This is a genomic window from Bacillus sp. JJ1521, from assembly GCF_036965165.1.
Classification (GTDB): domain Bacteria; phylum Bacillota; class Bacilli; order Bacillales; family Bacillaceae_L; genus Ferdinandcohnia.
In genome coordinates, this window is sequence record NZ_JBALOX010000095.1 from 1 (window position 1) to 57,671 (window position 57,671).

The 57,671-nt window shown below is 37.0% G+C and carries 49 protein-coding genes and 2 pseudogenes; 40 read left to right on the plus strand and 11 right to left on the minus strand.

Annotated features, from left to right (window positions below; all coding sequences use genetic code 11):
• Positions 1–120 precede the first annotated feature (120 nt).
• From V7147_RS13830 to V7147_RS13865, 9 genes and pseudogenes are all read left to right on the plus strand, one after another.
• Entirely contained in the window at positions 121–4,020 is a 3,900-nt protein-coding gene (locus V7147_RS13830) for a leucine-rich repeat protein (protein WP_335368434.1), read from the plus strand.
• Between the two features lie 90 nt (positions 4,021–4,110).
• Positions 4,111–8,577, plus strand: a complete 4,467-nt coding sequence (locus V7147_RS13835; protein WP_335368435.1) for an Ig-like domain-containing protein — start codon at positions 4,111–4,113, stop codon at positions 8,575–8,577.
• A gap of 240 nt (positions 8,578–8,817) precedes the next feature.
• A pseudogene (locus tag V7147_RS25225) lies at positions 8,818–9,009 on the plus strand (LacI family DNA-binding transcriptional regulator); the annotation flags it as partial.
• 9 nt (positions 9,010–9,018) lie between these two features.
• Positions 9,019–9,903, plus strand: coding sequence for a LacI family DNA-binding transcriptional regulator (locus tag V7147_RS13840; RefSeq protein ID WP_335368436.1), 885 nt, complete (start codon positions 9,019–9,021; stop codon positions 9,901–9,903).
• A complete protein-coding gene (locus V7147_RS13845) occupies positions 9,900–10,952 on the plus strand; it encodes a Bug family tripartite tricarboxylate transporter substrate binding protein (RefSeq protein WP_335368437.1) in 1,053 nt (350 codons plus the stop codon). Before V7147_RS13840 ends, V7147_RS13845 begins: the two co-directional genes overlap by 4 nt.
• Positions 10,953–10,955: 3 nt before the next feature.
• The gene (locus tag V7147_RS13850; RefSeq protein ID WP_335368438.1) at positions 10,956–11,438 is read left to right on the plus strand and encodes a tripartite tricarboxylate transporter TctB family protein; all 483 of its coding nucleotides are present in this window, start codon (positions 10,956–10,958) and stop codon (positions 11,436–11,438) included.
• Between the two features lie 18 nt (positions 11,439–11,456).
• Positions 11,457–12,968 carry a tripartite tricarboxylate transporter permease gene (locus V7147_RS13855; RefSeq protein WP_335368439.1) on the plus strand — a complete coding sequence of 504 codons (1,512 nt, stop codon included), beginning with the start codon at positions 11,457–11,459 and terminating at the stop codon, positions 12,966–12,968.
• A 6-nt stretch (positions 12,969–12,974) separates the two neighbouring features.
• On the plus strand, positions 12,975–14,138 hold the full coding sequence (locus tag V7147_RS13860; RefSeq protein WP_335368440.1) for a Gfo/Idh/MocA family protein: 1,164 nt from the start codon (positions 12,975–12,977) through the stop codon (positions 14,136–14,138).
• Between the two features lie 55 nt (positions 14,139–14,193).
• Complete coding sequence (locus V7147_RS13865) at positions 14,194–15,267, plus strand: Gfo/Idh/MocA family protein (protein WP_335368441.1); 1,074 nt, start codon at positions 14,194–14,196, stop codon at positions 15,265–15,267.
• A gap of 484 nt (positions 15,268–15,751) precedes the next feature.
• On the opposite strand, the gene V7147_RS13870 is transcribed toward V7147_RS13865, so the two are convergent.
• Positions 15,752–16,099: a hypothetical protein gene (locus tag V7147_RS13870; protein WP_335368442.1), complete on the minus strand. Its 348-nt coding sequence runs from the start codon at positions 16,097–16,099 to the stop codon at positions 15,752–15,754.
• 413 nt (positions 16,100–16,512) lie between these two features.
• Here V7147_RS13870 and V7147_RS25230 point away from each other — a divergent pair, with 413 nt between their 5' ends.
• From V7147_RS25230 to V7147_RS13880, 3 genes are all read left to right on the plus strand, one after another.
• Positions 16,513–16,746, plus strand: a complete 234-nt coding sequence (locus V7147_RS25230) for a LysR substrate-binding domain-containing protein (protein ID WP_438824596.1) — start codon at positions 16,513–16,515, stop codon at positions 16,744–16,746.
• Positions 16,747–16,970: 224 nt separating this feature from the next.
• The gene (locus V7147_RS13875) at positions 16,971–17,837 is read left to right on the plus strand and encodes a hypothetical protein (RefSeq protein ID WP_335368443.1); all 867 of its coding nucleotides are present in this window, start codon (positions 16,971–16,973) and stop codon (positions 17,835–17,837) included.
• Between the two features lie 259 nt (positions 17,838–18,096).
• Positions 18,097–19,299 carry a Bcr/CflA family efflux MFS transporter gene (locus tag V7147_RS13880; RefSeq protein ID WP_335368444.1) on the plus strand — a complete coding sequence of 401 codons (1,203 nt, stop codon included), beginning with the start codon at positions 18,097–18,099 and terminating at the stop codon, positions 19,297–19,299.
• Between the two features lie 828 nt (positions 19,300–20,127).
• Here V7147_RS13880 and V7147_RS13885 read toward each other — a convergent pair.
• Positions 20,128–20,721, minus strand: coding sequence for a TetR/AcrR family transcriptional regulator (locus tag V7147_RS13885; protein ID WP_335368445.1), 594 nt, complete (start codon positions 20,719–20,721; stop codon positions 20,128–20,130).
• 167 nt (positions 20,722–20,888) lie between these two features.
• On the opposite strand from V7147_RS13885, the gene V7147_RS13890 reads away from it, so the two are divergent.
• The 4 genes from V7147_RS13890 to V7147_RS13905 all read left to right on the plus strand — a co-directional run bounded on the left by V7147_RS13890 (position 20,889) and on the right by V7147_RS13905 (position 26,075).
• On the plus strand, positions 20,889–21,842 hold the full coding sequence (locus tag V7147_RS13890) for a zinc-binding dehydrogenase (protein ID WP_335368446.1): 954 nt from the start codon (positions 20,889–20,891) through the stop codon (positions 21,840–21,842).
• 327 nt (positions 21,843–22,169) lie between these two features.
• Positions 22,170–23,789, plus strand: coding sequence for a spore germination protein (locus tag V7147_RS13895; RefSeq protein WP_335368447.1), 1,620 nt, complete (start codon positions 22,170–22,172; stop codon positions 23,787–23,789).
• Entirely contained in the window at positions 23,782–24,885 is a 1,104-nt protein-coding gene (locus V7147_RS13900) for a GerAB/ArcD/ProY family transporter (RefSeq protein WP_335368448.1), read from the plus strand. The genes V7147_RS13895 and V7147_RS13900 overlap by 8 nt, the downstream gene beginning before the upstream one ends.
• Positions 24,882–26,075: a Ger(x)C family spore germination protein gene (locus V7147_RS13905; RefSeq protein WP_335368449.1), complete on the plus strand. Its 1,194-nt coding sequence runs from the start codon at positions 24,882–24,884 to the stop codon at positions 26,073–26,075. Before V7147_RS13900 ends, V7147_RS13905 begins: the two co-directional genes overlap by 4 nt.
• 428 nt (positions 26,076–26,503) lie before the next feature.
• Here V7147_RS13905 and V7147_RS13910 read toward each other — a convergent pair whose 3' ends face one another.
• Positions 26,504–26,917, minus strand: a complete 414-nt coding sequence (locus tag V7147_RS13910) for a MarR family winged helix-turn-helix transcriptional regulator (RefSeq protein ID WP_335368450.1) — start codon at positions 26,915–26,917, stop codon at positions 26,504–26,506.
• Between the two features lie 45 nt (positions 26,918–26,962).
• Positions 26,963–28,009: an NADH:flavin oxidoreductase/NADH oxidase gene (locus tag V7147_RS13915; protein ID WP_335368451.1), complete on the minus strand. Its 1,047-nt coding sequence runs from the start codon at positions 28,007–28,009 to the stop codon at positions 26,963–26,965.
• A gap of 363 nt (positions 28,010–28,372) precedes the next feature.
• Between V7147_RS13915 and V7147_RS13920 the strand changes: the two genes are divergently transcribed.
• A complete protein-coding gene (locus V7147_RS13920; protein ID WP_335368452.1) occupies positions 28,373–29,005 on the plus strand; it encodes an acetate uptake transporter in 633 nt (210 codons plus the stop codon).
• A 499-nt stretch (positions 29,006–29,504) separates the two neighbouring features.
• Positions 29,505–30,266: a Nif3-like dinuclear metal center hexameric protein gene (locus tag V7147_RS13925; protein WP_335368453.1), complete on the plus strand. Its 762-nt coding sequence runs from the start codon at positions 29,505–29,507 to the stop codon at positions 30,264–30,266.
• A gap of 168 nt (positions 30,267–30,434) precedes the next feature.
• Here the strand turns inward: V7147_RS13925 and V7147_RS13930 are convergent, their stop codons facing one another.
• Entirely contained in the window at positions 30,435–33,956 is a 3,522-nt protein-coding gene (locus V7147_RS13930) for a bifunctional 2',3'-cyclic-nucleotide 2'-phosphodiesterase/3'-nucleotidase (RefSeq protein ID WP_335368454.1), read from the minus strand.
• Between the two features lie 478 nt (positions 33,957–34,434).
• Between V7147_RS13930 and V7147_RS13935 the strand changes: the two genes are divergently transcribed.
• From V7147_RS13935 to truA, 3 genes are all read left to right on the plus strand, one after another.
• Positions 34,435–34,578: a hypothetical protein gene (locus V7147_RS13935; RefSeq protein ID WP_335368455.1), complete on the plus strand. Its 144-nt coding sequence runs from the start codon at positions 34,435–34,437 to the stop codon at positions 34,576–34,578.
• Between the two features lie 173 nt (positions 34,579–34,751).
• Positions 34,752–35,267 (plus strand): spermidine N1-acetyltransferase, encoded by a 516-nt coding sequence (gene speG / locus V7147_RS13940; RefSeq protein WP_335368456.1) that lies wholly within the window; start codon positions 34,752–34,754, stop codon positions 35,265–35,267.
• A 70-nt stretch (positions 35,268–35,337) separates the two neighbouring features.
• Entirely contained in the window at positions 35,338–36,075 is a 738-nt protein-coding gene (gene truA, locus V7147_RS13945; RefSeq protein ID WP_335368457.1) for a tRNA pseudouridine(38-40) synthase TruA, read from the plus strand.
• A 354-nt stretch (positions 36,076–36,429) separates the two neighbouring features.
• Here truA and V7147_RS13950 read toward each other — a convergent pair whose 3' ends face one another.
• Positions 36,430–36,852, minus strand: coding sequence for a VOC family protein (locus V7147_RS13950; protein WP_335368458.1), 423 nt, complete (start codon positions 36,850–36,852; stop codon positions 36,430–36,432).
• A 398-nt stretch (positions 36,853–37,250) separates the two neighbouring features.
• Here V7147_RS13950 and V7147_RS13955 point away from each other — a divergent pair, with 398 nt between their 5' ends.
• The 15 genes from V7147_RS13955 (at position 37,251) to V7147_RS14025 (ending at position 51,238) form a co-directional block, all read left to right on the plus strand.
• Positions 37,251–37,589 (plus strand): ArsR/SmtB family transcription factor, encoded by a 339-nt coding sequence (locus V7147_RS13955; protein WP_335368459.1) that lies wholly within the window; start codon positions 37,251–37,253, stop codon positions 37,587–37,589.
• Between the two features lie 19 nt (positions 37,590–37,608).
• A complete protein-coding gene (locus V7147_RS13960; protein WP_335368460.1) occupies positions 37,609–38,097 on the plus strand; it encodes an SRPBCC domain-containing protein in 489 nt (162 codons plus the stop codon).
• A 280-nt stretch (positions 38,098–38,377) separates the two neighbouring features.
• A complete protein-coding gene (locus tag V7147_RS13965; RefSeq protein ID WP_335368461.1) occupies positions 38,378–39,331 on the plus strand; it encodes a DMT family transporter in 954 nt (317 codons plus the stop codon).
• 41 nt (positions 39,332–39,372) lie between these two features.
• On the plus strand, positions 39,373–39,873 hold the full coding sequence (locus tag V7147_RS13970; RefSeq protein ID WP_335368462.1) for a DUF1456 family protein: 501 nt from the start codon (positions 39,373–39,375) through the stop codon (positions 39,871–39,873).
• A gap of 52 nt (positions 39,874–39,925) precedes the next feature.
• Complete coding sequence (locus V7147_RS13975) at positions 39,926–41,731, plus strand: SEC-C metal-binding domain-containing protein (protein WP_335368463.1); 1,806 nt, start codon at positions 39,926–39,928, stop codon at positions 41,729–41,731.
• Between the two features lie 191 nt (positions 41,732–41,922).
• Entirely contained in the window at positions 41,923–42,669 is a 747-nt protein-coding gene (locus V7147_RS13980; RefSeq protein WP_335368495.1) for a helix-turn-helix transcriptional regulator, read from the plus strand.
• A 430-nt stretch (positions 42,670–43,099) separates the two neighbouring features.
• Complete coding sequence (locus tag V7147_RS13985; protein ID WP_335368464.1) at positions 43,100–44,467, plus strand: MFS transporter; 1,368 nt, start codon at positions 43,100–43,102, stop codon at positions 44,465–44,467.
• Between the two features lie 70 nt (positions 44,468–44,537).
• Positions 44,538–45,383 (plus strand): creatininase family protein, encoded by an 846-nt coding sequence (locus V7147_RS13990; protein WP_335368465.1) that lies wholly within the window; start codon positions 44,538–44,540, stop codon positions 45,381–45,383.
• A 243-nt stretch (positions 45,384–45,626) separates the two neighbouring features.
• The gene (locus tag V7147_RS13995; protein ID WP_335368466.1) at positions 45,627–46,334 is read left to right on the plus strand and encodes a nucleotidyltransferase domain-containing protein; all 708 of its coding nucleotides are present in this window, start codon (positions 45,627–45,629) and stop codon (positions 46,332–46,334) included.
• Positions 46,335–46,489: 155 nt separating this feature from the next.
• Complete coding sequence (locus tag V7147_RS14000; protein ID WP_335368467.1) at positions 46,490–46,615, plus strand: hypothetical protein; 126 nt, start codon at positions 46,490–46,492, stop codon at positions 46,613–46,615.
• A 315-nt stretch (positions 46,616–46,930) separates the two neighbouring features.
• Entirely contained in the window at positions 46,931–48,505 is a 1,575-nt protein-coding gene (locus V7147_RS14005; protein WP_335368468.1) for a spore germination protein, read from the plus strand.
• A gap of 5 nt (positions 48,506–48,510) precedes the next feature.
• Positions 48,511–49,701, plus strand: coding sequence for a Ger(x)C family spore germination protein (locus tag V7147_RS14010; protein WP_335368496.1), 1,191 nt, complete (start codon positions 48,511–48,513; stop codon positions 49,699–49,701).
• Positions 49,698–49,919 carry a hypothetical protein gene (locus V7147_RS14015; RefSeq protein WP_335368469.1) on the plus strand — a complete coding sequence of 74 codons (222 nt, stop codon included), beginning with the start codon at positions 49,698–49,700 and terminating at the stop codon, positions 49,917–49,919. The genes V7147_RS14010 and V7147_RS14015 overlap by 4 nt, the downstream gene beginning before the upstream one ends.
• Positions 49,920–49,951: 32 nt before the next feature.
• Positions 49,952–51,052, plus strand: a complete 1,101-nt coding sequence (locus tag V7147_RS14020) for a GerAB/ArcD/ProY family transporter (protein WP_335368470.1) — start codon at positions 49,952–49,954, stop codon at positions 51,050–51,052.
• Positions 51,053–51,115: 63 nt separating this feature from the next.
• The gene (locus V7147_RS14025; RefSeq protein WP_335368471.1) at positions 51,116–51,238 is read left to right on the plus strand and encodes a hypothetical protein; all 123 of its coding nucleotides are present in this window, start codon (positions 51,116–51,118) and stop codon (positions 51,236–51,238) included.
• 707 nt (positions 51,239–51,945) lie between these two features.
• Here the strand turns inward: V7147_RS14025 and V7147_RS14030 are convergent.
• The 4 genes and pseudogenes from V7147_RS14030 to V7147_RS14045 form a co-directional block, all read right to left on the minus strand.
• Positions 51,946–52,053: a YjcZ family sporulation protein gene (locus V7147_RS14030; protein ID WP_438824595.1), complete on the minus strand. Its 108-nt coding sequence runs from the start codon at positions 52,051–52,053 to the stop codon at positions 51,946–51,948.
• Positions 52,054–52,250: 197 nt separating this feature from the next.
• A complete protein-coding gene (locus V7147_RS14035) occupies positions 52,251–52,760 on the minus strand; it encodes a hypothetical protein (protein ID WP_335368472.1) in 510 nt (169 codons plus the stop codon).
• Positions 52,761–52,785: 25 nt separating this feature from the next.
• The gene (locus V7147_RS14040) at positions 52,786–53,289 is read right to left on the minus strand and encodes a hypothetical protein (RefSeq protein WP_335368473.1); all 504 of its coding nucleotides are present in this window, start codon (positions 53,287–53,289) and stop codon (positions 52,786–52,788) included.
• A gap of 754 nt (positions 53,290–54,043) precedes the next feature.
• Positions 54,044–54,430, minus strand: a pseudogene (locus V7147_RS14045) (YmaF family protein).
• Positions 54,431–54,676: 246 nt separating this feature from the next.
• Between V7147_RS14045 and V7147_RS14050 the strand changes: the two are divergent.
• Positions 54,677–55,015, plus strand: coding sequence for a YmaF family protein (locus V7147_RS14050; RefSeq protein WP_335368474.1), 339 nt, complete (start codon positions 54,677–54,679; stop codon positions 55,013–55,015).
• Positions 55,016–55,280: 265 nt separating this feature from the next.
• Here V7147_RS14050 and V7147_RS14055 read toward each other — a convergent pair whose 3' ends face one another.
• Positions 55,281–55,394 carry a YjcZ family sporulation protein gene (locus tag V7147_RS14055; protein WP_335368475.1) on the minus strand — a complete coding sequence of 38 codons (114 nt, stop codon included), beginning with the start codon at positions 55,392–55,394 and terminating at the stop codon, positions 55,281–55,283.
• A 264-nt stretch (positions 55,395–55,658) separates the two neighbouring features.
• Here V7147_RS14055 and V7147_RS14060 point away from each other — a divergent pair, with 264 nt between their 5' ends.
• The 3 genes from V7147_RS14060 to V7147_RS14065 all read left to right on the plus strand — a co-directional run bounded on the left by V7147_RS14060 (position 55,659) and on the right by V7147_RS14065 (position 57,621).
• Complete coding sequence (locus tag V7147_RS14060) at positions 55,659–55,856, plus strand: hypothetical protein (RefSeq protein ID WP_335368476.1); 198 nt, start codon at positions 55,659–55,661, stop codon at positions 55,854–55,856.
• A gap of 100 nt (positions 55,857–55,956) precedes the next feature.
• The gene (locus V7147_RS25235; protein ID WP_438824597.1) at positions 55,957–56,019 is read left to right on the plus strand and encodes a YjcZ family sporulation protein; all 63 of its coding nucleotides are present in this window, start codon (positions 55,957–55,959) and stop codon (positions 56,017–56,019) included.
• A gap of 735 nt (positions 56,020–56,754) precedes the next feature.
• Positions 56,755–57,621, plus strand: coding sequence for a MurR/RpiR family transcriptional regulator (locus V7147_RS14065; RefSeq protein WP_335368477.1), 867 nt, complete (start codon positions 56,755–56,757; stop codon positions 57,619–57,621).
• Positions 57,622–57,671 lie beyond the last annotated feature (50 nt).

Consider the following 57,671-nt stretch of genomic DNA (forward strand, 5'->3'; position numbering starts at 1 on the left):
GCAATTTTAGGTAAACGTTTACTTAATTCTATTTGGAGGTGTTAAATGGGATATCTCTGTAAATCCTTCTTTGAAGAAAAATATTAAGGGAAACACAAATAATAACGGAGGTGCAAGTTCATGTATAAGAGAGTACATAAAGCCCGAAAAGTACTAATTCTTTCTTTAGTATTTCTTTTGATTTTTACTTCGTTTCAATTTACAAGGGGTTCAAACACACAGGCAGCTGATACTAATGGCACATTTGATGCAGAAACGGGAACGTTGACGTTAAATAGTGAATTTGTAGCTGGAAAGTTAAAGGACCAAATTGACTCTGTACTACCCGGTGGAAACAATTATGCCGATATCAAGGTTTTAATTCTAACAGCGGGTGTGATTGGAGTTGGGAAAGCAGCCGATGGCAATGATGTAACTGGAATAATTAACGAGTTAACTAATCTTGAAGATTTACAATTAATAGGTAACGCTACAACTCAAAGGACTTCAAACAGTAACTCTCAGGGAATTACACCTGCAAACTTATTTAGTTCGGCAAATTCTAAATTGAAATCGGTTACATTGAAAAATGTAACAAAGATTGGAGCAAATACATTCAGGGGAGTCACAGCTTTAACAATTTTAGTCATACCGAGTGTGACAAGTGTTGAAGATGTAAACGCTTTTGAAGGCATCTCAAATCTTGAATCTATTGAATTGGGGGGAACACCACCACTAACAGGACCTAGTTTGTTCCCAACGGATGCTACATTCTATGTACCGGCTACTAAGGTTGAAACTTATAAGAGTGACGCTTTATGGGGGAGTGTGGAGAATAGAATCCAGGCTGTAGTTAATTCTCCAGAAGAGGATGAGGTTACTCCTCCTAAAAAAGATGATGAAGAAAGTGTCCTGCCTGAAACTGAAGCAGGTGTAGAAGGGGTAGCTGTCATTACATTCGATAAAACAGATAGGCTTGTTGATCTATTAAGGGAAGCTGGCTTTGATAGCACAATTCCGGAACAAGCTGCAAAGTTAAAAAAGATTGTAATAAAAGCAGGAAAAGCAAAGAAAACTCTTGCAAATGCAGATTTTAATCATCAAGGCAAACTTCTAAGTAACTATATTAATCTAACATCATTCATAATCGAGAAGCCGGATGATCCTGTCCATTTAACCTGGAACGGGAATAAAATACCTAATAATGCCTTTAAAGGGCTTGAAAAACTGAGAGAAGTTAAAATAGGAATCGCTACTTCCAATATTGGATCATCTGCGTTTGAAGGATGTATTTCGCTTGAAACAGCCGAGTTCCTTGATACACGTATGATTAGTCCGAAGTCTTTCAAGGGGAATACAAGCCTTACATCACTTACATTTAATAAAACATATTTACCAGTAGGGTTTGAAGAGTTTCCGGGTGAGCCCACTGAATGGTTTGAAGATGTAGATACTAGTAAACTAACTGTTTTCGTTCCAACAGTTGCAATAGAAATCTTTAAAGAAGATGAGGATTGGAGCACTATTTGTAGCGGGTGTGAAATCAAGTCTAACGGTGATGATGCAGAGAAGGGGGCAGATGAAGGGCCTCCAGCAACTCTGGAAGTTGAAATTACTAATTTTACTACAAAAAAACTAGAAGATGCAATTAAAAATTCTCCTTATTTTAGCGGTAATTTTGAGGATATCCGAGTACTTACAATAAAAGCCGGTATTTTATCCTCTGCCGATATCAGCTTTATTGCTAGCAGTCTTAAAAAGCTCGAGGAGCTTTATATTATCGAAGAGGCAAATTTTGAAAAAGGAGCCATTCCTAAAAATGCCTTTGAGGGTAATAGATATTTAAGAAAAATTAAAGCAGAGAACGTAGAGGAAATTGATGTAAAGGCTTTTAATTTATTTGAAAGTCTTGAGGAAGTAGATTTTCCGGATGTAAAAATTATTAGATCACAAGCGTTTGCGCAAGTAAAGGGTTCTAGTGATAGCAAGCTTAAAATTGCGAGGTTTCCAAAAGTAGAGGTTATAGAACAGAGAGCTTTCTATTATTGTGTGAATTTAGAACATTTGTACTTAGGTTCACAACCACCGACACTTACGGTCCCTGAGGGTAAACAAGGCTTATGGTTTAACTTTGTAACCGGCATGACAATTCATGTACCTGACCGAGCTGCATTCGATGAATATGTCAAAGTTGAAAATAGCGAAATGATTGATTGGAGTGCATTTGACTTCATCGCTGAAAATGGCGATGAGTTACCAGCAGTAGAGCGAGCAGATGCATATAATGACGCGAACTATGACCATCTTCGTAAGGATCATACACTGCCTTTTTATAACGGTGATTATAAAACAAGTCTGAATTTGTATACATTTAATATGAATCTAAACTCATGGATTCAAGGACGTACCTCACCGGAACCAATGACTACTTTTGAGGCAATCAAGTGGGCACACGAAAACGGGTTTGATGCAGTAGATATCACAGCTTATTACATTCCTGGTTATAGTAATACAGCCATGCCAACAGAAGAACAGCAGAAGGAAATTCTTGCATTTGCTAAGAGCATTAAAGAATATAGCGATAACTTAGGCATTGCAATAAGCGGTACTGGAATTCAAAATAACTTTGCAGACCCTAATCAAAAAAGACGTGAGCTAGATATTGAGAGAACAAAATTTTATATTCAAGTTGCAGCTGAAATGGGGGCACCTGTAATTAGGGTGTTTGCCGGACCACCTCCTGCTGATATTTTACGCTCAGGCTGGGAAGCAATAACAAAAGATCGAATTACGCCTGCCATTCAAGAAATAGCAGACTTTGCACAAGAGAATTATCCGAGTGTTGAAATTGGTGTTCAAAATCATGGTGATATGCTAGCAACGGCCAACCAAGTCCTTCAGCTACTCGAATGGGTTGATCGAGACAACGTTGGTATTGTGAACGATACAGGTTATTACCGAGATTTTATGAGTCTTGATGCGCGAGGCTATGATTGGTATTCGGATATTGCCCTAATCCTTCCTTATTCAAACAACTTTCAAGTGAAGAAAAAACCAGGAGGGGCAGAAACAACAGAGTTAATGGATTTAGAAAGAATTTTTAAAGATATGAGAAGCAGCTCTTATGGGCGAAATGGTGAATATGTACCTGTTGAATTATTATGGAATCCGGGAGATGAAGGTTATCCAGGGGATCTAGCTGAACCGCCTTATGAAGAAACATTAGCATTTCTTACTAAGATGAAAATTGCAATGGATAGAACAAAGCGAACAGATATTTATTCGGATTTAAGCGGAATTCATTTATCATCAGGTGGGTTAAATGAAGAGTTTTATTCAGGAAAAACGAACTATACACAAACGGTTGATAATAATGTTACAAATGTAACGGTTACAGCGAAAAAGGCAGAATCACAGGCAGTAATACAGGTTAATGGGGAAATTGTAGAAAGCGGAAAACCTAGTGGACCAATTGCTCTTAACGTTGGAATCAATACAATATCAATCGTTGTTTCAGGGGCGGATGCAGTGGAAAAAACGTATACAATTGAAATTACTCGAGAGGCACAAGCTAAAACGCCTTCACTTGACTTAACCCCACTAGAGAAACTCATTGCAGTGGCCAAAGCAATTACAAATAATGATTCAGTCTATACAGATAGTTCCTTTGCCGCGTTACAAACTGCGATTGAAGAAGCTGTATCGGCATTAACTAGTATAAAAACAGAACAGGATTTAATGGAGGCACTAAAAGAATTGAACGCCGCGATTGATGGATTAGTAAAGGTTTCACCTGGTTTAGGTGATAATGACGGTGGAAAAGGTCCTGGTAAAGATGGAGATGAAAATCAAGGCAGTAAAGGATCAAGTAATGATAAGCGAAACCAAGGCAAAAACAGCAATAAACAAAAAGATAAAAAGGGTTCAAAACTTCCGGTTACGGCAACATCAATGTTTACAATGTTATTGATGGGCATAGCGTTGCTTCTTGCTGGTGTTGGATCAATGTTTGTTGTAAAAAGAAGAAGAATTAGGGGCTAAATAAATTTAAAAATCAGGGTTATCCACGAGGAGCAAAAAGAAGGCTCGGAGGATAACCCACTTTTTATAAATTAATCAAGGAGTGAAAGTATGTATATTCGAGTACGTAAAGGACTTAGCCTTATAATAGTTATTCTCTTAATATTGACATCATTGGAACTCACCTTAGGTAAAAAAATTAATGCAGCTGAAGAAGATATAACAATTTCACTAAAGGCGGACCATCCGAATATTGTAAATGTTGAGGAAGATTCGCACTCTATCGTTGTAATTAAAAATACAAATTTTGAAAAGCTGAATCAGCAAATTTCCAATGGTATTGATAGCATCTTAAGGGTAGTAGACATAAATGGTACTCCTAAAAAAGAAACAGATGAGCTTTTAACGGGTGACAAGTTAGTGCTAATAAAGGGGAGTTCAAAGAAAGAGTATACGATTCAAGTAAATTATTTTTCGCTTAAGAACTTAGCATTGAATCCTGATGAACAAAACATCAAAGTAAGCTCAATAAGAGGAAATACTAAACCTTTAAACGCCTTTAACGGTGAATCCACCGGCAACGCTGGCAGTGGATACCAAGTGGATCAGTCTCAAAGCAAGCCAGCTAGTATTAGCGCTGGCAAAGATACATTTTGGCTTGCCGTTGACTTAGGTGAAATTCAAACAATTGACCAGTTTAGCGTTGCATGGGGGACAACAGTTAGTAATTTAACAACGAGACTAAAAGATTCGAAATACCGTGTTGAATACACAAATGATCCTGAAAAATGGGCAGCTGTCTCAAACGCCACCGTTTCCGGAGCAGATGGTATTTTAAACTACAGTAAACCGGCTGGTTGGGACCTTGCATATGAGCAAGATGTAAGAGAATTACCGAATGCAAATGGTAATAAGGTATTTATGAGCAATCTAGAGACACCAATTTCAGCTCGATATGTGATGTTAACAGGAGAGCTTGCAAGCAGTTGGATTGAAATTTATAACTTCTTTGTGTTTCAAAAAGAGTCTAGTGAGGGAGACCCAAATCAACCTGTCTACCCAACAGAAGAGTTAGCCGGAATTGTTCCAGATTATGAAGGAATGAGTTTAACAGTAGGGAGACCAGCCATTGTAAGAAAAGATACTGCGGTTCCTAAAATTCATATAACTGCAAAAGAAGATATTAACGTATCAGGAGAATTAAAGGACCCAAATGGGCGTACTATCTATACAATTGCAAAACAAACCGTTGAAAGTAGTTCGACAATTGTTGTTGCGCCTGATGTAGAAGCATCTATCCTTGGAACATATGTTTTTGAATGGGAAATTGAAGGAAGAAAAAAGGTTTATGATAAAGTCTATTTCACTGCCGTAGACGAAGACATTTCTAAATACAATTATACCAACCCCTACCCAGCACTATATTTACATGAAAATAGACTGGTCTACATTCCTGATTATCTAGGCAACACTGTTATGGATTATTCCAATGTAGGATACCAAGGTGGTGGTATTGAAATTCCGAATGTTCCTGTGAAAGTTATCCTTGAGCCTTCCGAAGACTATACATCGGACGATACCGAGCGTATTCAAAACGCAGTTAACATGATAGGACGTATTGCGCCCGATTCCAATGGTTTTAGAGGTGCATTACTATTAAAAGCGGGTACTTACAGGGTAAGTAGTTCAATTAGAATTTCTGAAAGTGGAATTGTAATAAAGGGAGAAGGAGATGACCACGAAAATATAGAAGAGCATCCGATACCATTAAGTCCAACTAACTGGAAGAATTATAAACAATCCGAGGAAGCTAAACCAAACGTTACCAAGGTTGTTGCAACTTGGGTGGCTAGCTCCTATGATAAAAATACAGCTATCTTCAATTTTTCTGGCTCAGCAGATTCAAAAAGCGGTAGCCCTATCGAAATTGTTGATCAATATGTTCCAGCTGGAGGATATACACTAAAACTTGCATCAGTGTCTGGTCTTAGCGTAGGGGATACGGTCAATATTCGTAGAGCTATTAATGCAGCCTGGGCCCAAGACCTTAGAATGGATGTTATTACTGATGCGCCAGGGGTACCCTCAGCTAATCAGTGGGCGGAAAATGGAGTTGTCGATAATGCATATGTTAATAAAGATGAAGAGCGTACAATAAAGTCTATCAATCATGATACCAATGAAATAATTCTTCTAGAGCCTTTAGCAGATGCACTTGATATGAGATATGGTGTTTCGACAGTGACAAAGTATGAACCGACAGGCAGAATAAATAATGTAGGTATTGAGAACATTCAGGTGTTATCGAGGTTTAATGAATCAACTACAGCAATTAATTCTGCATTTGGTGTAGATTATAAATCATTTGATGATGAACTTCATGCACAGCTTGCGGTTCGTTTTGGTAATGCACAAAATGCGTGGGCAAGGAGGATAACCACCTATCACATCGATGTTGCTGTGTCCATTTCAACTGGTGTTAGCAAGCTTACTATTCAGGATGTGAACTGTCTTGAACCTGTAGGTGGTACGGGGGGAGAGCGTCGATATAGTTTTTCAAATGCTGGAGGGACATTAGTGTTAAGTCAACGGAACTATACCAGATATACTCGCCACGGGTTTATTGTAATGGGTCATGTTATTGGTCCTAACGTATTTTACAATAATAAAGCGGAATACGAATTTGATGCAAATGAGCCCCATTTGAGATGGTCTACTGGTGGGTTATATGATAATTTTGACGGTCGAGTTTATGTACAGAATAGGTGGAACAATGGAACGGCTCATGGTTGGTCAGGTGCAAATTATACACTTTATAATAATACTGGTCCTTATATCATCAGTCAGAATCCGCTTGCAGCTAATTATATATTCGGGCAAAAAGGTGAAAGACTCCCTTTCGTAATGGATGCAGTGGACCCAGGAAATGTTCCTAATTACCATCCTTATGAGTACAGCAATGGGAGTAAAATGGCACCAGAAAGTTTATACATTCAGCAGCTGAAGGATAGGTTGGGACAAGAAGCTGTAAATAATATTAATAAAAGTGATATTCCTGCTTATATTGACGAATCCAGTGATTTTACGACAATATTTGCATCACTAGAAGGAATTTTAGTTGACGGTATACCATTAGAGAATTTTAACAAGGATGTTCTTTCCTATAATGTACCTGTCGCTTTAGACTATACAGTCCTTCCAGAAATATCGTATAAGGCAGATGCTAATACAAATGTTGTTGTTTCAAATGATGGAAATAAAGCAATTAAACTTACTGTAAGTATGCCAGGAAAGCTGGATACTGTTTACGTAGTAAATTTTGGGATTATAGACAAGGATGTTCCAATTACCTCAAGTGCAGGGCAATCATCAATTTTTCATTTAATTGATGGTGATCCAAAGACATCATGGTCCGCATCAGGTACGCCATGGGTTCAATTTTACCTAGGTGATAAGCCTGCTTCAATTAATAGTGTATCACTTGGTTATTCTAGGGACACGCAAATCAGACGGTCGTATTATTTTGATTTTGAAATATCAAACGATGGATATAATTGGACCAAAGTGATGGATGATAGCTGGAGAAGAGATAATTTAGGTAATGGGCATATAATGGGTATGGAAGTTTTACCCGGTGCAGGTGGAGATTCTATAACTGATTATGAGACATTTATATTTCCTGAAGGAATATCAGCACGGCTATTTCGTGTATCGATGTTTGGTGCACGATCAGGAACTGGAACAGGCACATCCAACGTTAATAAATATTGGGCAATAGATGTTGATGCTACCGTTAATGAAGAGCACCTCAAAGTGTCAGGAGTTAAAATATCCGAAAAGGAGTTAAGTCTCAAAAAAGGTGAAACTAGACAACTTACGGCATCAGTGTTACCTGCGAATGCTTATAATAAAGCTGTTACATGGAGCTCCTCCAATGCAGGAGTTGCTACTGTCGATGATACTGGTCTTGTTACAGCAATTGCAGAGGGAAGCGCAACTATTACAATAAAAACTGTTGAGGGTGGATTTTTAGACACCAGTAATGTGACAGTCAAAGAAAATACTCTCCCATCAATTGATTTAAGTCAATTAAAGAATCTCATTGCTGAGGCAAAAACAATTTCAAATGATCATTCAGTGTATACTGAAAATACTTTTGCTGCATTACAAGCTGCAATCAAGAAAGCTGAATCAGAACTAGAAAAGATTAATACAGAGTTAGAATTAACCCAAGCACTGGAAACATTGAAAGCAGCGTTAGATGGATTAGTTAAGGCAGCACCTAGCCAGGATAGAGACATCCCTGAGCAAAATGGAGATACGAATCAGGATGATAAAAAGAACCCTAGTCAAGACGGAGATCATAACCGGGATGTTGACAAGAACCATATCCAGGACGACAAGAAGAATCAAGGTGGCGAATCTCAAAATCAAGGTCACGATGTCCAAACAAATAACAAAGGTAAAAAGCTCCCTAATACAGCATCATCTATGTATACACTGTTAGTAACAGGATTATCTTTACTTTTAGCTGTTACTATATTTATATTTGTTTGGAAAAGAAGATTAAGAGGTTAAAAAATTCACTGGTAGGGTGAGAGCAAGATCATCTATTCCACTTGTTTAAAGAACGTTCGAACTAATAATCAAGTATTTTATTAAGGTTCAGTGATTAATTTAAACCTTAAGTTAACAAAATAAAATTTATTTTCAGAAATATACTTGACACCAATTGAGGCTACTATTAAAATATGAATCAAGTAAACGTTTACTTATAATAGATTGTATTAAGTAAACGTTTACTAATTTTTAATAACAATGAGTAAACGTTTACTTATTAGGAGGTGTTCAATCCTGAAGAAACAAGCGAAAAAGAAATATACAACACTCCGAGACGTTGCCAAGTTAGCTGAGACATCTATAGCAACTGTATCTTATATTCTCAATGATTCAGAAGGGCGTTACGTCAGTGCAGAATTAAGAGAAAGGGTTCTTCAGGCTGCTAAGGAGTTAAATTATGTGAAAAGTGCTGTTGCAAGTAGTTTAAAGGGGAAAGAGCGAGGCATTCTTTCAGTGTTGGTTCCTCAGTTTGATAATCCATTTTTCACAAGGATTATCGTTGCTATTGAAGAAGTAGCGCATCGCCATGGCTATTTTATTTCGATTAGCACCACAGTGGATGATATGGAGAGAGAAAGAGAAATTATCAAAAAAATGATTGAACAGCGCGTAGACGGCATAATAATCAGTCCGACCATTCAGGGAACAGAAAATACCGACCATCTTCGGAACTTGGGCATTCCTTACGTTATTCTTGACAGACCATTGATTGGTCTTAACGAATATGATTTCGTCGGGCCAGACAATCTCAGCAGTGGTTATTTAGCAACAAAACACTTAATTGATAATGGGCATAACAGAATTGGGTTTATGGGCTGGGATACCTCTATTAACGTTCAAGACAGGAAAGATGGATATACAAAAGCGATGGAAGATTCAGGCTTACCTGTTGAGCGGCAATGGATTCAACTAGGTTCTCTTGAAAGAGATACGGGTTATCGCTTAATGCAGAACTACTATGAATCAGGTATCACTGGAGTGGTATTTGGTCACCACATCCTAGCGGAAGGTGCAATTCGATATTTAAGAGAAAGAAATGTAAGTATTCCGGAACAGATGTCTGTTGTTCTAATCGGTACACCTACATGGGCGCAGTTAAGCGTACCGAAAATTACTTGTATAAATCAAGGAGAACAACAAATTGGTGAAATTGCCGCAGAGGTTTTACTAAGAAACATATCGGGAGAAGCTGAAAGTCAGAATTGGCATCAAGAAAAAATTACATGTGAATTAATGCCTGGCGATTCGGTAAAAAAACTAAATGATCAGGGGGAAAATTTATGAAAAAGAAAAATGGAATTATGTGGGGAATTGTTATAGCTGTAGTAGTTGTACTCGCATTAGTATGGCCTAAAATTTCTTCTAATTTTCAAGCAGAAGAATCAAATTGGCCAGAGAAAGATATTACCATGGTTGTACCTTTTAATCCCGGTGGTGGTACTGATTTGACAACAAGAACATTAGCAGATGAAATGTCGAAGGAACTTGGGGTAAATATTTCCGTAGTGAATACTCCAGGCGCTAGCGGTTCGGTAGGTACGCTAAGTGTTCAGAATGAAAAACATGATGGATATACGATGCTAGGTAATGGGTTTATGGCTTTTGTAAGTTACCCTGTTATGGGATACACAGAAAAAACACACCGTGATTGGAATATTTGGATTGCAACTTTTTCTCCTAACGTTATTGCTGTAAATGAGAATTCTAAATACAAAGATATTAACCAACTTGTGAAAGGCTTAAAAGATAATCCAGGCTCAGTATCAATTGGTACAGCTGGCATTGGTACAGGAGGACATATCGGGAGTGAAGTATTAAAGTCAGCCCTTGATTTTGACTACAAGCATGTACCGTACGAAGGTGGAAACCCTGCAATTTTGGCAGCGCTTTCGGGCGAAGTGGATCTTGTTCCTCAATTATCAATGGAAATGGTAGATATGCTTAGAGGTAACAAATTGAATGGTCTTGCAGCTCTTACGGATAAGCCATTTGAAATTGAAGGAGCAGACCCAATTCCATCTATTCTTGATGTAAATCCTGATTTGAAGTCAATCGTTCCTTTAGGGGAATCATTTGGAATTGCAGTGCCAAAGGATACACCGAAAGATGTTGTTGATAAAATTGATGCAGCGTTCAAAAAGGCGATAGATAGCGAAACAATGAAGAAGTTTGCAAATGAAAAAGGTGTAGAAGTTATTGGCTACAGTGGGGATAAGGCACAAGAATATGTAGAAAAGCTTGCCTCTACAGTTAACTGGGCTTTATACGATGGTGGAATAGCAAAAATTTCACCTGAAAAGTTTGATATTCCAAGACCAGAAAAAGGTGAATAACAAATGGAAACACAGTTAAAACATCTCGATTTCATATCTTCCATCGGTATGTTTCTGATTTCAAGCTATATCATTGCGGAAAGCTTAAGAATTCATGGAGAAGTAGGAGGTCCACTGTATGCATCACCTGGACTTCTTACATTATTTCTTGGAAGTATGTTGATGTTATGCTCAGTATTATTATTTGTTAAGAGTTTAAAAAAAGTAGGATTTAAAGCAAATGTTCTTGCAGTTAGGCAGTGGTTAGGCGAATTTATTAAGTCAAAAGAAATCCATAATATGCTGTTAGGGATTTTAATACTTGGTTTATTCGTCTTTATCTTACTTCCTAGATTTCCATTTTTACTATCTTCGTTCATATTTCTGTTTATTTTGATGAAAGTGATGGATGCTGGCTCTATTCTTAAAATAACAATCATTTCAATTTGTGTGAGCGGGTCAATTTTTACACTTTTTCAAATTATATTTAAAGTACCATTACCTTAAGGAAAGAAGTTGAGTAACATGGCCTTACAATATATTCTTGACACGCTATATCAACTTTTTACGCCTGTTAATCTTCTGACACTAGTGCTTGCGGTGTTTTTCGGTTTACTAGTAGGAGTACTGCCAGGGTTAACTTCTACAATGGCAATTGCTCTTTTGACTGGATTGACGTATGGGATTGCACCAGAGACAGCGATTCTTTCATTAATCGGCGTGTATGTCGGTGCAATATCAGGCGGAGTACAAACTGCAATTCTATTAAACATACCAGGAACACCAGCTTCAGCAGCAACAGCAGTTGATGGCTATAAGATTGGACAAAGGGGAGAGGCGGGATTAGGCATTTTTCTAGGAAATGCTTCTGCCTTCCTTGGCACCTTGTTTGGGGCAGTTTGTGTCTTGGTGCTTACCCCGCTTCTCGGGATGCTATCTTTAAAATTTGGTTCCTGGGAGTTCTTTTTACTTGCGGTATTCGGTGTTATGATCTGTGGTAGTTTGACATCTGGAGGTGACTCTTTAAAAGGGTGGATTTCCGGAATAATTGGGTTGTTTGTTGCGCAAATAGGATTAGACTCATTGAACTCGTATCCTCGATTCACTTTTGACAGTATGGCCTTAATAGGGGGAATTCCATTAATTCCTATTATGATTGGTTTATTTGGATTCCCGGAAATTGTAAACTCATTCAAAAAACAAGAAATGAAAGCTGTTAAAGAAGTGATTGAGCTCAGAGTAAAAAAAGGAATTTCGATTTTAAAAGGAAAAATATCTACAGTAACTAGGTCTGGCTTCCTTGGGGTCTTTGTAGGGATTTTTCCTGGAGTCGGTGAAGATGTGGCAGGTTGGCTATCGTATTGGGCAGCAAAAATGCGAAGTAAAAAGAAAGAAGAATTTGGTAAGGGTTCTTACGAAGGAGTTATTGCCGCTGAGACTGGAATTAATGCGACAATAGGTGGAAACTTAATTCCTGTACTGACCCTAGCTGTTCCTGGTAGTACATCCTCTGCAGTTTTACTAGCGGCTTTATGGTTACATGGTTATCGACCAGGACCTTTGTTGTTGGGCGAATCACCAGGGTTTATCTATACAATGAGTTTGTATTTGGTAGCTAGCGCTTTTGTTATGCTCCTTTTAGGACTATTTATTTCAAGATATACGGTAAAAGTTCTCCGTTTTGATAAAAAGATTTTAATGCCGATTGTCTTTGTATTTTGTGCTGTTGGTTCTTTCGTCATTGATAATTCAATCACGAGTGTTTATATGATGTTTGTTTTCGGAATAATCGGATTAGTTTTGTCGAAAATGGATTATCCAGCTGCACCATTTTTACTTGGGGTCGTTCTTGGACCAATGGCAGATTCAAATTTACGACGTGCATTAGTATTATCCGATGGTAGTCTTATACCATTCTTTACAAGACCTATTTGTATTGTATTTGTAATTGCCATTATTTTAATGATTTTAGCACAGTTTAAAGTCTTTGATAAGATAAAGCCTATAATTTCAAAGAAAAAAAGCATCTCGGGGTGACAATGAATGAAAAAAGTAAATGTCGGTATCGTAGGTAGCGGATTCATCGCGGCGATCCACATCGATAGTTATAAAAAAGTTTTCGGAATAGACGTATGTTTAAAAGCTGTGGCATCAACAAATAAAAAGGTACAGTCATTTGCCGAAAAATACAGCATCGAAAAGGTATATTCCCGATTCGAACAGTTACTGGAAGATCCAGAAATTGATGTTGTAGATATTTGCACACCAGCTCATCTGCACGAGGAAATGATAATACGTGCTATGGAGGCGGGAAAGCATGTCATATGTGAAAAACCGATGACAGGCTTTTATGGAACAGGAGATGTCAATATTGGGTCGAGTGTTCCAAAAGAAAAAATGTATAGCGATGTTATCGGGCGTATGAATAAATTAAAAGAAGTGGTCGAGCAAAGTGGCAAGTTATTCATGTATGCTGAGAATTGGGTGTATGCGCCGTCGATTAGTAAATGTGCCGAGATTATCAAAGCAAGAAGAAGCAAGATTCTTTTACTGAAAGGTGAAGAGAGTCACAGTGGATCTCATGCTGCTCATGCTGCCCAATGGGCATTTACAGGTGGAGGTGCACTAATCCGTCAGGGATGCCACCCTTTATCAGCCGTACTATATTTGAAGCAGGTTGAAGCCGAAGCACGGAACGAAGAAATCCATATTGAGAGCATAGTCGCGGAAGTTGGCAATATCACAAATCATTTAAATGAGCAAGATCGCGGAGTTATTGCAGCTCGACCAGTAGATGTTGAAGACTGGGCAAATGTTAGTATATCTTTTTCAGACGGTACAAAAGCTGCTGTGATGGCTGGAGATATGATTGTTGGTGGCATAAGAAACATAGTTGAAGTTTTCACTCCTGAAAGTGCACATATTTGTAATATGACACCAAACAACCATGCTTTATCATACTTTGCTAACGAAACGAATTTGGAAGATATATACATTAGCGAAAAAGTAGAAACGAAACAAGGCTGGCAGTTTGTAAGTCCTATGGAAGAGTACGTAAGAGGCTATGTGGACGAATTCCAGGATTTTATGGAGTGTGTCGCATTTGAAAGAAAACCAAAATCGGATTTTTCACTTGCCTATGATTCTACGAAAGCAATTTATGCAGCTTATTGGTCAGCTGCTGAAGGTAAAAGGATATACTTTTAGAAAATAATATACTACTAAATTGGAATTTCGTAATGTCATAGAGGAGAATAACACAATGCAAAAAAATGATGGAATGAATTATGCTCCACAGGGAAAACCACGACCAGTAGTTGGCAGAGGTGAGTTTGTCTTTGCCGCGATGGCACTTGATCATGGACATATTTATGGTCAGTGTAATGGTTTGTTAGAAGCGGGAGCAACATTAAAGTGGGTTTATGATCCAGACCCTGAAAAAGTAAAGCAATTTCTAGAGATTTATCCTGGTGTGAAAGTAGCTAGCTCTGAACAAGAAATTTTACAGGATTCAGAAGTTCATCTTGTAGCGGCAGCTGCTATTCCTTCAGAGCGGGGTCCGTTGGGAGTTAAAGTGATGGAGCATGGTAAAGATTACTTTACTGATAAAACTCCTTTTACTTCTATTGAACAATTGGAACAAGCAAAGTCGAAAGTACGTACTACTGGTCAAAAATACATGGTTTATTATAGCGAACGCTTACACGTTGAAAGTTCTGTTTTTGCAGGACAACTTATTCAAGATGGGGCAATTGGCCGAGTCGTTCAAGTGCTTGGATTAGGACCGCATCGATTAAATGCGCATATGCGTCCAGAATGGTTTTTCCAAATGGAGAAATATGGGGGTATCTTATGCGACATCGGCAGCCATCAAATTGAGCAATTTTTATTTTTTGCAGGATGCAAAGATGCTAGGGTGCTTCATAGCAAGGTAGCAAACTATCACTGTAAAGAATATCCTGAATTTCAGGATTTCGGAGATGCAACTTTGCTCGGAGACAACGGAGCAACCAATTATTTCCGTGTTGATTGGCTAACACCTGCTGGGTTAGGTGCTTGGGGTGATGGGAGATTAACAATCTTAGGAACAAAGGGGTATATTGAGCTTAGAAAATATATTGATATTGCCCGTAATCCAGATGGTGATCACCTATTTTTGGTGAATGATGAAGGAGAACAGCACTTAGAGCTAAATGGTAAGGTTGGTTACCCCTTTTTTGGTGAATTAATTTTGGATTGTTTAAATAGGACAGAACGAGCAATGACACAAGAACATGCATTTAAAGCAGCTGAACTTTGCTTGTTAGCACAAAAAGAAGCCGTAATTGTAGAATGACAGAAAAAAATGAATTCCGTAAAGAGATTTAATTCTTCACCTATAATGGCTTTTACGCTAAATCCTTTAATCAAAGCACGTGGAGTACTGTTCACTACTTGTAATAAAAGATTAAAACAGATGTAACAGTGAGTATAGAGCCTCTCCATAAGGAAAGGCTCTTTACTGTTTTTGACTGCAATTATATGTGATTTTTTACTTAAATTCGTGTTAGTTTTCCATAAAGATTCGTGCATAGTATTCTGTTTCTTCGTACAATATTTGTTCTATTCTCTCATTTCTCAATCGTGTCTTTGTCTTTTCAGTCATCATTAACGATTTGAAAGCTACTTGATATATTCGGCGTTTTTCCTTAATTTTTTTCCATGCCTTCACACCCCGTATACTATATATTTTATTTCAGTATCCAATTCCCCCTTTATTTTATGGCTATTACGGAAGCCGGCTTAAGATCATTCACGCCGGCCACTCTAAATTTATATTTTTAATTGTTGGAGGGAACTGGTACTGTTACATTCATTTCCTGCACTGCTCCAGGATAAAGTTTACCGGTATGATCTACAAGCTCAAGTTTGATGGTATGACCCCCAGTTTCAAGTTCTTTACTCCATGAGCCGATTTGATCCGTAAGTAGATCATCTCGTTTTACGCCATCCACTGTTATAACACCATTGTCCTCCCCTTCATTAGTACCTGCTATAACACCCCCGATAAAGTATGCAATATGAACCATTTCACCATGAATCATTGGTTCTCCCATAATTGCTGGCGGTCCAGCCAAGTTGTGATCAACTTGAGAAACAAAATGCATATGGATTTCAAAATGGGGCATTTCAATGCCTGCATGTTTGTGTCGTTCAAATTGTATATATGTATGATCAACAGGAGGGGCATCCGACCTTGCATTCCTTGTATTAACCCATGATTTTCCATCTGTTCTATCATTGCTTCTATAAAAACAAGCTTTCCATTGATCGTTCCAAGGATAGGACCATCAGAAGGTATAGCCCCATCTGGTGTATACCAATCCAAATCTTGAATGTAAATATCTAGGAAAGGACCCGGTTTATCTGGTTGCACCACCCAACTTCTATCAGTCACAGACTGATTGGCGCTTTGGGTTTGAGAATTCTTTTACTAAAGCCTGAAGAACTGCAAGGCAAACCAATGATTTTGCTTAAGAAGGGAAAGGGAATGCGGAAGATAGCGGATCTATTTTTTACATAGAAAGCAGTTTCCTCACAGATTATTCTGGAGACGAATAGTATCCACCTTGCCTATAATCTTGTTCAGGAAGATAAAGGATTTACTTTTTTACCGGGAGTTGCCGTCAAATCCCTTCATCAATTAAAACCAGGTGTCTTTTACCAGATGCAGGATTACATCATGGAGCGAAATTTTTATGCATGCTTTCGAACAGGCAGCTATCTCTCTCCTAGTATCAAGTATCTAATCCAGTCTATAGCACAGTTATTGTGACAAGGGGAAGGTTCATGTGCGGATTTATAGAACCTGATATCTGCAATCTACTCTAGAAAATTAGTAAGTGTGACAAATAAAGGAACCGACCTCAGTGTGTGAATCGTACACTCTGGGGGGAGTTCCTTTTACTTTTCACAAATTTGCCATAAAAAACTTCCAAACGGATGCCCCTTTTTTACCACCACCTTTCTATAACAACAATGAAAGGGTGGTGCATTCGTATGAATTTAAAATCGGGCACAATTGATAAGTTTGAGGATTATTCAAATTTTAGTAGTTTACAGGAATTCAATAGGCATATGGAGATGTGGATGCTTCAATACAAGGATGATTTTTCAAAAGGCGAATTAGTTGGGTTAAAACGCCTAGTTCGTTATTCAGCGAAAGTTCCAGGGGTTTGCAACGCAAAGATTGGCACGATGCTGAAGTCTATCCATGAGGAATACAACGGAAATGGCGTGTCTCGTTCTACTTTTAAACGAATGATTCAAAAAGCTGTGGCTTTAGGTATTTTTACAGTTTATGAAACCGAGCGCAAGAATGGCTCACAAACTAGCAATCTTTATGTGTTTAATCGTTACCCAGAAATCAATTCAACTCATCATGAACCACCTAAAAAGGAAATTTTGAACCACCATAATGAAACTAGTAATTCTTTTAAAACTAAACAAGATATAAAAGAACGTAAGGACGCTCCTCTAGATTTCACATTTACAAGTGATCGAGTTCCCGTTTCCTTTGTTGAAGCAGTAAAACCATTTTTTCCTGAAGCAAAAATAATCGAGGAGTATTGGAAAATGACAACTATTGCAGCAAATAAAAACAACCGCGACAAGGAATGTGTAGATATGATTGAGCTATCGATTAATGCCTTCAAACAAATGATTATCAAGCTAAAGAAAAATACAGTTCACAATCCATTTGCCTATTTTTATGGGGTGTTAACCCGAGAATTGGAAGAGCTATACTATCAGGAATTGGAAGAATCAGTGGAATATTTCGCGGAAAGTATTAGCAAGCAACGAAAAGAAGCATCCAAAAAATCTGAGCTATTTTCGTTACTTCAAGAAGTATTGCCGCTTACTTAGGCAGCAACTCGATTAAGAATTGGTAGATTCCCTCACACTAGAGGTTAACCCTATAATGGTCTGGAGCGGGTGATTCCTTCGTAGGAGCAACACTGTATCATCCAGGCATTGGTAAAGCTATGATCCAAAATATCTGTTAAAATAGCAAAATAAGCGATAACGAATGTAAAAAAAGCTCGTTGTGCATTTTTATAATTTTACAGATTAGGAGAGATGACTTATTTACCTCGAACAACAACAAGAAATACAAGAGCATCGATTGCAAAATCCAAAGGGGAAAACGCGTTTGGGGTTAGCGCTTTTGCTTGGGTTGCTTGCTTTTTTAGGGCCGTTTAATATAGACATGTATTTGCCTAGCTTTCCCGAGATTTCTCAGGATTTTGGGGCTGGTGCTACGCAGGTACAGCTTAGTTTAACCGCATGTTTAATAGGGCTAGCGATTGGGCAATTGGTTGTCGGGTCGATCAGTGATGCACAAGGTAGGAAAAAACCTTTGTTAATTGCTACTACATTGTTTGTTTTAGCTTCTATTCTCTGTGCATTTGCGCCCAATATGACAACACTGATCACTGCACGTTTTTTACAGGGATTTACCGCATCAGCTGGGGTTGTCCTTTCTCGCGCTGTAGTACGTGATGTATTTAATGGCAAAGAGCTTACGAAATTTTTCTCACTGTTAATGGTCATTAATGCTGTTGCACCAATAATCGCGCCTCTATTTGGCGGAGCAATCCTGGCTTTTCCATCAGCAAGCTGGCAAACCATTTTTTACTTTTTAGCTTTTATTGGACTTTTGATTGTGATTATCGTTGCCATGAAATTAAAGGAAACATTGCCACCGGAAAATCGTATTCCAAGTTCTATTGGTTCATCGGTTATGACAATGGGCAGTTTATTGAAAGACCGTTCTTTTATTGGCTATGCAATAGTTGTCGGATTTGTCCATGGTGGAAGTTTCGCCTATGTATCAGGGACTCCTTTTGTATATCAGGATATTTACGGGGTATCTCCCCAAGTATTCAGTGTTCTATTTGGGATTAATGGAATAGCAATTATTACGGGGAGTTTTATTATTGGACGATTCAGTGAGATCATCCCAGAGAAGAAACTGCTTCAGGCAGCTGTTACGATTGCACTGACGGCGACTCTCCTCCTGCTGATTATGACAATTATTAAAGGGCCGTTAGCGTCACTTGTCATATTGATTTTTATATACATGATCACCATAGGAATGATTATGACTAGCACCTTTACCTTGGGGATGGCCAATCAGGGGAACCGTGCCGGAAGTGCAAGTGCTGTATTAGGCATGCTCCCGTTGCTGCTTGGAGCGATTTTTTCTCCGCTTGCTGGTATTAATGAAACCTCGGCTGTTCCAATGGGAGCCATCATATTTACTACTTCACTCATCGGGTTTATCGCTTTCTTTACACTGGTAAGAACGAAAAAGGTAGAAGGATGAAATTGCTGTCAACTTACTGGATGAGAGTGAACAATTTTCAAAAAAAGTAAAAAACGAAAGAAGAGAAGTTTTTCCTCGCTATTTTGTGGTATCGATTTTACAATTAATCCCATGATTTCCCCTTGTCTCCCTGTGACAACACATGGGGTGCAGGTGATTATAGATCTGTTGAAAAAAATAAGGGGAAGGTTTAAAAACCAACCTTCTCCAAATACAATCCTTCGGCAATAATTGTAACAATATAGTATTTAGTAGGCTGCGGAACCATTCTAAATCACTGGAAAAGTGTCTTAATTGACTACTGAAGGGTGGCACTTAGAATTAAATGATAATAAATTGTGTAGAAGAAGGAGGATAGACATTTCACTATCCTCTTTAATAAATCGCAATAATTGTTAATTTTGCTGTTAAGATGCTGGTTTTTACAATGTAATTTGGTTCAGGTCTGTTGAGGAATTATTTTAATTAAAAGAACGAATCCCGATTTTGGTGGAATTCGTTCTTTTTTGCTTGTTAAGGTGATTGTATCCCCCAACTAATTTTAAATGATGACATAAGAGATGATTTATGAATTGGCAAAAGTCATTTTCTTTATTTAACAAGGTTATTGGTACTTTTATATAGGTTTTTGAATAACAATTGCTATTAAAAAAAACAAATTCTTTAACGAAGTGTAAAGAGCAAATTGTTTGACCATGTTTGTTAAAGTACATGACACGTAACCTTATCGATATTTGGTATGAAAAGGCAGATTGTATAGAGGAAAAATTTCGTAATTAATAATTATCTAATCACGCAACGTATGAAAATACATATTTCTAAAGTTTGTTAGTTGTCGATTTCTTTTATAACAAACCCTCTTGCAAAGGTATTAAAAATACGTATGAGACGATCTGTCATTTCACCGGGTGTCACGTCAAAATCCTGCGCAATCCAGTCCTTAATTAACCCCGCCGTACCATATGCCATATAACGCTTTTGGCAGTAATCATCAACAGAAGACACGCCGTATTGAATATCAAAATTATTTTTCAATAAATTAAATATCGCTTCAGGCAGTTGCTGGTGAATGTGTGGCAAGGTATCTTCTAAAAGTAATAATGTAAAGTAATCACGGTGATCGTAAATATAATACAACAAATCGAAGGAGTTTGTTGTTAACTCTTTTACTTTTACCTGACTATCGCTTTGGTATTTAGACATGCTGTAATACTGAATGGCTTCAAACATTTCATCCATTAACTCTTCAACAAGCTCATGTATGTTTTGATAATACACATAATAGGTTGTTCGATTATATTGCGCATAATCAACGATGTCCTTCACCGTAACAGCACTATATCCCTTTTTATGTACCATTTCAATGAAAGCCTTTTTTAAGAAATTCTTTGTCCGCATCGCTTGGTTGGAAGTGGATTTCATCATATTCCTCTCCTATTAGACAGATTTGATGAAGGTGTTGGTTTCCTCAACATTATAGCAAATATTAAGGATGGTTTACAGAAAGGGAAACCTAGTAAACTATAGATGTAGCTAGAATTATTAGCGGAGTACAAAAAATAAGATTTGAACAATTTGGAGGAGATAGTATGAGAGGTTGGCTATTTTCAGGTACAAATAAACCACTAGAATTGATTGAAAAAGAAGATCCGAAAGCGATTCCAGGTCACGTTGTGATAGACGTGAAAGCTGCTGGTCTATGCCATTCAGACGTTGCAGCTTTACAAGATCCAGGTTGGATGCCACTTTTCCCAAATGGTCCTGTTATTATGGGGCATGAGTTTGCTGGGGTTGTTATTGAAGTGGGTGAAGGTGTAGAAAATATTAAAGTTGGAGACCGTGTTGGGGCTAACCCAATGAATAGAGAAACAAAAGTAACTGCTGGGTATAACTATGACGGCGGGTATGCAGAAAAAGTGCGTGTTCCTGCAGATCAATTAGTAATCATTCCTGAAGGCGTTTCCTTTGTAGAAGGGGCAGCTTCAACAGATGCTGGGATCACAGCGTATCGTGCTCTTTTCAGTATTGGACAAGCTAAAGAAGGTACAAAATTAGGAATCATCGGAATCGGTGGTCTTGGTCAATTTGCTCTACAAATGGCACTAATTAAAGGTTGCGAAGTGTACGCTACCGATGTATCTCCAGAAGCTCGAAAACTTGCTGAAGAACTAGGGGCTCATAAAGTATTCGATACTGTTCTAGATATGAAAGAAGCGGAATGCGACGTCATTGTTGACTTTGCTGGTTTTGGACAAACAACATCTGATGCATTAGAAGCTGTAAAAGTTCAAGGAACAGTTGTCATTGTTGGTATGGGTAAATTAGAATCAAATATCAACACGTATTTAATGATTACAAAGGAAATTAAGCTTTTAGGAAGCAATGGTGGGTCAGTAGAAGACTTAAAAGGTGTATATGATTGCTTCGCTACTGGAAGAATGAATCCAGCTCTTATCACAATCCCGTTTGAAGAAGTCGACAAAGGTATAGAAAAACTGAAAAATCATGAAGTAAAAGGACGCTTAGTAGCTGTATTTGAATAAATGTAAGTTTTCTTTATTAAGGCAGAGGTTGGGATAAACAATCCTCTGAAATGAAAAAGCCTGTGAAATTTTTATCGTAAAATTTCACAGGCTTTTATATTTTTACCACACAAATCTAAAAAATGATACTTTATTATTAATCTGTGTATCGATTTCTGTACTCCCCTTCCATCATTACAGGTTTTACTTCTTTAATTGTTTGCAGCATTCATTATTTTCCCTTATATAACTCTATAATCCAAAAGTCCTATAAAAGTACTATTTCTCCCAAATTCTGCATGGAAAAAAATGCTTGTAACAAAATACGTAATTGAAGGAGGGAGAAGGATGCCGTCATTTTTTAAAAAGAAAGTAAAACAAGAACAGGAAATCTCCTTACCTGAGAGTCAAGTCTTAGAGTCAAAACAAGAAAATATAAGCAGTAACGTAGAACGAACGGTAGAAGAGGTTACACAAATTTTCGAAAACGATATCGATTTCTCAATTAGAAGGTTTCATTTATTTGGTGAAGCCTTATCTGTCGTTCTGTATATGAGTAGCTTAGTTGATCAAGAAAAAATTGATAGAGATATTATTAAGCCTCTTCAAGAGAAAAGACCTGGTGAGTCGTACATCCAAACCAATATCCATACAGGTTCTCTCACGTCCACCCTACTAAAAGATGTGCTCTATCATTGTTCCGGAACATCCGAGTCCAGACTTTCCAATATATTGACTGGTCTATTGAGAGGACAATGTATCGTTTTAATAGAGGGTTCAGATCAAGCTCTCCTTCTTGATGCATTCAAGCCAGAAAAGCGGGGACTTACACAACCTGACACTGAAAGAGTGGTTCGGGGTCCTCGTGATGGGTTTATTGAACAAATCATGACGAATGTATCCCTACTACGTTATCGTTTGCCTGTTCCAGAGTTCAGAATCGAGCAAATGGAAGTTGGTAGGCGTACAAAAACGAGAGTGGGAATTTGTTATATAGAGGGTATTGTAAACAAGGAATTATTGAATGAGGTAAAAAAGCGTTTAGATCGGATTGATATCGACCGTATACTGGACGCTGGATATATTGAGCAGTTTATTGAGGATAATCCAAGGTCCCCGTTTCCACAGGTTCAAAATACGGAACGGCCAGATAAAGCGGTAGGAAATTTACTTGAAGGTAGAATCGTACTGTTAGTAGATGGTTCCCCATTTGTATTGATTGTACCGGCTATTTTTAATCAATTTTATCAAACGAGTGAGGATTATAATGAGAGATTCTTGATTACGAGTGCTGTTCGCGCTATTCGATTTATGTCTCTCATTTTTTCATTAACGTTTTCGTCCTTTTATGTAACGGTTCTTTCGTATCATCCAGAAATGATTCCTGCAAAATTTGTTGTCGCAGCTTCAAGTGGTCGTGCTGGGGTCCCCTTCCCATCGTTCATAGAGGTACTATTGATGGAGGTCGCGATGGAGATATTACGTGAAGCAACCGTCCGAATGCCGCAGCAGGTGGGTGGGGCGCTCTCAATTGTTGGGGTGCTTGTTATTGGACAAGCGGCTGTTATGGCTGGGTTCGTTAGTCCAATTACAGTTGTAATAATAGCATTGTCAACGATTGGGTCCTTCGCAACACCTTCGTATAATGCAGCAACAGCTTTTCGGATGCTTCGTTTCCCCTTAATCATTCTCGCAGGAACCTTTGGATTATTAGGTTTAGCGTTTGGGGTTATTTTCATCCTCAATCATATGCTATCATTGCGTTCCTTTGGCCTTCCGTATATGGCACCTGTTGCCCCAGGAAATTTTACGGGCATGAAAGATTCATTCATTCGCGCTCCACTGCGATGGTTAAAGAATCGACCAGAGGAGTTACAGCCACAGGATGTAAAAAGGATGGACCCTAAAAAAGAAAGGATTCCCATGTCGTCATTGAATGGTCAAGAGGATGGTGATTCCAATGGATAAACAACGAGAAAAAATTACTACGGTACAGGTGGCATTCATTGTAATTAGCTCTATCCTTGGTGTTGCAACGCTCGTCATTCCGAGGTTTGTGGTCAAGGAAGCGGGTATAGGTGCCCCATTTGCAAGCATAGTTGGAGTTGGAATTACTTTCATCGGTCTTTTAGCAATTGTATATTTGGGAAAAAGATTTCCGAAGCATACCGTCATTACATACAACGAGTTGATCTTAGGAAAAGTTATTGGTCGTTTTTTTAGTGTCATGATCATTCTATTTTTTACAATAATTATGGGCCTTGAAACCCGACAATTTGCTGAGGTAGTCGCAGGTGTACTTCTACCGACAACACCCATTCAAATTGCTATCTTTATGATGATTTTCTTATGTGCAACAGTTGGATTTCAAAATGTTTCAACCTTTGCTTATATCCATTTTTTCTATATGCCGTTAATTATTTTTCCATTTGCACTCGTCTTACTTCCGGCCTTTGGAAATATTGAGGTGTACCACATTACTCCGTTTTTAGGGAATGACCCAACATGGAGAGAATTTTTAAAAGGAAGTATGCTGGTTACACAGTCGATATTAGGATTCTTTATTATTTCAATGGTCATCCCTTATATGAAACAACCAGAAAAAGGTATGAAGGGTGGAGTCTGGGGACTTCTGATTGCTGGCTTTATGGTCATTTTTATAGTGTTCATGACGGTCGGTGTATTTGGGGATGTGGAAATTCTTGAAACGATTTGGCCAACATTAATTCTAGGTAGAATGGTTACCGTTCCTGGCGAAATTTTAGCAAGAGTGGATGCTATTTTGGTTATTTCCTGGATATATGGTGTTTTTACAACACTTCTATCCTATTATTTTATAATTATTCGCGGAATAGGGGAACTTTTTCGATATTACAATTACCGGGTGATCGCAGCAGCGGGTTTTCCAGTTGTTTTTTGTATAGCCATTTATCCTCAAAATATTTATCACATGTATGATTTAATATTGCTAGTAACATCTTGTGGCCTTCCTTTAACGATAGTATTTCCTGTGATCCTTTTAGGAATCGCCAAGCTTCGCAAGAGAGGAGGAGTTTCGGCATGAGAATCGTCCGAGTTTTTACGAACCTTCTTGTAGTTACTCTTTTTTTAACAGGATGCTGGGACAGGTACGAACTGGAGGATCGTGCAAATATACTGGCGCTTGCGATTGATCTTGCTGAGGGGAATGAGGGAGAAGAAGTAACACATCGTGATGGAGACTTTCCAGAAGGGAAAGAAGATCATTTATATAAGGTTACTGCCCAAATCGCATTACCTGGAAAAATCAAGCTTGGACCTGAAGGCGGTGGAGGGGGAGGCTCAGAGAAAACAGCGTGGTTATTAGAAACATATGGACATACGATTAAGGATGCCATGGCCAATCTCCAACAACAGCTTGCTGAAAAATTATATCTCGGTCATCTACAGATTGTTGTGATATCTGATGAAATTGCGAAGAAGGGTATAATGGATATAAGTGAATTTTTAAAGCGTGATTACGAGGTCAGAAGAACATCCTGGATGGTTATTAATAAAAAAGATGCCGCAAAAGTCTTGAGAGCAGCCCCACCACTTGAAACAGTACCTGCACTTTATTTAGCAGATACACTAGATAATGCGGTCCGTTTTGGAAAGCTACCAAAGGAATATCTCGGAAACTTTTGGATAGATGTTTCAGATAAAGGGATTGACCCAGTACTTCCAGGGGTAAAGGTCATTAACAATGATCGAATTATGGTTGATGGACTCGTCTATTTTCGAGGTGAAAAAATGGTTGGTCTAACATCCCCAATTGAAATAGGTGCATTTATGGATATGAAAGGGAGGACCTCCGGCGGTTACCCTATAAGCGTCTCATTAGATGATACAAGTGTTTATATTATTCAAACGCAAGAACGAGACTCTAAAATAACTGTCGATGTAAAAAAGGGAATTCCGAGCGCGACCATTCATGTAGAAATAGATGCCATTCTTGAGGAAGCCATAGACGTAACCGTAACCGGCGACAAAATCAAGCAAATTGAAAAAGCAGCCAATCATAAAATGGAAGAAGTCAGTAGTGAGTTAATCATGCAGCTACAGGAGCAAGGGTCAGATGCCCTTGGCCTAGGCGCCCGAGTAAGAGCCAAATACGGTACGTATTGGGACCAGGAAGTAAAAAACGATGAAAAATGGTCAGAGATATACAAAGATATGAAGATAAAAGTTACATTTGACTATACAATCCGTAGAACTGGGATGGATTGGGAGTAGGGGGTCTTGTTGGGCCCCCTTGGGTATGTTGTGGGATTAAAATGCATATTTCCAGATTATTGCAAACCCGAATATAAGAAAAATATGAACCTCCAAAAAATGTTTTTGAGAGAGGGCATAAATATAGGAAGTTGGAAATATATTGAGACACCTTATTTCTGTAGTACTACCATTACTGTTAAAGGTAGTCACGTTATTTCATTAAAGGGCCATATTGTGGAGCAATACTTTTAAAGAAAATTGGATTTATAGGCTAAAATTTAGAAGGGATGTGAAATTTTAAGTAACGAGCAGTAGTTGAATAAGAAAAGCCGATAAAGTTGTTCACAGGAAGCCAGGCTCTCGTACTAAGCTCACAAATGTCTTGAAAAAATGCATTACTAAAGTACCTTCTTAGAAGAGACTAGGTAATGCATTTCGTATGGGTTCTATTCAGCAAATAATTTTATGTTGCTAATATCTTTTTCTGAAAGAGACTGTTGTAAGATACTATTTACCTCACTCAATATATTACGTATATGCTGTTGACCACTCGGAGTCAGTACGACAAAAACACTACGTTTATCCTCAACATAACTAGCTCTTTCCACTGGTTGAAGGTGGTGTTGCTCAAGTCTTGAAACCAAACGAGATAAAGCACTTTGGCTAAGACCGACCATATTCTGAAGCTGCGATAGCCGGAGTTTCTTTTCACTGTTTTCATTCAGAAACATCATTAAATAAAATTCATTCAAACCTAAATGGTATTTGTGTTGAAGTAAATAATCTAATGACTGCGTAATTCTATTATGGAATTTTGAAAAGTTTACCCATGTATGGATTAATTGTTCAGGTTGATTCATAGCCATCGCCTTTCAAAAATACTATCCCAATTATATCATTCCCTGTTATCGAATTCCTCTACTATATTGAAATGGCGGGTTTACATTCCGAGTTACTTCTTTTATAGCATGTAAACTCCAATAGGGATCATTTAACATTCCTCTGGCAACCGCAATTAAATCGGCATCATTATTTGATAAAGTCGCCTCAGCTACTTGTGGATTATCTAACATGCCAACAGCTATGACAGGGATTCCAAATTCCTCTTTGAAGGCTCGGGCAAAAGGGATTTGATATCCAGGATAATTACCTGGTTTTATGGTACCCGGTACGCCTTCTCCTCCAGATGAAACATGGAAGATATCTATGCCAGCTGATTTGTACTTTTTAGCTATATCAAGTGAATGCTCTAATCCATACCCACCGTCTATATACTCAATCGCAGAAATTCGCATAATTAATGGCATGTCCTCTGGCATGACGGATTTCACTGCGCGAATGACTTCTACACCAAATTTTGATAAATCTTCACCATATAGATCGTTTCTATTATTAATACTAGGAGACATGAACTGATGTAGGAGATAACCATGTGCTCCATGAAGTTCTATTGTATCAAAGCCCGCCTCGACTGCTCTTCTGGCAGCATTCTTAAACTGCTCAATCGTTTGTTTAATTTCCTCAATTGTTAAAGCACGAGGTTGTTTAAGTCCACCATATTTTGTTTCCTCGGGCAAAGCTTCGCCTTGTATATTAGAAGGTCCAACAGGCTGGGTTGCATCTTCTGCTTTTCTACCAGCATGAGCTATTTGTATACCGATTTTTGACCCATATTTATGAACCTCGGATACAATACGCTTATAGGCAGGAATTTGAGCATCTTCCCATAATCCTATGTCTTGATTCGTAATTCTACCTTCAGGGGTTACACTCGTCATTTCCATAATAATTAAACCTGTACCCCCTATAGCTCTAGATACATAGTGAACAAAATGCCAATCATTCGGTATTCCATCTTCTTTATCCACAGAATATTGACACATTGGTGCCATTACAATTCGATTTTTAAGTTTTAATCCTTTAACTTGAAAAGGAGTATCAATTGTTTTCATTATCGTTTCCCTCCTACGAAAATACATGCATGTGCATGCATGTATAATATGATAATTATTAAATTTATGCAAACGAAAAGGAACACATATTACGTCTAAATGTTTGTTTGTGAATGGTTGTACTTAAAATTAAGATTCTTTGTCCTTATCCAATTCTGGGAGATTTCTATAATAACAGGAAAACGGTCAATTAATTGGATTAGGTGATTGCCACTAACGTCTTAAGTACATCGTTATAATGAATAGAAGGTGTACAACTTTCAGCAATATTTGGTAGAGAAGGAAAGTTGACATGACAGTATCGCCGTGTCTATAATACAGCCTAGTGTGTTAACAAAAGTATATCAATTTGGAGTGACTATTTTGGAAAAGAATGTTACAAACATCAAAGAACTAACAGCAAACCCTGCTCCACTTGGATTAATGGGATTCGGGATGACAACAATCTTGCTGAACATTCATAATGCAGGTTTTTTTGAATTGGATGCAATGATTTTAGGAATGGGAATATTTTATGGTGGATTAGCACAAGTTATTGCGGGCATCATGGAATTCAAGAAAAACAATACATTTGGAACAACAGCCTTTACGTCCTATGGTTTTTTCTGGTTATCATTGGTTGCTTTAAACATGATTCCATTAATGGGCTATGGTGAGGCAGCTGGTTCGTTATCAATGGCAGCTTATCTGTTTATGTGGGGACTTTTCACGTTATTCATGTTTATCGGAACTTTGCGTATTAACAAAGCCCTTCAAGTTGTTTTTGGAACACTTACGATTCTATTTTTCTTATTGGCAATTGGAAATTTTACAGGCTCTAGCTTGATTTTTACGATTGCTGGATATGAAGGGATTCTTTGTGGGTTTACAGCCATCTATGCGGCTATGGCACAAGTGCTAAATGAAGTATATGGTAAAACTATTTTACCAATTGGTGAAATTAAAGTTCAAGAGCGTCTAGTAAATGACTTTAAATCAAAAAAAATAGTTAGTTAATCTAATAATTAATTTCTTTTGGAGCGTTTCTTATTATTTAATTATTATAAGAGTTCAAATTAACAACCTATTTTTATATTTATACCACAGTCATACTCTACACACGTTGAGACAGTCGCGTTGCTAGAGTTGAAATAAGCTTGGTATCAGTGGTTTAGCGTATTTTAGTTAATATCGATATAAATTTGTATTCCCTCAGACTAAAAGTCTGGGGGAATATCTTTAGGGTCTAACTTTTACAAAGAACTAAGAGTTCTGCGAAAGATTTATAGGTTTTCATAATAATAGGTTTGGAAAGAGAATAAACTTGATTGTTATTGTATAGGAAATATATGGGTGTGATAATATGGGGTAAGGGGTAAGTGCTTAGAGAAAATTTATATAAGAATCAAGAAATTAGATCAAGAATAGAAGCCTTAAGAAAAACTAGAAAGAAATGAATAAAAGAACTAAATATGATAAAAGAAGCAAATCAAAAGATAACTGAGGAGGCAAGTACATGGATGTTTCATATATTGTTGAACGAATTGATGCTCTTTTTAATGTAACAAATAAGGAAATCTATTCTAGTGAATCAGGGATTACATACCAAGCAGATAAAAAAGTTAAAAAAGTAGGATACTGTGTGAACCTAACTCTTGAAACTATAGAGGAAGCAAGAATTTGTGGGGTTGATATGATGGTGACACACCATGATGCTTGGGATGAAATATATGGATTAAAGGACGCATGCATAGAAAAACTAGCTGAGTATGGTATAAGTCACTACTATAATCACCTGCCACTTGATGACTGTAACTTTGGAACAAATGATAGTTTATTAAAAAAATTGAATTTAGAAATTGTGAAAAGGACCCACGAATGGGAAGGGTTATATTTTGGTAGAGTCGCAGAATATGATGAAGAAATTGAATTAAATGAATTTGTGGAAGCTATTGAAAGTCTACTAGAAGAACCAGTTAAATATTGGCGGTTTAATGACAAAAAGGTGAAGCGAGTAGGCTTAGTCTGTGGGAATGGTGCGCCAACAGCTTGCCTTAAGGAAGCAGTTGAAAATAAGTGTGATGTATATATTACAGGTGAATGTAATTTGTATACGATTCAATATGCGCAGTTTAAAGGGATAAATCTTATCATTGGGAGTCATACTTTTACAGAATTCTTTGGAATTGAAAGTTTAGCATTGAAATTGAATGAGAATATAAAAGAACTTGAAGTAGTGAGAATTAATGAAGAGCATTATGAAGCGAATATAAAATAAGAAATACAAACAGAGAAATACGTATAATGAAGGCTTCTACTGTAGGAAAGTCGTCTATCCTTTTAAAACTCTTTCTTATAATCAGTACGATAGATATTATAGTGATAAAGAAATTATACATAAGGACTGTATGGATTCGTTAATAGAATCTATACAGTCCTCTGTTAATTAGTTAACTCTTTGAATTCTACCTTCAGACTTATATTCAAAAGGAGAAGGTAATGTTTTTACAAAATCAACGGTTGCGTCAACATCTACTGGGCCAACTTCTAAATCAGTAGAAAGAGCCCCAATACCGTAATTAAGGTTTCCAGTCATATAGTTGTTGACAACAACTGTGTATTCTTTCGTTTTATCAATCTTGCTTCCGTCTGGTAAGAAGATGTCTATAACCTTGCCTGTTTTAGCTGTGCTGTCATAAGTATACGTGTATTTAAAGCCGGCAATATGGAAGTCAAGACCTCTATCTGTAATCTGGTTATTTAAAACGGTCTCTAAATCTGCACCGCTAAGTGTTACTTTATTTAACACATTCCCAAACGGCTGAATGGCAAATAAATCACCGAATGTTACTTCACCTGTTTCTAATGGTGAGCGGACACCGCCACCATTCATCATGGCAAAGTCAGTGTTCATTGCAGCTTTCATACCATCCGCAATAAGATTTCCAAGTGCGAAATCCCCAAATTCATTCGCTACAGTTGGATAATTTTTTTCAAGTGTTGATAAAGATTGCCCAACAACTTGTGCTTTAATTGGTTCAGCCTTCTCGGCATATTTCTTCATAATCGCTGCAACTTCTGGATCTGGAGTATAGTCCTTTTGATAAACAGTTTTAATCTCTGCGGATTTATGAATGATATCTCCAGTAACTCGGTCAATTTCAACTTCTACATCAGAAAAAGCAGATCCATAAGAATAGGCTTGAACAATTAGTTTATTGTCAACTACTCGGTTTACCATTGCGTGGTTGTGTGCAGCAAAGATGACATCTACTTCATCATCAATTTGTTCTGCAATTCTGCTAGCATCAAATGAATCTGTATTACCTGTTTGGGTAGCGGGATTATGTGCAAGGACGATGATTGCTTCGATTCCTTGCCCCTTTAATTCTTCAGAATACTTGTTAATGGCTTCAACTTCGTCTGTAATTTGTAATGATTCGTTTCCTTTTCTCACAATCATGGAAGGAGTTTCTTGAGTAACAACTCCTATCACACCAATTTTTTCACCTTCCATTGTGAATACAGCGTAAGGATCCGTAATTAAATTTCCATCTCTTGTATCATAGGCATTTGCTGCAACAAGAGGGAAGTTCATTCCGTCATAACCAACCGATCCGTTTGGGTGATCTCCACCGTTCATCATACGGTGTAGTTCATCAATCCCTTCATCAAACTCGTGATTTCCGAAAGTACCTGCATCAAAACCGATGTTTTCCAATATTTCAATGGTAGGCTCGTCTTGGAATAGAGCGGAAATCAATGGGCTTCCACCAATCATATCGCCTGAATGTAAAATTAGTGTATTTGGATTTGTTGCCTCTTCTTGTTTTAATGCAGCGGCTAAATACTCAATATGCCCAGCTAATAAATCTCCAACCTTTGTAACCGTATCTAACTGTCCGTGCAAATCATTTACTCCTAAAAGTTGAACCTTTAATCGGTCGCTATCCGAATGGCTATTTAAGTTGAAATTAAAGATTCCAAAGCCTTTTGAATCGGTTTTGCCCGTAAAAGAGAATGGGCTTCCTTCCATGATATATTGCTCTGCCTTTGGAGAAGTTGTAAAAGTAATATTCACATTTCCTGAGATTGGAGCAATAGACCAGTTTCCATCTGCTGTCGGAGTAATTTCTTTCACCTCAGAAATGTAGTCCATTAAAACTTGACGGTTTTCATCTGCAGAATCGACTACTATTTCACTTTCTTTTAGTCCAGGAAAATTCCCACCGCCGCCAGCACGGTAATTATTTGTAACTACGATAAATTCTTGCTCAGGATCTACAGGTTCATCCTTATATTTAAGATTTATCACACGACTTGAGTCTGGATTTAGAAGCGTGCCATTTGGAGCGTATTTGGCAGGCTTTGTAACATCAATTTGATATTCTACGCCATCAATTACATCAAAGTTAAATACTTGAAATGCAGGATTTATTAACGGCTGTTCAGTTGTTTTTGAACGATCAATCGTATTGTATTGACCAGCGGACATTTCAAGCCACTCTTTAACAACCGAACCTTTTATTTTAATAGCTTTTAAAGTGTTGTCATAAAGATATAAGTCACCTGCACTACGAATCGTCAAATCACCTTTTTTGATTTCTGTGTATTCATCAACACCATTACGCCCGGCTTTAAAAGGGGCTCCTGCTGATAAAATTGGCAGATCTTTTAATTCTGGCTTGTTTAGTTCAATATATTTTTCGACATACCATTTTTGTGCGTTTGTAACTACTTGGATAGACGGATCATCTTGTACAAGTGCGAAATAGCTATAAATGTCATCCGTTGTAGTACCAATTGGTGTATTAACATATTTTAAGGTAGCTTCATGATCTTCTTTTACAGCATCAACAATTGCTGGGTCTGGCTGAACAGACTCTATTTGTCTAGTAGAGGATTGGGAATTAGAAACAGACCATTTTCCTTTTACTTTTTGTAAGGTAAGATCAATAATTCCTAATGCTCCGCCTCCAAATCCAGCTTGTACAGCAGCAACACCGTTGATTGTTCCTTTTTCGTTATCGACTCCAGGTAGTGGTTGTCCATCGGCACCTTTGAACAATGCATCTAAACTAGCTACATTGTTTGCTGGAAATGTTTTATGCGTGTGTGAAAATGTAATAGCATCAATACCGGGTACTTTACTTAAAGCATATATTGTATCTTCGGTATTTGCTTCATTTTCACTAAAACCTGAATGAGCTAATGCGATAATGACATCTGCCCCTTCTTCTTTCATTATAGGAATATAGTTTTTAGCTGTTTCTACTATGTTTTTGGTGATGACCTTTCCATCTAGATTCGATTTATCCCACTCATTAATTTGAGGAGGAACAAATCCGATATATCCGATTTTGATGACATTTGTTTTACCAGATTCATCTTTTACTTTTTTATTTACAATTTTATAAGGGTTAAATTTATTAATATCGTTAGTTGGATCATTATCATGATCGTCAACATATACATTCGCATTTACAAAAGAGAAGTTTGCATCATCGTATACTTCGTCTAAATACTCCAACCCATAATTAAACTCATGGTTTCCAAGTGTGGCCATATCATAGCCCATTAAGTTCATGGCATTGATTGCTGGATGTATTTCACCTTCCTCTAAAGGGTCAATTTTTGCTTTGTATGTACCGAGAGGATTTCCTTGTATAAGGTCACCATTGTCCACCAGTACAGAGTTTTTTACTTCTGCTCGTGCTTCTTTAACAAGAGTTGCAGTTTTAGCCAGTCCCAGTTTAGGTGCCGAACTATTTTTGTAATAGTCAAAGCTTAGTAGATTTGTATGAATATCAGTCGTTTCCATGATGCGAAGATCAACCTGTGATTGAATCTTGTCATTGGCGGGTTTTGCAGCCATTACGTTGCCAGACAAGAAAGGAGCTGCTAACACGGTGATTGCAAGTGTACTGGACAAAATTTTCTTGCCACTGTTTCTTTTTCCAAATTTCATTATGCACTCATCCTTCTATATTTTTTTTTGTTCAATAGGTCCAAAAATTAATATAGCAGAATAAATTTTACGGTAGTGTAAATTTTTCGAAAATTAGGTATATAGTAATAGTGATTTTTTCATTTTAGGCATTAATTGGTTAATTGTACCTATCTATTGATCTGGTAAATTCATATTGTTTTGAGAATAAATATATAGGCAGGTTGTGGGGGATACATGTTAATTAGTCGACGATTTATAGTGGAGTAGAATAATTGTAAATACAAGTTTACATTTTATTGACCTCCAAAAAGAGGAAGATTAAAAGGATATGTAAATTATATTTTGAGAGTTTATTGAGAGGCATCGTGGCAGTACCTTATCCATTTGGTAATTATGATTAAACAGGTAATAGATGCATTTGAAGTGGCTTTAGTGATCGCACCTTCAATCAGAACACATCATCTAGGTGAAAATCCTAGGATGGGAGGTGTGTCATATGAGGGACTCGATCAAGCGAATAGCCCAACAGTTTATCGTTTCTCACTATCCTGAAGCAGAAATTGTCTGGGTAGGTGGAAGTGTTGTTTCTGGAAATCTAAATTTTACGAATTCAGGGTTTTGTTTTATCACGATTATCTGAATCAAAATGTCTCCAGCCCTCTTAACTTGTTTATCGTTTGAGGTTCTACTATCATTATGGTAAGTATGTTTTTAGCAAATCATGGTTTTAAGAAAGAACTTTAAACCATCTTAAATGATATCTTCATGGGAACACCCCACTGATTGAGTGCAGGATTCGGAGGATGAAAAGTAATGAGCGATGTGAAATTAAGGCCTTTAGAAAGAGTAGACTTAGGATTTGTACATAAATTAAATATTAATGCAAACATCATGTCCTATTGGTTTGAGGAGCCATATGAATCGTTTGTTGAATTACAGGATTTGTATGATAAACATATCCATGATCAGGGTGAAAGAAGATTTATTGTGCAAAAAGGCGATGAAATGGTGGGGCTGGTCGAATTAGTAGAGATTGATTATATTCATCGTAGGGTGGAATTTCAAATTATTATTGATCCGAATCATCAAGGGCAAGGATATGCGAAGTCTGCAACATATCTCGCAATGGACTACGCGTTTTCTGTATTAAATATGTATAAATTATATTTAATCGTTGATAAAACGAATGAAAAAGCGATTCATATATACAATAAACTTGGTTTTCAGTTCGAAGGGGAATTAATTGATGAGTTTTTTGTTGGCGGCGAATATCATAATGCAATAAGAATGTGTATGTTTCAACATCAATATTTTAATAGGGGTTCTTGAGATTGTACAAGTCCCTTTAATCGGCACGATAGATACCAAAGCGATAAAGTAATTTTACAAGGAGAAAGCAATGAACAATTATAAATTAACCATTCAGTATGATGGTGGCCGTTACAAGGGTTGGCAACGACTTGGTAATGGTGACAATACGATTCAAGGGAAAATTGAAAATGTATTAACAGAGTTAGCAGGGGAAAAAATTGAAATTATTGGATCCGGAAGAACGGATGCAGGTGTACATGCTCTTGCCCAAATCGCTAATTTTAAGATGCAAAAAAATGCAACGGAAGATGAAGTAATGCATTATTTAAACAGATATCTTCCTAACGATATTAGTGTTGTGGACGTTACATTAATTCATGATCGTTTTCACGCGCGTTATAATGCTAAGGATAAAACCTATTTGTATAAGATTTGGAACGAGCCATATACACATCCCTTTATGCGAAAGTACAGTATGCATGTGGAGGAAAAGCTTGATATTGAAAAAATGAGACAGGCATCTCAATATTTTCTAGGGAAGCATGACTTTACTTCCTATTCCAACGCAAAGTCCAAGAAAAAGTCTATGGTTCGCGAAATATACTCGCTTGAGATAAATGAAAATGCGGGCTTTATCGAAATTAAAGTGCGAGGCAATGGCTTCCTTTACAATATGGTGAGAAAAATTGTAGGAACGTTAATTGAAGTTGGATTAGGAGAAAAAGAAGCTGCTTCAATACCAAGTATTCTTGAATCTAAAGAAAGAATTCAAACAGGTCGTATGGCGGATGCTGAAGGGTTGTACTTGGAGAAGGTTGGTTTTTAAACCATCACCTAATTTTAATTCCATCTGAAGATTAATCACCAGCATTTCATGTATTGCCACATATAAAACCCATGTGGAGTGCGTTGCGTTGATAAAGTTTAAATAGATTGGTATCAATAGCTTTAGCATATTTTAGTTGTATTTTATGTTTCCTCAAACAAATAGTTCAGGGGATTTTTTGAGCTCGACTTCTTACTATTACACAAATCTAATGTTTACGTGAGATGATCAATTGATTTACGTAGTTGCTTGTTGAATTGGAAAAAATTGTTTAAAAAGGCTTGGAATTGGCACCAAGCCTAAATTATTTACTTTTATTAACGCCGACATTATTTGAAAAAATATTACCTTATTTTAATCTGTAAAGTCCCAAGCTGGATTATATACAACTTCCCATAAATGTCCATCGGGGTCTTGAAAGTATCCTGAGTATCCTCCCCAAAAGGTATCATGTGCTGGAACTGTTACAATTGCACCAGCCAACCTTGCCTGTTCCATTACCATATCGACCATTTCTTTACTCTCAACATTATGACCAATCGTAAATTCAGTTGGACTTATCGGTGTCTGGTTTATGCTTGTGTCATGTGCTATATCTTTGCGTTTCCAAATTGCGAGTTTTAAACCTGATTGTAAATCGAAAAATGCAACAGCACCATGCTCAAACTCTTGACCTACCAATCCTTCTGTCGGTAGTCCAAGTCCGTCTTTGTAAAATTTCAAAGACCTTTCCAAGTCATCTACGCCCAATGTTATAACTGAGATTCTTGGTTTCATCTAATCGCTCCTATCAAATTTATTTTGCATATTTTAATATTGTAGGGCTTTCAAATCTCGACATGATCAAAGTATTACTGTTTTTTCGGTAATGCCCCGTAAGTTAAAAACTGATATACAGGGTAACTCCTATTACAATGACAAATTTTAACATGCTTATATTGTACAATAATTTCAGAGGAGAAGTAGTAAAAAAATTAAATCCTATTTTCGTGATAAGGTTTCTGATTATATAACATGAATGAAGGCTCCCTATAATATTGAACGAAAGTCTGTTTGCCTAAGTAAAGTATGTAAAAAATTTTGATAAAGTTTTATTTTGCATATTCCTTAGCGGGAATATTTATGTGTAGGTATATTAAGAGCGAATAATGATTAAAAGGAGCTGGAAAAATAAGATGGATTATACAACAATCTTAAGCTCTCTTGTAGAGCCTAGTAGGTTAAAGATTGTTGAATTACTTCGTAAAGGTCCACAAACAGTATGGGAAATAGCAGACCATCTTCATATTCGCCAGCCACAAGCATCTAAACATCTTCGTGTACTGCATGAAGTGGGAATTGTGGAGTTTGATGCAGAAGAAAATCGTCGAATATACAAGCTGAGGTCTGAGCCCTTCAAAGCCTTAGGTTCATGGTTAAATGAATACCGTGACATGTGGGAAGAAAAATTCGACAACTTGGATCGATATTTGCAGGATCTGCAAAAGATAGAAAATAAAGAAAATGAAAACTAGAAATAGTGGAGGTATCACAATGACAACTCAAATCAAAATCACTCATACTTACAATGCACCACGTGATCTTGTGTTTAAGGCATTTACTGAATCAGAACACTTAAAGAACTGGTGGGGGCCAAAAGGATGGACGTTTGAGGTTTCTAAATCAGATTTCCGTCCGGGTGGTGTCTTTCATTACAGCCAGAAACCTGCTGATGGCAACGTAATGTGGGTTAAATTTGTTTACAGTGAAATTATTGCACCGGAGAAAATCGTATATACTAGTTTCTTTTCTGATAAAGAAGGTAACACTGTGCGTGCACCCTTTGACGCTAATTGGCCGATGGAAACACTAAATACCATTACGTTCAATGAGGACGAAGGAAAAACAACCTTAACTATGATTGTGGCCCCCGTATCCCCGACTGAGGAAGAGATCAAAACCTTCGAGGATTCAAAAGATATGGCTCGAGAAGGACATACCGGTACCCTTAATGAATTAGAAGAATACCTAACAAAGATATAAACGTTTAACATAGCCTCTAAGGTAAATCTATTTCATTGCTAAGCTTTAAAGTAGAGAAAACTAATCATGCCTGACAACAGTGTATAACTGATTACACCACACTGTTTGCAAGGCATTTTTTATCCGTGCAGTACTTTCTGTTACAAAAAAATCGAGGGGTGCCAGACACTCTTACAATACGATGTTCCCATTGCACTCCGACAATACAATCATTGCAAAAATCCTGACAAGGCAAATATGATATACTTATTTGTTGAATGATTTTTTAGGAGTTGACACCATGAGATGGATTTTTCAGAAGAAATGGTCAGTTATCGGGATTGCGATTTTTTGTTCGCTTTTGTGGGGGAGCGCCTTTCCTGTTCTAAAGGTGAGTTATGAGGAACTACAAATGTCGCCCGATGATATAATAGCTAAGATTGTATTTGCCGGGATCCGCTTTTTACTTGCGGGTTTGCTCGTCTTGGGATTTTTATTACTTATAAAGCCTCAAAGAATATTGGTTTCGAAAAGGAGTTTTCTTATTCTCCTTTTACTAGGTGTGATTCAAACAGCCCTGCAATACTTTTTCTTCTATAACGGATTGGCAAAAGTGTCAGGTATGCAGGGGGCCATTTTATCGACGGTTGGGACTTTTTTCACCGTTATCCTAGCACATTACTATTATAAAAATGATAGATTAACATGGAAGAAATCTATTGGGCTACTTGCTGGTTTTGCTGGAATTGTGGTAGCTAACTGGGGACAAGAGCTTCAGCTGAGTTTTCAGTGGGATGGAGAAGGATATATGATTTTAGCGGGACTCACTGGTGCGATTGCAACAATTATGGCCAAGGAACTGACAACTGGAATTGATCCATTTGCCATTACGGGATGGCAGTTGAGTCTTGGTGGACTTGTCATGCTTATTATCGGTTTACCGATGATGCATACAGGATCAATCACCTTTACACCAGTTGGATGGGGACTATTAATATACTCCGCTGTACTATCGGCTGTTGCGTTTGGTCTCTGGTATTCGTTGTTAAAATATAATCATGCAGGTGAAATTACCATTTATAAGTTTATTGTACCGGTTTCTGGAACGATACTGTCGGCAATTTTCATACCAGGTGAAAAATTGAATCTGTTTATTCTAGTGGCTATTGCCATGGTTGCGATCGGTATTATTGTTTTGAATTATCGTGGAAAAGGGAATAAAGCAAATAAGGCAGCCAAAAGAAATGCTGCATGACCAGTAAAGGTACTACTATTTGAAAAAAGGGAGCTTAAATAATGGATAATAACGATATTTTAATTCGGTTGAGATATGCATTGGAAATAAAAAATAAAGAAGTGGCAGAGATATTTAAACTTGGTGGCGAGGAGGTAACAGTACCAGAGGTTGTAAAGATTCTCACAAAGACATACGATGACGATGATTATGAGAATGAAGATCAAATAAAATGTACTCACAGTATGTTAGACTCATTTTTAAATGGGCTTATTATTTACAAAAGAGGGAAACAAGAGCCGAAACCAGGACAGCCTAATTCACCAGAACCTACTCTAAAGACAAGTGGAAACGTGAATAATCTCCTTTTAAAGAAAGTCAAAATCGCATTGGCTTTAACGACTGAGGATATGCTAGATATTTTTGATCATGCAGGGCTAAGGGTAACAAAGGGAGAACTAGGTGCTTTATTACGAAAAGAAGGGCATAAGAACTATAAAGAATGCGGAGATAATTTCGCCCGAAACTTCTTAAAAGGGCTAGCTATCAAATACAGGGGATAATGCCAAAATAGATCCCGTTTATATTTTAATTAAAACAGAAAGAGGAATATGAATGACAGTTGGAAGAAATGATCTTTGTCCTTGTGGGAGCGGGAAAAAGTATAAAAAATGTTGTATGAAAAAGAACAACGTCTTGCAGTTACGAGAATTTAAAGTAGAGCAATTTTATCAACAAAAGCTTAGGCTAGTGAATCAACTCGGTGACTTTATCAATGAGAAAGTTTCAGGAAACCTTTATTACCGATTGAAATCAGAATTTAAAGATAGGGTAAAATTGAAGTCTGATAAGGACCTAGGAGGACTATTAAACTTTTGGCTCTATTTTTTCTACCGTTATGAAAATGGTATGCGTGGGATTGAATGGTTTTTAACAGAAAAAGGGCAGCGACTCTCAGAAGAAGAGCTAGTAATGGCTAAAAGATGGGCCGGGCTTAGACCGAAGCTTGTTCAAGCTATTGACAAAACGGATTCCCAGGTTGTTTTTCTAGATTTTTTTACAAAAGAAAAATATCTAGTATCTGCCCATCATGAAAATATTCCATTCCTTACTCCTTGGTACAGTACGTTGGCTTTACTTGAACCACTTGAAGACCAATTTTATTTTAATGGTGTTAGAACTATGGCAAGTCCAAATGGATTTCATAAAGCGACAACTTTAGTGCAAAAACTAATGAAGCAAACAGGATTGGATCACGAACAAGTATTTATTGAGTACTATCCTGAATTACTTCAAGCGTTACGAGATGAAAGAGAAGAGGATTTAGGTGAAAAGGAATTCGTTCAATATAATTATAAATTTCTACTTAGTGATAAGGTTCTAGGGGAGAATTTCTTATATAACGAAGAATGTTTTACGATTGATACTTGGGAGGATTCTTATAAAAAGCTAGTTTGGTTGGATAATATCCAAATTTATACAGATAGTGAATTAGACGGGGAGATTCATATTGGGGAAGTTCTAGCCAGCATAGAACTTAAAAATAAATCCTTAACCTTAGTCTCCAGCAGCCTAAAAGTTGTTAACCAATTTTTAAGAAAATTGGTGAAGGCGAGAGGGGCCTTTCAGTTGGAAGATGATCAGGAAGAACGAATTACTTTACCGTTAAATGCTGATGTGACACAACTATCATTTTCTCTTGAAAAGGGTGTTTCAGAATATTTTACGATAATTGCACATAATAAATGGCATTTACAAATAGATGAGCCGATTCCAATGCTTGGTGATTTGTCTTTAAGGCAATTAGTTGAAAAAGGAAAGGAAGATTTAGCTGAAGTTTGGTTGAAACAATCGGAATATAATTTATACCTGCAACTTTATCAACAATATGGAAAAGTAGAGGTCACGGCTGATTTTAATACGGTAAGAAGAGAATTAGGCTTGGAGCTTTCACCTTTTGTTACAGGTGGAAAGCAGCGTCAATCAAAACTTCTTCCGGTACTTCATAAGGACCAACGTAAAACGGTTATTTTGGAACAGGACATACTGATTTATGAAAACTTAGGTTTTACTCCGGAAACGATTGATAACTTCTATACAAAAGACCTAATTGAATTTTATAAAGAAAAAACTATTGGGATGTCTGAAAGCACACAAAGGAAATACCAAAATAGTCTTTACGATATAAGAGAAGTTTTGGAAAGAAGCTCAGTAACGAATTGGGATGAGTGTGATTTTTCCTTCTGGCAAGAGCTTGTTATAAATGGGATATATGAAATAAATGATAGAGTAAGTAAAACAAAGCTAAAAGACATGGTTTCTACGGTAAAAGCATTAACAAAATGGTTGGAGAAAGAAAAGAAGTTTCAACATGCTCAACAAATTGCTACGCTTGGAAGGGAAACTGAAATGATAAAGTAAATTAGACCTTTGTGTAAAATTAAGGACTGCCTTCCATAGAAGATTGATGAACGATAAAGCTTGAAAATGAATGGAACTCACCAGCACCCCATGTGCTGTCAAATATACACGGCACATGGGGTGTGTATTTCCAAACTCATGATAAAAGAAGTCAACTAAGCCAATTAGGGTGAGGTGATGGGAAAGTGAACATGGAAGGCTCAAAATTTCAACTATCAAATGATTTAATGAAAAATAAAACAAAACACGAAACAATCGAATTTGGCCATAAATACAGGGAAGAATTGTTGCAATATATTCGAAAAGGGAACCAGAAATATATTGCTCAATATGTCAATGAATTTAATGAGTTACTAAGACAAGATACTTTTGATATTATGAAAAGAATTCCAAGGAATCAATTACGTGCTTTTAAAAACATATTGTTATCACATAATACGCTGTACAGCTATTCAGCAGAAAAAGGTGGCCTGAGTTCATGGCAATCTCATTTTTTGTCTGAAAAATACGCAATTATGGTTGAGAACGCCAAGTCAATCTCGGAGCTAGAAGAGATTCATAAAAGAATGTTAGAGGAGTACTCAGATCCCTCTATTCGGTTTGCAACACTTGAAAAAGCAACAATTGCAGAGAAAGTTGAGCATTTTATAAGAATGAACTTTTCAGAGGATATATCTGTTGAGGAAATATCAAAAAAACTGCATGTACATCCTTCCCATTTGATGCGTTCATTCAAACAGGAAAAAGGAATGACAATCAGCCATTTTCGTAATTTGATAAGGATTGAGGAAGCAAAGGATCTTTTAGCCAATTCTAATCTTTCCTTAATCGAAATCACCTTTATTGTAGGTTTTAAAAATCAACAGTACTTTTCTCGTGTTTTTAAAGAGGCAGAAGGCGTAACCCCCAAAGAGTATAAACGAAATAATAATAAGTGAAGCATTTAATCAAACAAAAAAAATTGATTAAATGCTTTTTTCTTATCAAATGCAACTATAGAGAAAAGGATGCTAAATTTGTGCACTTAGCGATGACACTGGGGGAGAGATTGGTTTGAGTCTGTCGATGATGAATGGTATAAGGAACTATAATATATATAGGCTACAAATGTTAAATAAGTAACCGATTCTCCATTTTTGGGGGAATCGGCTTTGCTTATTTTTTTATTAATTCTATTATAACGCCGGTTTTTTCATAAAAATTCCTGCAATTTTACTATAAAAACATGCAATTGTAGTGCAAAAGACTTTTTGGTATTGGATGTATACTTACATTAAGTTTTAGTTGAAGCGTTTACAACTACAACTAAAACGGAAAATATTAATTTTTCAACTGAATTGTAAACGGTTAAAAAGGGGAGAGGCATTCATGAAAAAATTTGGAGTAAGAGACCAAATTGGTTATGCACTTGGAGATATTGGAGGAAGTTTCGTTAACTTATATATAGGCGGGTTTTTCTTAATCTTTTGTACGTATGTATTAGGTGTAAGCCCATACTTCATGGGGAATATGTTTTTAATAGGTAAAGTCTTTGATGCTATTTGTAATGTGATTATGGGAACTCTTCCAGATCGTTGGAAATTAGGGAAATCTGGAAATAAGTTCTTGCCTTATATTAATATTTCGAAATGGATATTAGCAGCTGCTTGTTTATTAGCTTTTGCCGATGTATCTAGTTGGGGAACAACAGCCATTCATATTTGGGTAGTATTCGTTTATTTATTCTTCTGTGTTGCTTATACAGCTGATTCTATCCCTTATGGATCACTTGCATCCGTGATTACAAATGATCCTGTAGAACGCACAAAGTTGTCTCGTGCTCGTGCTATTGGCGGTATGGTCGTTGGTCTTGGATTCCTATCTTTCGTTCCAATGTTTATCTATGATAAATCTGGCACTGTAGTTCCAGCAGCGTTTTTCCAAATCTCTATAGTGTTTAGTATTTTATCGGTATTAGCTTATACAGGACTCGTAAGATTAACAACGGAGCGTATTCGTGATGAAAAGGGTGCAGGAAAAAACTCCGATTATCGTTTTAATGAAGCATTTAAAGCAGCGATTAAAAATAGACCGTTAATCGGTATGATGGTTGCATCGATAGGCTCACTTCTTATCATAAATGGTGTAAACCAATTAGCTCCAATTGTCTTTGCAGAACGTTATCATATGCCGGGTGCATTCGCTATTAATTCTTTCATTAACATTGGAATCACACTTGTGTTATTCACAATTGTTCCTAAATTGGTTGAAAAGTTTAATAAAAGAAATTTAGTTATTGCGACTGCCATCTTCAGTCTAATTGCAACACTATTAATTACATTAGTTACAATTGAAAATGTATATGTGTTCATGGCTCTATATAACCTTGCTTTAATCGGTTCATCTGTCTTCATTATGGTTGTTTGGGCACTTGTAACAGATTGTATTGACTACGCAGAACTGCAAACGGGGAAACATTATGAAGGAACAATTTATGCCCTATATTCCTTTGCACGTAAAGTAGGGATGGGATTAGGTGCTGCGATTGGAAGTTACGCTTTAGGCTGGGTTGGTTTCGTTTCTGGAGCAAAATCTCAATCACCTGAAGTAGCACAAGGGGTATTAAAAATGTACACTGGTATGCCGATTGCAGCATTCATTCTCATTTTAATCGGTGTAGGTTTAATCTATAACCTAAATTCAAAGAAAACAAATGAAATGTATGCAACATTAAAGGAAAGAAGAGCTGCGAACTAATAAAATTTCACAAAGGACTTTCACAAGAAAGTTCTTTGTTTTTTTAAATATGAAATGGAGATGATAGATTATGAGAACGCGATTTTTATCAAAATGTACAAATGGTGAAGTTGAAGAGTATTTAAAACAAAATGATTTAATTTTTGTGCCAGTCGGTGTTACGGAAACTCATGGAGCACTCCCTCTTGATGCAGAAACTGTTTTAGCTGAAGCTATTGCATTAAAAATGGCGGAAGCAACAAACGGACTTGTTCTTCACAATCTCCCATATTTCTTTGCTGGCGGGACAGCAATGGCTCGTGGAACGGTTAATATAAGTGTAAAAGATGGTATGAGCTATTTAAACAGCCTTGCAAAATCACTTTTAAAACAAGGCTTTAGAAGACAAGTGTATGTAACATGTCACGGTCCTGCTCACATAACACTAAGCGGAATGGTTCGTGATTTCTTTGAAGAAACAAAGGTCCCAATTCTTTATATGGATATGGTGAAAGTATTTGAAGTTGTTGAAGATTTAAGTTATTCATTTATGGAAAAGTTTAACGATATGAGTGTCGGTGCTTATAAAATCCTTGGAAGGCTAGAAGATGTACCATTGAATGTACCCGAATCAAGTTCGGTAACCTATGATGTACAAAGCATGTTTGCTGGCATGGGTAAAAACCCAGGTAACCAACTCGGAAAATATGCCTTACAATCAGGGGCCATTGGTTCCTACTTTGATAAAGCATCCGATCACTTAGTAACACCTCTTCTAACATCAGAAGAAGAACGTGAAAAAATTGCTCAGTCAGGAGTACTTGCACTTGAAGAACTTATTGAAAAATTAGATATGCCAACGGTGGTAGACCTTGTTCGAAAAACAGATGAGTATACTCAAAACGAAAGTCTTCAAAAATACGGTGAATGGTTATAATTTTGGAAAAAACGAGAATTTATTTTCTCGTTTTTTTAATGAAGAAATATAATTATGAAAAAACGTTTATTAAGGTCACTGTATTGAGTTACACAACGCTTGTAGCAACTGGGATGATAACCCAGAAATAGGTTGGACCTGTGACCGTGGAAATATCGAAAAAGGGAATTATTTTACAGATAGCTCCTTACGCTATTGAACACTAATCATTTAGGTGAATATCCTGTATGGGAGGTGTTTTATATGAGAGACTCGATCAAGCGAATAGCTCAACAGTTCATCGTTTCCCACTTTCCTGAATCGGATATAGTCTGGGTAGGCGGAAGTGCTGTTACTGGAAATTTAACATCAGAATCGGATATTGACTTAGTAATAATTGATGAAACAGAAACACCAAGACTTGAATGTTATCACTTTCTTGGGTGGAAAATAGAAGCATTTATTCATACAGCTTTTTCTCTAGAGTTTGAATTTCAAACAGCTAGATATAGAGGGATGCCTACCATCATTAAGATGTGTGCCGAAGGTCTACTTATAGAAGATAAAAAGGGGCATGGAAAGGAAATCCAAAGAGAGGCAAAAATACTTTATGAACAGGGTCCGGAACTTTGGGATGAGGACAAAATAAATGAAGCAAGGTATCAAATTACAGATTTTTTGTCAGACTTTAGAAGTTCGGACGACTTTGGAGAAAGTCTATTTATTTTAAATAAGTTAATAAATACGTTAACTGAACTGATTTTAAGGGCAGATGGCAATTGGGTTGGTGAAGGAAAGTGGGTCGTTCGAAGCTTTACATCATATGATAAAGATTTGTGTGATAATCTAGTTGAATATACAAAAACATACATGAATACAAATGATAAAACTGAACTAATTTCATTCATTCAATCTACACTTGAGAATTATGGTGGGGAATTGTTTGTTGGTTATAAAGGATTCTTTTTGTAGATGAAAAATTACTTATGTACGAAGTAATAGTAATGTAAATACCCATACTCATTGTAATTTTTGTTAGTTTTTTAGATTTCTCCATGTTTGTACCTGTCCCCGAGCGCCTCTGTGGCATAACCTACATTATCATTCAATAAAGGAGGAGTTTTTTTATGCCATTCTTCGTAGGAGGTCCTCGTTTCGGTTTCCGTCGAGGTCGCTTTTTTGGTCCTCGCTTTGGTTTTCGTCGTGGTTTTGGTCCTGGTTTTGGTTTTCGCCGTGGCCCATTTTTCTTTTAATGGGTTGTCACTTTTCTTTTGATAATTGTTAGATGTTTTATTACTAATGGCGGTGTTTAAAATACTCTCTCCATAAAAATTCCATAACTACTAAGCCAAGTGGAGTGTGTATCAAAGCTTGTTCTGAACTAAGGAAAAATAAGTATTCGGTCCAGTTGCAAAACTGGGCTTTTTGTATGCAAACTTTTAGGGGTTTTATTGATTTGCATGATAAAAATTCGTCATACTTCTAAGAATCTATAAATTGGAACAACAGCATAATCTTTACACAATGTGCAAAGAATACAATTAAAACGTACCAAGGAGAACCAATTCATGAAATTGTCGGGGATATTGAAAAGGAAAGACAATTTTCGAAATCAATTGAATGAATCGTTGGATACATTACCGAATATCCCTCTACATTCGGAGTTAAATCAAAATATAGAAGTACTAAAAACAATATATAAAGATTGCTCTGATGTGGTATTTCGTGAATTTAGTATCGGCAGAAGCATTAATGCGGTTCTTCTTTACATAGATGGTCTTTCAAATACTGAAGAGGTTGATCAGCATGTGCTTATGCCACTTATGCAGATGAAAAACCATGAACATGGTGCAATATTTGAAAAAATAAAACAGGAAATATCGGTTTCCGATATTAAGGATGTTTACTCGATTACTGATATTTTTAAACAAATTTCGAATGGCAACTCGATTATTTTAATTGAAAAAGAAACAAAAGGAATTTCCATTGGGTTACCCAACTGGGAAAAACGCAGCATTATGGAACCAGACGCAGAACCAGTCATTCGCGGACCAAGAGAAGGTTTTATTGAAACATTAAGAGTAAACACCTCCCTTTTACGGAGAAAAATTCGTCATCCGTTATTAAAGATGAAACAAATAGATATTGGCCGTTACACAGAAACACCAGTCATCGTTGCTTATATCGAAGGAATTGCGGACAGCACTTTAGTTGATGAAGTGACAAGCAGGCTAAAGCGAATTAAGATTGATGGCATTTTAGAAAGTGGATATATTGAGGAAATGATTGTAGATCACCCGTTTTCTCCTTTCTCACAAGTTTTAACAACGGAACGGCCGGATGTAGCAGGAGCCTGCCTTTTGGAAGGGCGTGTTGTTATCTTGATTGACGGCACCCCTATTACATTAATTGCGCCTTGCACGTTCGCTAGTCTGATGCAGGCACCTGAAGATTACTATAACCCGTTTTACATCAGTACCTTGATTCGTTGGATGCGATATATATTCTTTTTTATCGCCTTGCTCGCACCATCAGCATATGTGGCGATCTTAACGTTTCACCAAGAAATGCTTCCAACCACACTGCTCTTAACCATTGCTCAAAGCCGCGAACAAATCCCTTTTCCGGCACTGATTGAGGCGTTTATCATGGAAGTCACTTTTGAGGCACTAAGGGAAGCTGGTGTGAGATTACCAAAACAGGTTGGCGCTGCCGTTAGTATTGTCGGAGCCCTGGTCATCGGACAAGCAGCGACTGCTTCAGGACTGGTCTCATCACCGATGGTCATGGTCGTTGCCATTACAGGTGTGGCATCGTTTTTAATGCCAAGATATGCGACCGGCATATCGATTCGTATCCTGCGGTTTCCCATCATGATTCTTGCAGGAATGTTTGGTTTATTAGGTGTTATGCTCGGTATTACCGCAATTGTCGCACATATGTGTACCCTAAAGTCTTTTGGTGTACCATATTTCAATTCGACAGCACCGCTTAAGATTCAAAATTTAAAGGATGTCCTCATTCGAGCCCCGTGGTGGGCCATGGATACACGACCTGAGTTTTTTTCAAACGATGCAAGTAACTTAGAGCGTCAGTCCAGTAACCTAAAGCCTGGTCCAAGCAAAGGTGGAGACGAAAGTTGAGTTGTATGAACAGACCTATTAAGAAGGTTATGACTTTAATGCTTCTGCTTTCCTTGAACTCGATTTTCCTAACGGGATGTTGGGACCGCACTGAGGTGAATGATTTAGCTCTCATTTTGGCAGCAGGGATCGATAAGGGCGAAAAAAACAATATCGAATTATCGGCTCAAATATATATCCCTGGAGGATCACAAGGCGGACAACAATCCGGGATGTCCAGCGGTTCCAGCAGCAATCAGTCATTTGTTAGGTCAGCTGAAGGAGAAACCATTGCTGATGCGATGGCACGACTCCAGGAAGAACTGACAAGGCAGGTTTTTTGGGGGCAAAATGAGGTGCTCATTATTGGTGAAAAATTAGCAAAGGCAGGGATAAGTGAACAAATTGATTTTTGGTTGCGGCACTCTGAACCTCGCATACGTGCCGATGTTTTTGTTTCAAAAGGAAGGGCTAAAACTGTCCTAGGGGCCATACCTGAATTGGAAAGAGACGCCGCAAAACAACTACGTAAAATCGTAAAAACACATATAGGTGTAAAAGTAACAGTAAAGGATTTATCGCAGATGCTATCGGGTGAATCAGCTCCAGCCGTACTTCCTTGGGTCGAAGAACTTCCACCCTCACGAATGGATTCAAAGAAAAAAGAAATCCCAATCATTAATGGAGTAGCCATTTTTAAGGAAGGAAAAATGGTAGGAAGATTAGATGATAAAGAAACAAGGGGGATTCTTTGGCCGAGAAATGAGATTAAATCAGGTGTGATTACGATTGCTTTTGAAGACGAAGATGGCTATATCTCCTTAAATTTAATAAGAAGCCATACTGAGTTGATCCCCTCCATAAAGGATGGTAAATGGAGTATGCACATCAAAACAAATGCAGATCTTGAAGTTATACAAAATACGACAAAAGTAAACTTATTCAATCCCAAGGTCATAAAAAAAGCTGAGCAAAAGGTTAAAGATGAGATTGAAGAAAGAGAACGTTTAGCTTTTTCGAAAGTTCAGGAAAAGTTAAATGCTGATATTTTCGGATTTGCTGATGAATTTCAGAGAAAATATCCACAAATATGGAAGCAAAAAAAAGACGGATGGAATGAAACTTTCCCGGAAGTGGTCGTTTCTTTTGAAACGAAGGTAAAGATCGAAAGAACCGGTTTGGCAACTGGACAACGTCAAAGAGGTGTTGAACAATGAAAATTGGAGTGATAGTAGGGGTAACAGTTATATTGGGGCTTATTTTTTTATGCCAATGGCCCAAGTTGAAGGAAAATGAAAGAAAAGTAAAAATGGTCTTTTTTTCGTTGATGTTGTTTAACTGGGTTCTTGCTGTTTTGCTTGTTAACTTTCCAGAAATGCCGGGACCTGGGCAATTAATAGATTTCATCTATAAGTCATTTGAACCCTTTTGGTAAATAGACTCCTTTTAGAAAAGGAATGAACAAACATGATTGAAAAAGGTAGAATTTCCTACTTAGAGTTATCCCTCATTATGTATTCAACAATTGTAGCCACGTCCATACTTTACATTCCATATGTCACAGCACAGCAGGCAAAGCGTGATTTGTGGTTATCTCCCATATGGGGCTCTTTGAGCGGCTTTCTCATCGTCATAATTATTGTAAAGCTTTCTAAGCAATATCCAGGGAAAACACTAATCGAATATTGTGAACTTATTCTTGGTCGGACCTTAGGCAAAATCATCGCGTTCATTTACTTGTTTTTTTTATTACACGATACTGCTATCGCATTTAGGGAATACGGTGAGTTCATTGAAAGTGCTTTTTTGCATAAAACGCCAATCATTTTTGTTACTGGTAGTATTGCTCTTTCTTGCGCGATTGCTGTCCACGGGGGCATTGAAACGATTGGAAGATGTGCTACGATCTTTATGCCGGTTGTATTAGCTCTTTATATTCTAATTTATGTCTTTCTAATTCCGGATTTAAATGTAAAAAATTTGTTTCCAATCATGCAGGATGGGGTCATGCCATCCATTAAAGGATCCATTGCACCACATGCCTGGTTAAGTCAATTTTCATTGATGTCATTCCTGATTCCGTTTTTAACGAAACAAGAACAGGTTTTGAAATGGGGAATGTTTTCTGTCGTTGCCAGTGTCTTAACCATGGTATTTATTAATCTTGGGAATCTTTTATTATTTGGAGGAATTCTTTCTAATCTACATTTCCCTGTGTTTGAGGCTGCAAGATATATAAGTATCGGTTCTTTTTTTGAACATATTGAGTCAATCGTCATCGCCTTTTGGGCTCTTGGTGGATTTGTACAGCTTTCTGCCTTTTTTTATATGCTAGTGCTTGGTACTTCACAGTGGTTAACACTGCCTAGTTATAAACCGTTTATATTACCAATTGGTTTTTTAATTATTCTCTTTTCAGTCTGGTCAATCCCCACATTTGAGGATATGATACGAGGAATGGGTACAACTGTGCCCTTTTATTTCTTAACGGTTCAGTTACTCATTCCTATTTTACTTCTAGGTGTTGCTGTCATACGTCGGAAGAAATCGAAAACGTTCCTGCCGTAATAGTTGAGATAACTATTCAATAAGTCTTACATAATTTTTTAGATAGAAGGAGTACTAGGATAGATGAACACTTTATCAACAGCTTTTGTAAAGAGCGGAAAAGTAAAACTACCTGCTACTGTAAGACCAACTATCGATCCTATATACGGGAAACAATACTACGGCATTTTGAAAAAAGTAAAGTAGACAATTAAAGGAATCTATCCAGTGTATGAAGCGAATTACACTAGGGATCAGGTCCTTCTTTTTTATGTTTCTGTTATAAGAGTTCACTGGATAATGGCATTAATGAAATGGGGTATAGAAACAATAAAAATTATTTAGATAGCTCTCCTGCTTATAGGCTTAGACACAAAGTTGCATGTGAAAAATTGAAAGTATAGTTCTATAATCAACATAAAAATTTTAGGCTGTTTTCGTAAACTTTGTTGTTTTTGTATATGATTGTGCGAAGGGAAATAGTAATTATTGGCCTCCCTGTGATTTCAGCGGATGGTACGAGACTCCTGCGGGAATAGCGAGCCAAGCGAGACCCCGCAGTGAAGCGAGGAGGCTTGCGGATCGCCCGCGGAAAGCGAGTACCAGGAGCGGAAATCACCCTATGTTGTAAAAGCAACAATCTTTTAGAAATGAGCCAAATTTTAAGAGGAACCGTTATAGATTAAAATTTTGGTCAAGTAATTAAAAGCATTTAAAGGAGCTAGACTGTTTTCCCATACAATGTTGCTATAAGTGTTGTGTAATTATAGAAAATAAAAAACGAGGCAAGGCAACCGCATAATTGATGCCGTTGCCTTGTATTGCACAAACCATAAATGGGTTAGGAAGAGAAGCACAATAACACACTTCTCCTTTATAGAATTTTGATTCAGTTGTTTCCGAAATAGGGGTGATTAGTATCCACCGCCCACAAATGCAGTGCCAACAATAATCAGCAGTATGAAAAGTACAACAATTAATGCAAATCCTGCACCCATACCGTATCCGCCACCGTAGCCCATAGAAGCACCTCCTTTTTCGAAGATAACATAGTCTATGAATCAACATAATGATCCGACAGGGACAGGTGTGGAAATTAGCAACAAATTAATTGTACAACTTCAATTCTTATGTTAGGTTTATTAATTGCAAAAAAAGGGCTCCTACATTCATTTGAATTGTGAATAATGCAGTTGATAGCAATTTAATATTTTAACAGCTACATTGGTAAAGTTGATGAGGACTTTACTTCCAATTGTAAGGACTGTAGCGATTCTTTTCCGAAGAAGGCAAGCGATTTTTTGGATATTTCAATTAACATTTCATCATTTTTCATTAACATCTCCCGTATACGCCTTATTAATAGGAGAGCATCTTCTCCATTAATTTGATTAGCTACACGTTCAAGTAGCACTTTTGCATCTACAGAATATTTGTGAGCAAAGCTATGACACATGATCATATTCTTCCGAAGGGCATCAGAGTATTCGCTTGTAAAAGCCCGGCGAATACACCCCCGGATTCCGGCGTAACCATACGATATTTCAGAAACTGCTCGATAAAAAAGTACCATTCCATCTGCATGACTTGACTCCGGATGTAAGCGCAGCTCACTGACTAATGAGACTAGATGTCGTACAACCACCTTAGCTGACTCTGTTGAGTTCCACCACTCTAACAAACGATGTTGATCATCTGCATTCATACCTAGCGTTTGTGTATAAGGCATTTTTTCCCCCCCATTCTGTATCCTTTTATAGTCGTGGAATCGCTTGAACGTTCTGGATCCGTTCGCGAATGATTTCCCAGTCAGGGCCAAGGAGTTCTTGCCCCAGTCTGATGGCTTCCTTAATCCTAATGGAGATTTGACTATTTAAATATCGACTTTGCTGGACTAGGTATAATACATTTGAAGATGCCTCTTGAACAGCAAGTTCAAAATTAGGATTTAATTGTTTTTCACTAATCCGTAATGTATCAAGATCAAACACCAGCATTTCTTTTGCAATGGGAATCCGTTCTCCTTTAAGAAGACGACGAATGGTTCCTTGTGCAGCATCGAATCCATAACCGATATCCGCTACAGAAGCATGATATGGATTAAGTCCAGGTGCAGTACGTATGGATGGAATCGATCGAAATCCCGTGGTAATGGAGCATACCACTTCTTTAGCAGCCATTCCTTGTTCTAAAGCAGAATATATGGCATTTAGATAATAGTCTCTATCGGAGCTCAATTCCATATAGGTAGCTGTCATTCAGACATCCCTCACTTTTATGCCTAATTTTTGCATTTAATTGAATTTAATAGAGAAAAATTTGGTCATCGCTCTATATCTAAATTGTCAAAAAATAAGGCTGTTTTCGTAAACTTTGTTGTTTTTGTATATGATTGTGCGAAAGGAAATAGTAATTATTGGCCTCCCTGTGATTTCAGCGGATGGTACGAGACTCCTGCGGATCGCCCGCGGAAAGCGAGTACCAGGAGCGGAAATCACCCTATGTTTTAAAAGCAACAATCTTTTAGAAGTGAGCAAAAATAAAAAATGCTCCAATTTACAAAAGTAATGGAGCGTAAATGTTAAGCAATCTTTTGAAAATATTTTTAAGGAAAACAGAAATCCTTTCAAACTAACTTAAATATAGCAACTGAAATTACAGAAGAGTTTAATTCAGATATTTTAGGGGCCAAACATGGTAGATAATAAGTAATTAATATAGCGTTAATCAGGGATTCTTGTTGAATTTATTGAACTTAAGGAGCAGGATCGTTTAGGTTATTAAAGTAACGTGTTAATCCATGAAGGATTAATGCACCTAGTAGTTGAAGTTATCCAACTAACGTAAGCAGGTTAGGCGATAGATTGAAGGACAATTATTCAAAAATAAAAAAAGAATATTGTAGGGTATAAGAAATGTTAAATATTTTACACAGAGGAGAGGTGTGGCATATCTCCTTAGATTTAAAGTATTGTAACGTAGTGACTGTCATCCAAAAATCATAAAAATTGTTTAATCACTTGGACTTGTCTTGCCGCTATATTTATGTGAATGAGGATGAGAGCCGTTTACAGTGGTTACGCCATGAAATTTGTGGTAATGTCCTCCTTCAGGCAATGGGACAGCTGGGCCTGTGACTCCTCTAATTTCATGTTTATGGCCATCATTGAAGGAAGTAACCGTAAAATAATGATGGGTATGAGGTACTCCAGTAGGGGCTGGTTCGGTTCTTCCAGCATATCGGTGTTCATGTCCAGCATTAAAAGAGGTTACTCCAGAGAAATGATGTCTATGAACAGGTTTACCATCCCATGAAGTAAGATATAAAACATGTGAATGTTCGCCATCTCGATTTGGACTAGATGATTAGACAATATAACCTGTAACCGGTATTTCCATAAGTTATTTCCACCTTTCATTTTGTAATTTCAGAGACAAATAATTTCCAAATTAACGATTCTTCACAAGATGCATATGGTAAATTTTTAATTTTAGACCAATGGTTTCCAAAATCTTAGAAGAGAAGGTTGATTACTTTTTAAAAATCAATTTATATTCAAAACATATTTTGCTAATTAACAAATATCATAGTAAAAAGTTGTAGTAAAAGAGGGGAGACCCTTAAACTTCAGAAGGAGTGAGTAAATGGCTAAGGTAGGAAAAGATGATTTTGTAAAAGGGTTAGTACCACACCATAACCATGGATCTGTTGATTATACAGGTCTTAGTGCAGGTCATGTCCATCAGTGCTTAGATGTGACTTCTCCTCCAATACCTATACAAGATGGCGGACATATTCATTATACGGAAGGATATGTATTATTTGAGAATGGTCATAACCATCATTATAAGGCTTATTCTGGACCGCCGATTCCAGTTGGAAATGGTATGCACGTACATTATTATGATTTTTATACAACTGAAAATGATGGACATCGACACCGTGTAAAAGGTGTTGACCAACCTGCTCCAGGCACTAAATAGATGAGTTTAAATATAGTAATAAAAAACAATAACCAACCTAACTTTTGATAGGTTGGTTATTTATTTTTGTTCAGCAAGATAAATAGGTTTAATTAAACCATCATTGCTCGATTGACTGAGAAGAAAAGTTAAATTTTTATTGTAACCCTCTCATTATAATAGCCATATCTTTAAGAAGGGAGCACTTGGTGACTGTGCTCCCTAAAGGTGTTCAGTTATGAAAGGTGATGGTTTACTAATAAAACGCAGAATTGAAAAGTTAATATTAGTATCCTCCGCTAACAAATGAAGTTCCTACAATAATTAATAGGATGAAGAGAACTACAATTAAAACAAATTCTGAACCGCCGCTGTGACCGCCATGATCCCAAGACATCATACATTCCCTCCTTTACTTAAGAGATAATTTCATATTAATAAATTTTATGATGATACGAAATGGACAAGTGTGGATTTTTAAAACAATTAAATGTTTGTCCATATCCATTAGTTTTCTTCTACATAAATTAGATTATAAGGTAGTTTCATTCAAGCCTTTAAACTCTAAAGGGGGAGGGATTTGAAACTCTTTTACACTAATTGTTGTGTTGTTCAGGTTCTATCCTTTTGTTTAATTGATGTAAAGAAAGGAGAGTGAAAAGCCATGCATCCTTTAATGAGATATAGAGGAGAACCAGTTGAGGTAAGAACTCGTGATGGTAGAACATTTAGAGGAACGATAGACGGGGATCCACCTCGTGGAGGATTTTTTTTACGTTCCTCCTTTGGTAGAAGAAGATTCATTCCATTTTTTGCAGTTGTTTTCGTTTTCTCATTCCGTTTTAGAAGACGGATATTTTGAGAATAGGCTTGTAGCCTAAAGTCAATGGGGTAGACTTAATCTACCCCATAATGTTGTAGAATATACTTTTCTATTAATTTAAAGCTAAGAGTTCAATCGGGTGGTTAGTGTTGTTTTGTTCATTCTTTTAATTATTGTTGATGCTTCTTATAGGGGTTACTAAGTGAAACAGGGGGAATGCTCTCTCGTTATTCCAATATTTTCTACCCTGATAATAAGGAAAACACTGAAACCCATCAAGATATCTAATAAGTCCAATTAAAGAGAAAAGAGGTTGATTCCCTAGCATAAGTATAGAATCAACTTCTTTCCTTTTATATTAATATACCATTTCTTTATACATGCAGACCAAAGCATGTAAAAAGATGATTTCCTTATGTAAAAGATAACAGACAAGTATATAAAGAACCACTTCAAAAAAAATTAGGGTATTGCTGTAGTAAAAAGTTATTTTAAAAAATCAAAGATTGATAAAACATAAAACCCCTTTCATTGAGACAGGAGAGGATATCCCTTTTCAACCATAATAATATATAAAATCATTTATCATTATTTCCGTTAGACAAGAGTCTGGACGGCTTTTTTTTGTTTTTTATATTCATTCACAATACCCTTCTCGCAACACATAAATCACAATTCTCGAGTTACTAACTAATAATTTCCAATTCAAGTATAATAGGCTCAAAAGAAGAAGGGGAGGATTCGAAGAGTTTCTTAAGCATATAGAAGAACTTTATCAAACTTATGAAAAAGAAGTAAGATGACAAAATAGGCAATTAATACAGTCAATTTAATAACTACTTATAAATACGATAATCTTTTACTAGTTAAACAGGAAACCTATATAGTAAAATAACAATTAAATACACAAAAATTTTTAATTTTCAGGAGGTAAGTAATGACTGAACTAAATGTAAATGCTAATCCAGGATATTTCGCAAGGTTAAATGTGGCAATGCCCAAACTTCGTGATTCCGAAAAGAAGATTGTAGAATTTATTGAAAATAATCAGGAAGAAATTATCCACCTTTCAATTACAGAGGTTGCAGAGCGCAGTGAAACGAGCGAATCTTCTGTTGTCCGCTTATGTAAACGTTTGGGATATAAAGGATTCCAAGATATGAAAATTAATTTAGCTAAAGAAGTTATTGAGCCAGTTAAACAAATTCACGAAGTAATTGAAAAAGGCGATAATGTAAAGTTGATTAAAAAGAAAGTATTTCAATCTAATATTCAAGCATTATACGATTCATCCGAAGTATGTAGCGATGAACAATTGGAAAAAGCAGTAGAAGTCATCAAGAATGCTAGGAGCTTGGAATTCTATGGAACAGGTGGATCCGGGACAGTCGCGCTAGATGCGCAACATAAACTTTTAAAGCTTGGTATTAAATCTTTCGCATATATTGACTCCACTCTTCAAGCGATGTCTGCAAGTATGCTTGCGAGTGAAGATGTGGTAATTGGAATTTCCCATACTGGATCTAATACAGAAGTCCTTAACTCTATGAAAATTGCGAAAAATGCTGGAGCTACATTGATATGTATTACGAATTCCTCAAAATCACCAATTACTACTATTTCAGATATCGTATTACAAACTGCGTCAAATGAAACTTTGTTTCGTACAGATGCAATCGCATCTAGAATTGCGCAATTAACAATTATCGATATTCTAGTGGCGGCAGTAGCAAATGCAAAGTATGAATTTTATTATGAAAACTTACAAAAAACAAGAAAATCTACTACTGATAAAAAGTTATAAAAAATTAAATTATTCCCCTTTGTAGAAAATTTTAATTTTTTTGAATTTTA

What these genes read in the sequence shown, in the direction of transcription:
- V7147_RS13850 (WP_335368438.1), top strand. Translation starts at nt 10,956, where the DNA reads ATGGAAACACAGTTAAAACATCTCGATTTCATATCTTCCATCGGTATG.
- V7147_RS13890 (WP_335368446.1), top strand. Translation starts at nt 20,889, where the DNA reads ATGAGAGGTTGGCTATTTTCAGGTACAAATAAACCACTAGAATTGATT.
- V7147_RS13860 (WP_335368440.1), top strand. Translation starts at nt 12,975, where the DNA reads ATGAAAAAAGTAAATGTCGGTATCGTAGGTAGCGGATTCATCGCGGCG.
- V7147_RS13865 (WP_335368441.1), top strand. Translation starts at nt 14,194, where the DNA reads ATGCAAAAAAATGATGGAATGAATTATGCTCCACAGGGAAAACCACGA.
- V7147_RS13960 (WP_335368460.1), top strand. Translation starts at nt 37,609, where the DNA reads ATGACAACTCAAATCAAAATCACTCATACTTACAATGCACCACGTGAT.
- V7147_RS13990 (WP_335368465.1), top strand. Translation starts at nt 44,538, where the DNA reads ATGAGAACGCGATTTTTATCAAAATGTACAAATGGTGAAGTTGAAGAG.
- speG (WP_335368456.1), top strand. Translation starts at nt 34,752, where the DNA reads ATGAGCGATGTGAAATTAAGGCCTTTAGAAAGAGTAGACTTAGGATTT.
- V7147_RS14060 (WP_335368476.1), top strand. Translation starts at nt 55,659, where the DNA reads ATGCATCCTTTAATGAGATATAGAGGAGAACCAGTTGAGGTAAGAACT.
- V7147_RS13950 (WP_335368458.1), bottom strand. Translation starts at nt 36,852, where the DNA reads ATGAAACCAAGAATCTCAGTTATAACATTGGGCGTAGATGACTTGGAA.
- V7147_RS13870 (WP_335368442.1), bottom strand. Translation starts at nt 16,099, where the DNA reads ATGCCCCATTTTGAAATCCATATGCATTTTGTTTCTCAAGTTGATCAC.
- V7147_RS14065 (WP_335368477.1), top strand. Translation starts at nt 56,755, where the DNA reads ATGACTGAACTAAATGTAAATGCTAATCCAGGATATTTCGCAAGGTTA.
- V7147_RS14025 (WP_335368471.1), top strand. Translation starts at nt 51,116, where the DNA reads ATGAACACTTTATCAACAGCTTTTGTAAAGAGCGGAAAAGTAAAACTA.
- V7147_RS13955 (WP_335368459.1), top strand. Translation starts at nt 37,251, where the DNA reads ATGGATTATACAACAATCTTAAGCTCTCTTGTAGAGCCTAGTAGGTTA.
- truA (WP_335368457.1), top strand. Translation starts at nt 35,338, where the DNA reads ATGAACAATTATAAATTAACCATTCAGTATGATGGTGGCCGTTACAAG.
- V7147_RS14055 (WP_335368475.1), bottom strand. Translation starts at nt 55,394, where the DNA reads ATGATGTCTTGGGATCATGGCGGTCACAGCGGCGGTTCAGAATTTGTT.
- V7147_RS13975 (WP_335368463.1), top strand. Translation starts at nt 39,926, where the DNA reads ATGACAGTTGGAAGAAATGATCTTTGTCCTTGTGGGAGCGGGAAAAAG.
- V7147_RS13915 (WP_335368451.1), bottom strand. Translation starts at nt 28,009, where the DNA reads ATGAAAACAATTGATACTCCTTTTCAAGTTAAAGGATTAAAACTTAAA.
- V7147_RS13930 (WP_335368454.1), bottom strand. Translation starts at nt 33,956, where the DNA reads ATGAAATTTGGAAAAAGAAACAGTGGCAAGAAAATTTTGTCCAGTACA.
- V7147_RS13910 (WP_335368450.1), bottom strand. Translation starts at nt 26,917, where the DNA reads ATGAATCAACCTGAACAATTAATCCATACATGGGTAAACTTTTCAAAA.
- V7147_RS14005 (WP_335368468.1), top strand. Translation starts at nt 46,931, where the DNA reads ATGAAATTGTCGGGGATATTGAAAAGGAAAGACAATTTTCGAAATCAA.
- V7147_RS13900 (WP_335368448.1), top strand. Translation starts at nt 23,782, where the DNA reads ATGGATAAACAACGAGAAAAAATTACTACGGTACAGGTGGCATTCATT.
- V7147_RS14030 (WP_438824595.1), bottom strand. Translation starts at nt 52,053, where the DNA reads ATGGGCTACGGTGGCGGATACGGTATGGGTGCAGGATTTGCATTAATT.
- V7147_RS13845 (WP_335368437.1), top strand. Translation starts at nt 9,900, where the DNA reads ATGAAAAAGAAAAATGGAATTATGTGGGGAATTGTTATAGCTGTAGTA.
- V7147_RS13985 (WP_335368464.1), top strand. Translation starts at nt 43,100, where the DNA reads ATGAAAAAATTTGGAGTAAGAGACCAAATTGGTTATGCACTTGGAGAT.
- V7147_RS13905 (WP_335368449.1), top strand. Translation starts at nt 24,882, where the DNA reads ATGAGAATCGTCCGAGTTTTTACGAACCTTCTTGTAGTTACTCTTTTT.
- V7147_RS14000 (WP_335368467.1), top strand. Translation starts at nt 46,490, where the DNA reads ATGCCATTCTTCGTAGGAGGTCCTCGTTTCGGTTTCCGTCGAGGTCGC.
- V7147_RS13830 (WP_335368434.1), top strand. Translation starts at nt 121, where the DNA reads ATGTATAAGAGAGTACATAAAGCCCGAAAAGTACTAATTCTTTCTTTA.
- V7147_RS14040 (WP_335368473.1), bottom strand. Translation starts at nt 53,289, where the DNA reads ATGACAGCTACCTATATGGAATTGAGCTCCGATAGAGACTATTATCTA.
- V7147_RS13970 (WP_335368462.1), top strand. Translation starts at nt 39,373, where the DNA reads ATGGATAATAACGATATTTTAATTCGGTTGAGATATGCATTGGAAATA.
- V7147_RS13980 (WP_335368495.1), top strand. Translation starts at nt 41,923, where the DNA reads ATGGAAGGCTCAAAATTTCAACTATCAAATGATTTAATGAAAAATAAA.
- V7147_RS13935 (WP_335368455.1), top strand. Translation starts at nt 34,435, where the DNA reads ATGAGGGACTCGATCAAGCGAATAGCCCAACAGTTTATCGTTTCTCAC.
- V7147_RS13925 (WP_335368453.1), top strand. Translation starts at nt 29,505, where the DNA reads ATGGATGTTTCATATATTGTTGAACGAATTGATGCTCTTTTTAATGTA.
- V7147_RS13895 (WP_335368447.1), top strand. Translation starts at nt 22,170, where the DNA reads ATGCCGTCATTTTTTAAAAAGAAAGTAAAACAAGAACAGGAAATCTCC.
- V7147_RS14020 (WP_335368470.1), top strand. Translation starts at nt 49,952, where the DNA reads ATGATTGAAAAAGGTAGAATTTCCTACTTAGAGTTATCCCTCATTATG.
- V7147_RS13995 (WP_335368466.1), top strand. Translation starts at nt 45,627, where the DNA reads ATGAGAGACTCGATCAAGCGAATAGCTCAACAGTTCATCGTTTCCCAC.
- V7147_RS13835 (WP_335368435.1), top strand. Translation starts at nt 4,111, where the DNA reads ATGTATATTCGAGTACGTAAAGGACTTAGCCTTATAATAGTTATTCTC.
- V7147_RS13965 (WP_335368461.1), top strand. Translation starts at nt 38,378, where the DNA reads ATGAGATGGATTTTTCAGAAGAAATGGTCAGTTATCGGGATTGCGATT.
- V7147_RS14035 (WP_335368472.1), bottom strand. Translation starts at nt 52,760, where the DNA reads ATGCCTTATACACAAACGCTAGGTATGAATGCAGATGATCAACATCGT.
- V7147_RS14050 (WP_335368474.1), top strand. Translation starts at nt 54,677, where the DNA reads ATGGCTAAGGTAGGAAAAGATGATTTTGTAAAAGGGTTAGTACCACAC.
- V7147_RS13885 (WP_335368445.1), bottom strand. Translation starts at nt 20,721, where the DNA reads ATGAAATCCACTTCCAACCAAGCGATGCGGACAAAGAATTTCTTAAAA.
- V7147_RS13875 (WP_335368443.1), top strand. Translation starts at nt 16,971, where the DNA reads ATGAATTTAAAATCGGGCACAATTGATAAGTTTGAGGATTATTCAAAT.
- V7147_RS14015 (WP_335368469.1), top strand. Translation starts at nt 49,698, where the DNA reads ATGAAAATTGGAGTGATAGTAGGGGTAACAGTTATATTGGGGCTTATT.
- V7147_RS14010 (WP_335368496.1), top strand. Translation starts at nt 48,511, where the DNA reads ATGAACAGACCTATTAAGAAGGTTATGACTTTAATGCTTCTGCTTTCC.
- V7147_RS13855 (WP_335368439.1), top strand. Translation starts at nt 11,457, where the DNA reads ATGGCCTTACAATATATTCTTGACACGCTATATCAACTTTTTACGCCT.